This window comes from Devosia sp. Root413D1 (genome assembly GCF_001425235.1).
In the GTDB taxonomy this organism is placed as follows: Bacteria; Pseudomonadota; Alphaproteobacteria; order Rhizobiales; family Devosiaceae; genus Devosia_A.
This window is the reverse complement of the sequence record NZ_LMEA01000011.1, coordinates 1-56688: the sequence shown is the minus strand read 5'-3', so window position 1 is coordinate 56688 and position 56688 is coordinate 1. Positions and strand designations below refer to the sequence as shown.

The following is a 56688-nucleotide window of genomic DNA, read 5'->3' as shown; positions in this document are numbered from 1 at the left end:
GTGATGAAGGAGGAGGGGCCGCGGCTCGGCTACGGGCAATACGCGGACGCCATCAAGGTCGATTCCGACGGCGATTACTATATCGCTGACAAGGCGCTGCGGCAGGAAGTTCTGAAGCTGCGTGAGGATCCGCAGATCGCTTCGGATATGGCGGCGGCGTTCACCCGGAGCAATGGGGCGTATCTGTTCGAGAAGTTCGGCCGCATGCCGAGCCCGGGCGAGCTCTACATCGCGCATTTCCTTGGGGCACAGGGGGCGGAGAAGCTGTTCAATGCCGGCCTCCAGGATCCCGACCAGATCGCCGCCAAGCTGTTCCCCAAGCAGGCCAAGGCCAACCGGACGATCTTCTACGAGGGCGGCGAGGCGCGGACGATTCGCGAGGTCTACCGGGCGCTGGTCGCCAAGCACGACGGCGCTGTCGATCCGCGCTTTGCCGCGCAGCAGCTGGCGGTCGACCCAGCCGCGCCGGCAGGCAAGTGGGACTCGGCCCCGATCCCATCGCGGTTCTCGCCGGATGACATGTCGTTCACGTCGCTGTTCTCCAGCGACGGTGAGGTACAGGCGCGGACGCTGCTGAGCCCGGCGTCGGAAGCGCAGGGAAGCGCGCTGTTCACCCAGCTTTACGGGCAGGACGGCACGCTGCCCAAGCCGCCGAAATTATGGTGAACCGTTCCTTAAGCCTTCCCCGATAGCGTCTTTCTCAGCGCCGAGAGCTGGATTGCGCTTCGTGGAATCGCACTCCAGCTCCGAGTCTTTGTTTTGTTGCGAGATCGAACCGGAAAAGCCTCAGAACTTTTCCTGATCCCGCTCCGCGGAGAGGTTGATGGTTGCGTACCAGGATTTCGTCGCGCTGAGCCAATCGCGCGACAGTGAGGAGCGGGGGCAGGCGGCCCACCTCGCCGCCATGGCCTATCTCAACCACTATGGCCCGGCCGACGAGCATGCGGCGCTCTATGCGGCGCTGATCGGCTTTCTTGACGATCCCTCGGTTCGAGTGCGCGGTGCACTGGCCTATGGGTTGCTGCACGCGGTGGAGGCGCCGCGGCCGATCCTCCTGGCGCTGCTGCAGGACAGCCCGGTGATTGCACGCGCCGTGGTGCAGTATTCCCCCGCGCTGGTCGATGCCGACCTGATGGCGCTGATCCGCGGCGCCGACGGGGCCATGCTGATGGCGACGGCGACGCGCGAGCGGCTCAGCCAGCGGGTCGCCGAGGCCTTGGTGGCCAGAGGCGGACGACCGTTACTGGCCAAGCTGCTGGATCGGCCGGATGTACCGTTCTCTCCAACGATGCTGCGCCAGGTGGCGGACCGTGAGGGCGCTGACGACGCCGAGCTGCGTGGGTTGCTGCTGGCGCGCGATGACCTGCCGGCTGATGCGCGGCTCGTTCTCGTTCAGGCCGTCGCGGTAGCGCTGCGCAGCACACGCATGGTCAGCGGAGCGGTGGCGCCGCATCGGCTGGAGCGGCTGCTGCGCGATGCGACCGATACGGCGCTGACGGCGATCGGCGAGCAGGAAGCGGCGGCGGGCAGGGCGCCCTATGCGGCAGAGCTGGTGGAAGCCGAGTTCGTCTCGACCCGGGTGATGCTGCACGCCATCGTCCAGGGGCACGTGCTGTTCTTTGCCGATTGCGTGGCGCAGCTGTCCGAGACGCCGCGCGACAAGGTGTTCACACTCCTGGAGCATGGCAGCCGGTCGGCGCTCAACGCGCTGTTCTCGCGCTGCGGTCTCAGTGGAGCGGTACGCAACATGCTGGCGCGGCTGATCTTTCACGCCCGTGCCGCCGACCTCGCCGATGATCTTGCGGCGCGGCATTTCGTCGTGACGGCACTGACTGAAGAGCTGATCGTCGAGCATGACGGGGTGATCCCGCCTGAGCTCGAGGAGGCGTTTGCCTATCTCAGCGAACAGAACGTCATTCTCGCCCGGCGGGCGGCGCGTGGCGTGATGTCGGCCTTCGCCGGGATGACGCAGTCGGAGATGGCCCTGCCGCAGCTCGAGGCTGACGAACGCCTGGCGCTGCCTGCGGCTTAGACGTTCACGACCAAGTTGAACCGTCGGACGAGATGACCGACCGACCCGCCTGGAGCAAATTGTGCACCTCAATGGTGACTTGACCTAGTAGCGGAACTGTTCGCTCAGCACGCGCTCGTCGAGCCCGGTTCCCGGATCGAACAGCAGCGTCACCTTCTGGCTGCGGTTCTCGCGCACCGTCACCTCGATCACCCGCTGGAATTCGACGTTGTCGGCAACGGCGCTCACCGGGCGCTTGTCGGCCTCGCGGGTGCGGAAGGTGACGACGGCGCGGTTGTTGAGAATGGCGCCACGCCAGCGGCGCGGGCGGAACGGCGAGATCGGCGTCAGCGCCAGGAGCGGTGAGTCGATCGGCAGGATCGGCCCATGCGCCGAGAGGTTGTAGGCGGTCGAACCGGCCGGCGTCGCCAGCAGCACGCCGTCGCAGATCAGCTCTTCGAGCCGCGGCTGGCCATCGACGAGGATTTCGACCTTCACCGCCTGATAGGTCATGCGGAACAGCGACACTTCGTTGAGCGCCAGCGCCCGGTGTTCCGAGCCATCGGCGAGCCGGACGTTCATTTCGAGCGGATAGATGTGCGTGGGCTTGGCAGCGGCGAGGCGCGCAGCGAGGCCATCGGCGGAAAACTCGTTCATCAGGAAGCCGACAGAGCCGAAGTTCATGCCGTAAACCGGCACGTTCCTGCCCATCTTGCGATGCAGCGTCTGCAGCATCAGGCCGTCGCCACCGAGGGCGACGACGATGGTGGCCTGATCGAAGCCGTTGTCACCATAGCGTTGGCGCAGCAGGTCGGCAGCGCGATCCGCCTCCGGCGTGCCGCTCGATACGAAGCTTACCCCTTCGATGCGTTCCGTCACGGCCGGCCCCTCGCTAACAAGCCCGCTGCCTAGCATGCACAGGTGACGCGGGGAAGAACGGGTTGATTGGGCCCTTCGTCTCAACTACATGAGCGGCAACGGATTTGAGGATAGAAATGCGCGCCGAAATCACCAAGGTCATCGCCGAAATCGAGCAGGTCGTAAGCCTGCTGAGGAGGCATCTTTGACTGGGATACAGCTGAAGCCCGTCTCGACGATCTGACCGCACGTACCGAGCATCCCAACTTCTGGGCCGACCCTGAGAAGGCGCGGCCGATCATGCAGCAGCGTGACGAACTCGACGTGCAGGTGAAGGCCGTGAAGGCCTTCGAGGCATCGATCCGCGACAACTCCGAGCTCATCGAGATGGGCGAGGCGGAGAACGACGCCGACGTGATCAAGGAGGCCGAGCAGGCCTTGCAGGAGACGCTGAAGGAGGCGCGTTCCGCTCAGGTCGAGACGCTGCTCTCCGGCGAAGCCGACGCCAATGACGCCTATCTTGAAATCCACTCCGGCGCCGGCGGCACCGAGAGCCAGGACTGGGCCAATATCCTGCTGCGCATGTACACGCGCTGGGCGGAGCGGCGGAAGTTCAAGATCGACGTCATGGAAATGCATGACGGCGAAGAAGCCGGCATCAAGTCTGCGACCATCAAGATCACCGGCCACAATGCCTATGGCTGGCTGAAGACGGAATCGGGCGTGCACCGCCTCGTCCGTATCTCGCCTTACGACAGCGCGGCTCGCCGCCACACCAGCTTTTCGAGCGCCTGGGTGTATCCAGTGGTCGACGAGACGATCAACATCGAGATCAACGAGTCTGACCTCAAGGTCGACACCTACCGTTCATCGGGCGCCGGTGGCCAGCACGTCAACACCACCGACTCGGCAATCCGCATTACCCACGTTCCAAGCGGCGTGGTCGTCGCCTGCCAGCAGGAGCGCAGCCAGCACAAGAACCGTGCGACGGCGATGGCGATGCTGAAGGCGCGGCTCTATGAGATCGAGCTGCAGAAGCGCGAGGAAGCGGCGAACGCAGAATCGGCGGCCAAGACCGATGTCGGCTGGGGGCACCAGATCCGCAGCTACGTGCTGCAGCCGTACCAGATGGTGAAGGACCTGCGCACCGGGCACGAAACCTCGAACACCTCCGCGGTGCTCGATGGCGATCTCGACGACTTCATGGAAGCCTCTCTGGCGGCACGTGTCACTGGCTATGCCGACAAGGTCGCTGACGCCGACTAGTCGCTGACGCCGACGCCGACGCGGTCGCGGACGCTGAATAACGAAGTTGGCCGGCAGCTCCGCCACCGGCCAACCACCATCCGAAGACCCGAAATCGAGATGAGCGCCCAGGGCCACCTTGGCGCATGCCTATTGTTACCGGTAACGTCTTGCGCGCGCATGATGCATTTGAACTAATGCGAGGTGCCATGAGTTACGTCACTCAGGCGGCACATGCTCGGGGAAGCGGCGGATGGAGGACGACGAACTAGTCGACAGAATTTACGAGGCCGGGGCTGTCCCCGATCTCTGGCCGCGCGTGCTCGAGGAACTCGGGGAGCTCGGCGGTGTCGCGGGAACGGTGCTGTTTGCGGTGCGCGGCGAGGCTGCTCACTGGACGGCGTCGCCAGGCTTGCAGGAGATGTCACGCGGCTATTTTGAGGGCGGCTACCCTGGGCGCGACGACCGTACAGCGCGCCTCCTCGCCTACGACCATCCCGGCTTCGTCACCGATCTCGATGTGTTCAGCCGCGAGGAATGGGAAGCCGACCCAATCCGCAAGGAGTTCTTCGTGCCGCGCGGTTTTGGCTGGGGCGTGGCAACCGGCATCAAGGTGCCGACCGGCGATCTGCTGATCTTCCACGGCGAGCGCCGGCTCGAGGATGGGCCGGTGGAGCGCGAAGTGGTGGAGCGCCTCGACCTGCTGCGGCCGCACCTGGCGCGGGCGGCACTGATGTCGGCGCGCATCGCCTTCGAGCGCGCCCAGGGAGCCGTCGCGGCGCTCGAGATGGTCGGCATTCCCGCGGCCGTCCTCGGACCGCGCGGTGCAGCCATCGCCACCAACGGCATGCTGGAGGCGCTGACCCCCTCGGTGGTGCAGTCGCGCCCGACGCGCCTGGGTCTCGCCAATCCGCGGGCCGACGAGATGCTGACCACGGCGCTCGAGGCCGCGGAGGCCGGGCTCCATACCGGGCCGGTGCGCTCGATCCCCGTTCCCGCGGGGGACGGCAATGCGGCAATGGTGGCCCACATCCTGCCGATCCGTGCGTCGGCTCGCGAAGTGTTCACCGGGGCGGCAGCGGTGTTGCTGATGACGCCGGTGACCCTGCGCGAGTTGCCCGATGCCACGGTGATTCAGGGGCTGTTCGACCTGACGCCGGCGGAAGCGAGGATCGCCCGGGCGCTCGGCGGCGGCATGACCATCGGCCAGATCGCCTCGAGCACCGGCGCCAGCGCGGCGACCGTGCGCAACCAGGTGCAGGCGGTATTCGGTAAGACCGGCATGCATCGACAGGCCGATCTGGTCGGCCTGCTGCAGGGGCTGGTGCCGACCGCTAGCGCCCCGAACCCACCGTGGCGATTGCCGCCGCGTAAGTGATGCCGCCACCGAAGGCGACGAGGCCGAGCCGGTCGCCGGGCTTGGTGGTGGGCAGCGCGTCCATCAGCGCCAGCGGGATGGTCGAGGAACTGGTATTGCCGAGGTTACGGATGATCGAGTGGGCCGGGCGGCCCGAGCGGCGGGCAATGGCGTCGATGATGCGCTGGTTGGCCTGGTGCGGCACCATCAGGTCGATATCGTCCATGGTGATGCCTTCCGCCGCGCAGGCCGAGGTCAGCGTCGCCGACATGGCGCGGACGGCGTCGGCGAACACCTCGCGGCCATTCATCTTGATATAGCCCTCACCGGCGCGCGGCACGCTCAGCAGCTCGCCCGATTCCGGCGCGCCGGCGATCGTCGGCTGGGCAAAGGTGAACAGCGTCGGCTGTTCGTGACCCGGACCCTGCACCAAGGAGGCAGTGGCGGCATCAGCGAACAGCACAGCGGTGTTGAAGTCGTTCTGGTCGAGCAGCGGCGACAGCACCTCTGACGTCACCACCAGGACCCGGGCGTCCGGGTTGTTGGTGACGTAGTCGCGGGCATTGGCCAGCGCGTAGAGGTAGCCGGAACAGGCGGCATTGATGTCGTAGGCCGGCAGGCTGGCTCGACCGGCGGTGCTGACCGCGTCGGCGACGCGGCAGGCAAGCGACGGGGTGATCACATCGGGTGTGCCGGTGGCCGCGATCACCAGGTCGATGTCGCCGATCTCGAGCTGCTGCTCGTCGAGCAGTTTCTGCGTGGCGGACACGGCGAGGGAAAATACCGTCTCACCAGGCTGCACCCAGCGACGGCTCTCGATGCCGGTCAGCTTGACGATGTCGCCGGCGTCGCGGGTCTGCCAGTTGCCCTTGAGGTCGGCATTGTGCACCTTGCGCCCGCCGGTGATCCCGGCAATGCCGGCAACGCCCACGGGAACCTCGGCGCGGCCGATGGTAACGGGGGCGGGCTGCGGCGCGCCGCGGCGCTTCAGGATGGCCTTGTCGATGCGCTCGGCGGTAACGGTCGCCTGCTGCCGCGCCACCGAGGCGTCGGCCTCGACGAACATCAGCGGTGCGCCCACGGCGATCTTCTGCTTGGGTTCGACCGGGATCGACAGCACCTTGCCAGTGACGGTCGCCTGTACGTCGACGGCGGCCTTGGTGGCCTCGACGACCGCGACCAGATCGCCGGTCTTGATCATGTCGCCCGGCTTCACCAGGAGCTCGACGACCTCGACTTCATCGTCGGCGGGGCCCGAGCCGATCGCCGCGATGGCGGCAGGGCCGGCATCGGCCCTGGGCGCTTCCCATGCGAGATCGAACTCGAGCAGCGCGGCGGCGGCTTCCATGATCCGGCGGTAGGAGGGGAGGGTATCGATCTGCCGCTCGAACTGGAACGGCACGTGGATGTCGTCGCGGGTGACGCGCCTGGCGCTGACCGGGAGACCGGCCTTTTCCATCACTGTCGCCATCACTTCGGCGCCGAAGCCGGCAGTGTGATTGTCCTCGTGCACCACCAGCAGCCGCTTGCTGCGACGGACCGAGCGGAGCACGGCATCCTCGTCCCAGGGCGAGATCGAGCGGAGGTCAATGACGTCGAGCTCGGCGCCGGCGCCCGAAAGCGTCTCGGCGGCGAGCAGCGACTGGGTCAGCGGGTTACCCCAGGTGACCAGCGTCAGGTCGTTGCCCTGGCGCACGGCGCGCGCCTTGCCGGGGACCACGAATTGCTTCGCCGTATCGTCGGAGGTGCGACGGTCGGAAAGGTTGAGGCCGCTTTTGGGGTAGAGGAAGACGGTCGGCCGCTTGCTCTGGAAGGCGGCGTTAAGCAGCCCGGCCGCGTCGCCGGCGCTCGAGGGCATCACCACATCGATGCCGGGCACATGGGCCAGGATCGATTCGAGGGTCTGGGCGTGGAACGGGCCGAGGCCTGCCTTGTAGCCGCCGCAGCTGACCATCAGGATCACCGGCGCCTGCCAGCTGCCATCGGTGCGCCAGTACATCGAGCCGAGCTCGGAAATGATCTGGTTGAAGCCGAGCGGCAGGAAATCGGCGAACTGGATGAACGCCACCGGCCGCTGCCCGGTCAGGGCGCGGCCGATCGAAGTGCCGACAATGGTCGATTCGGAGAGCGGGGCGTTGCGGACGCGACCCGGAAAAGCAGTCGACAGGCCCTTGGTGACGCCGAAGACGTCGCCCTTCGGGTCTTCGATGTCCTGGCCGAGCAGGTGCACGTCGCGATTGGCGGCGAGCTGATCGCGCAGCACCCGGTTGAGGGCTTCGCGCATGGTCAGGTTCGACACTTTGGCATCGCCGCGGTATTCCTTGGCGTGTGCAAACTCGGGCGGGTAGGGCGCCTTGGCTTGGCCGGCGGTCTCAGGCACGGCTTCGCCCCGCGCCTCGGCGACGGCCGCCGCCACTTCGGCGATCAGGCTGGTTTCGAGCTGCGCCAGGGCCGCGTCGCCCATCTGCGACTCGCGCAGTGACTGGCGGATGGCTTCGAGCGGATCGCGGCTCTTGCCCGATTTCAGCTCGTCGGCGGCGCGATAGAGCGCCTGGTCGTCGGCATTGGTGTGATCCGACAGCCGCTCGAGCTCCATCAGCAGCAGCGCCGGGCCGCGGGTAGCGCGGGTATGGGTCACCGCGGATTCGAAGGCGGCGCGCGTAGCGGCCAGATCGACGCCGTCGACGCGGCGGATCGGCAGGCCGAGGAAGCTGTCGGCGGGGCCGGTGGGCAGATCGAAGAAAGTCTGGCCCGGCGTCTTGGTCGAAATCGCCCAGTTATTGTTCTGGATGACGAAGACCACCGGGGCGCCGGTGCGCACCGCTTCGCCGACCGCCTCGAGGAACTCGCCCTGCTGAGTCGTGCCGTCGCCGACGCAACAGATCACCACCGGAGAATCAGGGTGGAACTTCACCGCCTGGGCGTTGCCCACGGCGTGCAGCGCGTTGTTGCCGACCGGGCCGACCATCGAGGCGACATTCAGCTCGCGGGCCGAATAGTGCGCGCTCATCTGGCGGCCGGCGGAGTGCGAGGGGCCAGTTGCGAGCAGGCTGCGGAAGAATTCGACCAGCGGCAGGCCACGCGCCAGAAGCAGCGCCTTGTCGCGATAGTGCAGGTGCAGCCAGTCCTGCTGACCGAGATAATCGGCGATCAGTGCCGTCGACTCGTGGCCGGCGCCCGAGACATGGAAATGCGCAAGGCCCTGCTTGACCAGGTCTTGTTCCACGCGGTCGATCTCACGGGCGAGAAACATCGCCCGGTGCAGCCGCAGCATCGTTGGAATGTCTGAGGTCATCAGCATTGTGGCGGGAACCTAAACCCGTCCCCCGCGAAAAACCAGAGCAACTAGCTGGTCTTGGGCGAATGCATGGCTGATTTGCCGAACGCGTTGCGGCGTTGCAATTTCCTGAAGGCGCTCTATGCCCCGAGAAAACGCGCCAGCCGCTTGCCGGCTGCCAGATACTTGCCGGGATCAACCGCAACATCCTTGCGGCGCACCTCGAAATGCAGGTGCGGACCGGTGGAACGGCCGGTGGAGCCGACCTTGGCGATCGGCGTGCCGGTGTTCACGACCTGGCCTTGTTTGACGAGAAAGGCGCTGAGGTGGCCGTAGCGGGTGACAAGGCCGGTGAGGTGCGTGACCTCGACCAGGTTGCCGTAGCCGGACTTCTCGCCGACGAAGGTGACCTTGCCGTAGCCGGCGCTGAGCACGGTGGTGCCCTTGGGGGCGGGGAAATCGAGGCCGGCGTGGAAGGCGCGGCCACCGGTGAAAGGGTCCTTGCGGTTGCCGAAGGTCGAGCTGATGCGGCTGAGCGAATCCATCGGCTTGTGGATCGGCGCCAGGTCGATCGCGCCACGGGCAGCTTTGAAGCGCGCCAGTGCGAGGTAGACGTCGTTGGCGTCGTCGACGATGCCGCTGGCGTCGCCGCCCTCGACCGGTGGCTGGTAGGGGCCGCCGACGGCATCGGTAAGCCCGTCCGGCATGTTCGGCTTGATGCCGAGGCCGCCAAGCACGTCGAGGATGGTGTCGGTCGATTCGGTGGCGGAGACCGACAGTGCGGCCAGCGCCATGCGGCTGTCGTCCATCATCCGGGTCATCGAGGCGCCGACCTCGGCGAGGTCGCCGGTTGCGGCGACAGGAGCGAGCGCAGCCAGCGGCGTGGCGTCGTCTTCAAGCGGTTGGGTTGCCGCGGTTTCGATGCCGAGTTCGGCGGCCTTGGCGGCGAGCTGTTTCACCAGCTGATGCTGCTCGAGCAGTACTTCCTGCTGCTGGGTCAGTTCCTGCAGCTGCAGGTTGATATCGCCGGCCTGGGCAAACTGCCGCGAATGCAGGCGATCCACCTCGACACGCAACTGGGCGATGCGGTCCTCATAGGCGGAAACGACCACGTCGTTCTGGCCGTTGAGCAGCGCGGCGATATCGGGAGCCATCAGGAAGCCGACGAGGGTCAGGACGTTGGTGCCGAACAGCGCTGCGAAGGCCAGGTAGAACAGGCCGGGCCGGAAGCCGGGCTCCCGTTTCGCCTTCTGCGGGGGAGCGCCGAACACCTTGATGACCGGCTGGGCGGCCGGCTGAACGCCACTCGACTTCGTACGCACCGCCATACTCCGGGACGCCACTTCACTGGTCCCGATCATGATCCGTTAGGGTTAACAAACGCGAAAAGGCCGCGCCGGCGTGACGTTCAAGCCTTGCTGCGCCTGGGTTTGGCGGGCGGGGCCCCAGCCTCCGCGACCAGCGCGCGCGTCGCGGCGAGGACCTTTTCGGCATGTCCCTTAATGCGGGTGGCGTGAAAGACTTCGGCGACCCTGCCATCGGGGGCGATCAGCACGGTGATGCGCTTCACCCCCATGTACTCGACGCCCCAGAGCTTCTTGAGCTGCCAGATGCCGTAAGCCTCGATGGCCTTGCGCTCGGGGTCGGCGGCGAGGATGACGCCGAGATTGTACTTGTCGCGGAAGGAGCAGTGTTTTTCCACCGTGTCGGGAGAAATGCCGACGACGACAGCGCCGAGCCGCCTGAATTCAGGCATCTGGTCGGTGAACTCGATGTTCTCGAGCGTGCAGCCCTCGGTATCGTCCTGTGGGTAGAAGTAGAGCACGACCGGGTGGCCAAGATGATCCGACAGGCGGAACTTCTCGTAGCTGTCGGTGACAAGTTCGAAGTCTGGGGCCGGGGTGCCGGGAGCAGGAAGGGTCATGTGGTCCAATGCGGTAGACGGGAAAACGCCGGAAAAGCCGCGCATCCAGTGGGTGTTAGTGCCATATTGCAGCCGGTATCATCTGGCAGTGAACGGCTGCTCGGTTTGATTCTAGGATAGGGCGGCAAAGCGAGCGGCCTCAAGTCGGAAAGCAGTGAAACCTACTCCAGCCCCTGGCTCCCAGCTCCGCAAGCGCTCGGCATGGCGCATCCTGGGTAGGATCGCAGCGGCGGCAGTCGCTGCGCCTGTTATCCTGCTCGTCGTCATGTACGCCGTGCTGCTCGTGACCCCGATCCCGCTGCCGTTCGTCAGTTCGCAGGTGCGCAACCTGGTGCTCAGCTCGATGCCATCAGGCAGCAAGCTTGAGCTGGGTGATATGGCGCTGGCGCTTGAAGGCTTCGTCTGGCCGGTGATCCAGTTCAAGCCGGTCACCTTCACCGATGTGAAGACCGGCGGCACGGTGAGCATGGATGCGCTCGAGGTCGGCTTCTCGCCGCTCAGGGCTTTGGTCGGGCAGCCGGGCGCCACCGTTACGATCGTCGGTCCACACCTGCAGGTGAACCAGGACCTGTTCGGTCCGCGCCTCGCCAAGTTCGAGTACGTGGACGAGCCGGATGGCGGCCGGACGGTGCGGGTCATCGAAGGGCAGGATCAGTTCCCCGAGGTAAACCTGTCGCCTGATGGCGTCGACGTGAAGGGGCAGGTGCCGGAGGCCAGCCTCGGCATCCGCTCCGACAATGACTGGCTGGTCTACAACCTCGAGGCGGCCGCCAAAGGCATTGCCGGCATCGTGCAACAGGCCAAGCTCGGGAATTTCTCCCGTCTGGTGGTCAAACACGGTGCGCTCGACATGAACGACGCGCTCTATGGCGTCTTGCGCCACTTCACCGAGATCAACATCGACATCGCGCCGAACGCCGACGGCAAATCGGCCTCGGGCAACTTCTCCGCCGGGATCGGCGGGTCGGTGATGAACGGCATTCTCGAGTGGGTCGAGACCGACGATGGCGGGGCGCGCCTCAAGGCCTCGATCACCAACCTCGACCCCGGCGCCTTTGCCCCCTTCGTGGGTGAACAGGAGACGGCGATCTCGGTGGTCGGCACCGCATCGGTATCGATCGATGTCGGCTTCACCGACACGCAGAAGATCACCGACGGGCTGTTCCATGTCGACCTGACCGGCATGGATGTGCGGGTCAACGGCCAGTTCTTCCCGATCGCCACATCGATCGCCGAGGTTGTATGGGATCCCTCGATCGGCCAGTTCACCATGGGCGAGATGCAGGTGAGCATCGCCGGCAGCAGCGGCACGGTCAGCGGGGTGTTCAAGCTTGGCCTCGATCCGCTTTACGGACCGATCGTCGGCATGAAGGTGGCGGCGCGCGATGTCGCCATCGCCAACGAACAGGGCATGCCCGAAGCGCCGTTCTCGGAGGTGAATTTCCAGGGCTGGTCGGCTCCGCTCTACGGCGCCACCGGCATCGACCAGTTCGAGGCCAAGAAGGCCGACGGCAGCAAGCTGGTTTCGACCGGGCGCATCGACATGGTGCGACGCGGCACGGGCTTCGAGATGAACATCGCCGGCGACGGCCTGTCGGCCGACGACCTCAAGCGGTTGTGGCCGGCCTTCCTCGCCAGCGAGTCGCGCGACTGGTTCGTCAAGAACGTGGTCGGCGGCCGGATCAAGAAGTCGACCATGCGCTACGACTTCCCGGTCGGCTCGCTCGGCGAGCCGGGGGAAAACAAGCCGATGCCCAAGAACGCGATGTCGATCGACATCGTCGGCGTCGGCGTCAAGATCAAAGCGCTCGACACGATGGATCCGATCACCATCGAAGGCGAGATGAAGCTCAGCCTCAAAGACGCCGACATCCAGATTTCCGGTGACGGTGCGACGATTCCGACCTCCAAGGGCAACATCTCGATTGCCAATGCCGGCTTCATCATCGGCTCGAACAGTGACACCGAGGCGGTGTACGAGATCTCCGGAGATCTGTCCGGCGGCATCCCGGCGCTGATCGACTGGGTGAAGACCAACCAGCCGCAGGCGCTGCAGCAGGCGGCGCTGCCGATCGACCTCGATGTGCTGAAGGGCCAGGTGTCGCTTGGGCTGGTGGCGACCTTCGTCACGGACAAGAATACCAACAAGCCGCGGACCATGGACTATGTGGTCAACGGCACGCTGCAGGACCTCGAGACCGCCTCGCCGATCCAGGGACATAGCGTCGGCAAGGGGCAGTTGCAGTTCCGCCTGACCCAGGCCGGGTTCAACGTAAGCGGTACGACCGAGCTCGACGGGGTGCCGGCCGCGATCTCCGCCATGGGGACGCTCGACCCCAAGAAGCCGGACGTGGTGCTGACGGCGAAGGTCGATTCCGACGCGTTCAAGAAGTTTGGCGTCGATACCTCGGCCTTCCTCAACGGGCCGCTGACCATTTCGGTGAAGCCGCTCAGCGATGGCAGCATGCAGCTTGCGGCGGACCTCAAGGACGCCAGCCTGAGCGTCAAGGACCTCGGCATCAGCAAGGCGGCCGGGGTCAAGGGAACGGCGGCGGCACAGATCAAGCTGGCGGGTGATGCTGTCACCATCAACGACCTCGACCTTGGTTTCGGCGATGTGAAGCTCCAGGGCGGCCTGGATTTCGACCTCAAGGAAGGTCTGCAATCGGCCGAGTTCACCTCGTTCGCGCTCAGTCCAGGTGATCAGGCGCAGATTTCGCTGACGCCGATCCGCAACGGCTACCAGGTGCGGCTGCGCGGCGATCAGCTCGATCTCAAGCCGATGCTGCAGCGCTTCTTCAGCCTGTCGGGCGATTCGACCGGCGGTCCGCAGGCGACGGCGGTCAACAACCAGACCATCGCGGTCGATCTCGAACTGAAGCGGGCGCTGGGCTTTTACAAGACCACGGCGTTCAACGTGAACCTCGACCTGGTGCTGCGCGGGGCGGATCTGCAGCGGGTGAACCTGCAGGCCAATCTCGGCGGCAACCGCAGCGTCTCGGTGACCACCAATCCGACGCCGGACGGCAAGGTGATGTCGGTGGCGTTCAACGACCTGGGCACGCTTTTGCGGCTGATGAACGTCTACCCCAATGTCGAGGGCGGCGCCGGCAGCCTGGTGGTCCAGACGGTCAATGACCAGAAGATCGATGTCGGGCAGTTCTCGCTGCGCAACTTCGCTTTCGTCAACGAGGGCAACGTGGCGCAGATTCTCGGCAACCACTCCCAATCCAAGCAGATGATCGCGCGCTCCAACAAGCTCGAGTTCAAGAGCGCTGAGGCGGAGTTCGTGCGGCGCAGCGACCGGGTGGAGATCACCGATGCAGTGCTGGCCGGCGCCACGGTGGGCGGCACGGCGCGTGGTTTCATCTACACTGACAAGCGGCAGTACGACATTACCGGCACCTATGTGCCGCTGTTCGGGCTCAACAACGCGTTCTCGAAGCTCCTGGGGCCGCTGGCCGGGCGCGATGGCGAGGGGCTGTTCGGGGTGACCTTCGCGGTGCGTGGGCCGCTGGACAAGCCGGATTTCAAGATCAACCCGATGTCGGCGCTGGTGCCCGGTGCGTTCCGCCGGATGTTCGAGTACCGGGCCAAGGAAATCCCGCGCGTCGAGTGATGCGGGAATAGGTTGATTTCGATCAAAGTATAGGTTGGCGCAACGGCTTACGATCTCCACATGATGGTGCGGAGGTACACAAAATGTACGCACATATTCTCGTCGCAACGGATGGTTCGGAACTCGCCTCGCGGGCATTGGACCACGCACTCGGTCTCGCCAAGGCGCTCGGCTCGGCGGTGACCATCGTCACCGTGACGGAGCCCACTGCTGTACTCGGCGGCGGTTATGCCACGGTCGCCGGCACGGCGTTCGACCCCATTCCGGAGCTGATCGAGGCTCAGGAAACCGCGGCCAAGGAACTGCTCGCCAAGGCTCAGGCTGCGGCCAGCGCCGCCGGCGTCAGCGCCAAGACGGTCTATGTCAATGACAGCTTCCCGGCGGACGGCATTATCTCGACCGCCAATTCGGTGGGGGCGGACCTGATCGTCATGGGCTCGCACGGCCGCCGCGGGCTCGGCCGGCTGCTGCTCGGCAGCCAGACCAACAATGTGTTGGCGCACACCGCCATCCCGGTGCTGGTGACCCGTTGAGGTGAGAGGTGAAGTGCGGTTCGTTGAACCGCACTTCAGTTCGCTTAGACCGGCTTCAGCAGGGCGTGCTTCTTCTTGCCGACCGAGAGCTTGATCACGCCTTCCGGCAGCAAGGCGGCCGTACCCAGGGAGGCACGCTCGTCGGTTGCCGGCTCATCGTTGACGCGAACCGCACCCGACTGGATGTGCCGGCGCGCCTCGCCGTTGGATGCGGCAAGACCGGCGGTGACCAACGCGGCGAGCAGCCCGATGCCGGCGTTGAGGTCGGACTTCGAGACCTCGGCGGTCGGCAGCGACAGGTCGAGCGCGCCCGCCTCGAAGGTGGCGGCAGCGGTCGACGCTGACTGCTCCGCGGCCTCGCGACCATGGACGATGGCGGTGACTTCCGTCGCCAATACTTTCTTTGCTTCGTTCAGCTCCGAACCGCCCAGCGACGCCAGCTTTTCGATCTCGTCGAGCGGTAGGCGGGTGAAGATCTTGAGGAACTTGCCGACATCGGCGTCCTCGGTGTTCCGGAAGTACTGCCAGAAATCATAGGGGCTGAAGAGTTCGCCGTTGAGCCAGACGGCACCGGAGGCCGACTTGCCCATCTTCTCGCCTGAAGCCTTGGTCAGCAGTGGCGTGGTCAGGGCGTAGAGCTGCGGGCCGCCCATGCGGTGGCTGAGGTCGACGCCGTTGATGATGTTGCCCCACTGGTCGGAGCCGCCCATCTGCAGCACCGTGCCATAGCGCCGGTTGAGCTCAGTGAAATCGTAGCCCTGCATGATCATGTAGTTGAACTCGAGGAAGCTCAACGACTGGTCGCGATCTAGCCGCAGCTTCACCGAGTCGAAGCTCAGCATGCGGTTGACCGAGAAGTGGCGGCCGACATCGCGCAGGAATTCGACATAGTTGAGCTTCAGCAGCCAATCGGCATTGTCCACCATGATGGCGTCGGTCGGGCCGTCGCCGTAGCGGAGGATACGCGAGTAGACCTGCTTGATGCTCTCGATGTTGGTCTTGATTTTCTCGACGCTGAGCAGGCTCCGCTGATCATCGCGAAATGAGGGATCGCCAACCATGGAGGTGCCGCCGCCCATCAGGCTGATGGGGCGGTGGCCGGTTTCCTGCAGCCAGTAGAGCATCGTTACCGTGATCAGGTTGCCGATGTGGATGCTGGTCGCCGTGGCGTCGTAGCCGACATAGCCGGTGATGCGTTCCTTCACCGCCAGGGCATCGAGCCCCTCGGGATCGGAGATCTGGTGGATGAAGCCTCGCTGATCGAGGACGTTCAGGAAATCGGACTTGAACTTGGCGGCCATCGGCTTGCCCTATGTAATCGACCGGCTCGTCATGGGGGCAGGTTACCCCCATGAGGACCTCATCCCCGAGCCTTCCGAAGGAGGAGGTCCGGGGCGTATGGCTAGCGCCCCTTGCCCGCCGCGATTTCCGCGCGGCGCCGGTCAAGATAGTCGGCGCAGCGTTCGGTGAGTTCGTCGATCTTGCCTTCGTAGAAGTGGTTGGCGCCCTCGACCTGCTGCTGCTCGATGGTGATGCCCTTCTGGGTCTTCAGCTTGTCGACCAGCTTCTGCACCGATTGCGGCGGCGCGACGCGGTCCTTGTCGCCGTGAATGATCAGGCCCGAGGACGGGCAGGGGGCGAGGAAGGAGAAGTCGTAGAGGTTTTCCGGCGGGCTCACCGAGATGAAGCCTTCGACCTCGGGGCGGCGCATCAAGAGCTGCATACCGATCCAGGCGCCGAACGAGAAGCCGGCGATCCAGCAGCCGCGCGACTCGCGGTTGAGCGACTGCAGCCAGTCGAGCGCCGCGGCGGCATCCGAGAGTTCGCCGATGCCGTGATCGAACAGGCCCTGGCTGCGACCGACGCCGCGCGAGTTGAAACGCAGCACCGAAAAACCGCGCTGCGCGAACATGTAGAACAGGTTGTAGACGATCTGGTTGTTCATCGTGCCGCCGAACTGCGGATGCGGATGCAGCACGATCGCAATCGGAGCGTTCGGGTCCTTACCCTGCTGGTAGCGCCCCTCGAGGCGGCCTTCGGGTCCGTTGAAGATGACTTCTGGCATAAGATCGTTTCCTTGCCCGTTATTTGGGCCCGTTCTTTTTGGCGCCCCGCCGAACCTCTATGCGCTGGGCTCATGCCTCGCGCGCGGGCCGGTCTCTCGGCTTGACGAATGCTGCGCCGCTGCCTAAAACATGGGCCGAAAACTCCAGTTTCGAATAATTCTAAACTGGGTTTTCGAAGGCGGCAGGTGGTGGTCCAACCGCTTCCGGTTGCTGGTGAGCGCTCCTTGTAGAGAAAGTGAGCGCCCGATTTCAAGATTTGTTTCAGGCACGTGCGGCGCTCCGGCGTCGCAGGCGGCCTTTCGAAGCGGATGAGGCAGGTCTCGGATCTATGGCGCGACAGTCGATCTATCTCGATCACAATGCGTCGGCGCCGTTGCTGCCGGAGGCTCGCGCTGCCCATATCGGGGCGCTCGACCTCGTCGGCAACCCCTCGTCGGTGCATGCCGAGGGCAGGGCGCTGCGTGCGGTGATCGACAAGGCGCGCGCCCAGGTGGCGCGGCTGGCCGGGGCCGAGCGCGACCAGGTGGTGTTCACCGGCTCGGCCACTGAAGCGATCACCCAGGCCATTGTCGGCGGCGCCAAGGCGTTCAATGTCGATGCCATCGTCGTTTCGGAGGGCGAGCACGCTGCCGTGCTCAAGGCCGCAGAGGCGACCGGCCTGCCGATCAAGAAGGTCGGCCTCGATGCCGATGGAGTGATCAAGCTCGAGGAGATCGCGTCAGCGCTGGCCGCGGCGGACCTCGTCGGGATGCGGCTGCTGGTGGCGGTGCACCTCGTCAACAACGAGACCGGGGTTATCCAGCCGGTCGATCGCATCGAAGTGCTGGTCGGCCCGAGCCCGCATTATCTTTTTGTCGATGCGGTGCAGGGCTTTGGCAAGGTGGGGCTCGAATTTGCCTCGCGCGCACCCGATATGATGGCGGTGAGTGGCCACAAGATTGGCGGCCCCGCCGGTATCGGGGCGCTGCTGATGAAAGGCCACGCCGACCAGGTTCGACTGATCCCCGGTGGGGGCCAGGAGAGCGGGCGGCGCGGCGGTACGGAGTCGGCGGCGGCGATCGCCGGGTTTGGCGCCGCAGCGGAAGTGTTCGCCGAGCGGTTCTACCAGGCCAATGTCAGCGAACTGGTGCGGACGGCCGAAGACGGCATGCGGTTGATTGCCCCGGACCTGGTGGTCTTCGGCGAGAAGGCCGACCGGATCGGCAACGTGACCAACTTCGCGGTGCCGGGGTTGAAGAATGCGGTGGCGATGATGGGGCTGGACCTGCTTGGTCTCGCCGTTTCGTCGGGTTCCGCCTGCTCGTCGGGCAAGGTTGGCCCGAGCCATGTGCTGGCCGCCATGGGCGTGCCGGGCGAATTGAGTGAGTGCGCAATGCGGGTGAGTTTCGGCTGGTCCTCTACCATCGAGGACGTCGAGGTTTATCTCAAAGGTTTCAGCGAAGTGGTGGGCCGTCACAAGTCCCGCCGCGTCGCAGCATAGGAAAAAGACAATGGCCCGTTACGACATCCCGACTTTGAAGGAAGAGATCGAGGGAGACACCGTCGAGAAGGTACTCGCGCTCGATGTCGAGAAATACAAGTACGGGTTCGAAACTCAGCTCGAAGTCGACAAGGCTCCCAAGGGCCTGAACGAAGACACCATCCGCTTCATCTCGGCCAAAAAGGACGAGCCGGAGTGGATGCTGGAGTGGCGGCTGGATGCCTATAAGCGCTGGCTGACCATGGACGAGCCGACCTGGGCTAAGGTGCACTACCCCAAGATCGACTTCCAGGACATGTACTATTACGCGGCGCCCAAGAGCTCGAACCGGCCCAAGAGCCTCGACGAGATCGATCCGGCGCTGCTCGAAATGTACGAGAAGCTCGGCGTGCCGCTGAAGGAGCGTGAGCTGCTCGCGGGCATCGAGCAGCCGAAGGTTGCCGTCGACGCGGTGATCGATTCCGTCTCGGTCGGCACCACCTTCCGGGCCGAGCTCGAGAAGATGGGCATCATCTTCTGCTCGATCTCGGAAGCCATCCGCGAGTACCCGGACCTGGTGAAGCAGTATCTCGGCTCAGTGGTTCCGGTTTCGGACAACTACTACGCCACGCTGAACTCGGCGGTCTTCACCGATGGCTCGTTCTGCTACATCCCCAAGGGTGTTCGCTGCCCGATGGAGCTCTCGACCTATTTCCGCATCAACGAGGCCAAGACCGGCCAGTTCGAGCGCACCCTGCTGATCGCCGACGAGGGCTCCTATGTGAGCTATCTCGAGGGCTGCACGGCGCCGGCCCGCGCCGAGCACCAGCTGCATGCCGCAGTGGTCGAACTCGTTGCCCTCGCCGACGCCGAGATCAAGTACTCGACGGTGCAGAACTGGTTCCCGGGCGACAAGGACGGCAAGGGCGGCGTCTACAATTTCGTCACCAAGCGCGGCGATTGCCGTGGCGACCGCTCGAAGATCAGCTGGACGCAGGTGGAAACCGGCTCGGCCATCACCTGGAAGTACCCCTCGTGCATCCTGCGCGGTGACAACTCGTCGGGCGAGTTCTACTCGATCGCCATCTCGAACGGCTATCAGCAGGTCGATAGTGGCACCAAGATGCTGCACCTGGGCAAGAACACCACGAGCCGCATAGTCTCGAAGGGCATTGCTGCAGGGTTCTCTGACAATACCTATCGCGGCCAGGTCTCGGCCCACGCCAAGGCCAAGGGCGCCCGTAACTTCACGCAGTGCGACAGCCTGTTGATCGGCGACAAGTGCGGCGCGCATACCGTGCCCTATATCGAGAGCCGCAACGCTTCGGCCGTGTTCGAGCACGAGGCGACGACCAGCAAGATCTCGGACGACCAGATGTTCTACTGCATGCAGCGCGGCCTCTCCGAAGAGGAAGCCGTGGCGCTGATCGTCAACGGTTTCGTCCGTGATGTGCTGCAGCACCTGCCGATGGAGTTCATGGTCGAAACGCAGAAGCTGATCTCGATCTCGCTCGAGGGCAGCGTCGGCTGATGACGTCCTCGTCCCACAACATCGTCAACGTTGCCGACCTTGAGCTGAAGTGGCTCAAGGTGGGTAACCGCTTTGAGGTGGGGCTCCACGATATCGACGCGGCCATTGGTACCGAGCAGATCGGCGCGACGCTGCACGTGGTGCCGGCCGGCAAGACGGCCTGGCCGTACCACCGGCATCACGGCAATGACGAGCTGTTCTTCATCGTCTCGGGCACCGGCACCTATCGGGTGGGTGAAGCGCGGCTGCCGATCAAGGCAGGCGACTGCATCGGCGCTCCGGCTGGTGGCGAAGCGCACCAGATCATCAACAGCAGCGCTGCGGAGCTGCGCTACATCGCCTTCGCCAATCACGGCCGCGCCGATGTGACCGAATACCCCGATAGCGGCCGGATCGCCGTCGATATCGCGCATGGCAATGACAAAGAGCCGATGTCGATCTTCAGCACCGCCGGCAAGCTGACGCCGTTCGGCTACTGGGACGGCGAAGACACCGAGGGCGAGAACCATGGCTAAGTACTGGTTCGCCCGGCGCTTTCCTGTCGGACACCCGCGCAATGCGATGACCCCGGTCAGCCGCGAGGGCTGGCTCGTGGCCTGGGCGTTCGTCGCCAGCATGGCTGTTGGCGGGCTCGCATTCCTCGGCCTCGCGCTTGCGGGCTCGGCGCTGCTAGGCATCGCGATCTTCGTGGTACTGGCCGCCTCGGGCATGGGCCTGTTCATCGGTCTCGCGTCCCGCAAGGGCGACGCGCTGCACACAGCAGGGGATTACCGGTCAGGCCGTGTATCGAACGAGGCGGCACCGTGAACAAGCCCCTCCTCAACATCGCGGAGCTGGCGCTCGAAAGCTGGACGCAGGGCGCCAACTACCAGTCGTCGGACGCCTCGTTCGGCCGGCTGTTGGGGCTGCGCAACCTCGGCATCAGCTACAACGAGGTGCCCGCTGGCAAGTCGAGCTGCCCGTTCCACAATCATCACGTCGAGGACGAGCTGTTCATCGTGCTCGACGGCGAGGGCACCTACCGCTACGGCGCGGACAGCCACGCCATCAAGGCCGGCGACGTGCTGGGCGCCCCGGCAGGCGACCGCTCGACAGCGCATCAGATCATCAACACCGGCACTGGCGTGCTTCGGTATTTCGGCATCTCGACGATGGCCGCGACCGAGGTATGCGAGTACCCGGACTCGAACAAGTTTGGCGTCTTTTCCCGGACCAGCGGTAACCCGACCGACAAATCGTCGCTTCGGCACATCGCACGCGAGGCAGCGAGCCTCGACTACTGGGACGGCGAGAATATCGGAGAAGTGAAATGACCACCCCCATGCTCGAAATCCGCGACCTCACAGTGCGCATCGAGGAACGCGAAATCCTCAAAGGCGTGAACCTGATCGTCCCCAAGGGCGAAGTGCACGCGATCATGGGGCGTAACGGTTCGGGCAAATCGACGCTGAGCTATGTGCTGGCCGGCAAGGAAGACTACGAGGTCACCGGCGGCGAAGTGCTGCTCGATGGCGTCAACATCCTCGAGATGGAGCCTTCGGAGCGCGCCACGGCCGGCCTGTTCCTCGCCTTCCAGTACCCGATCGAAATCCCGGGTGTCGCCACCATGACCTTCCTCAAGGCAGCGCTGAACGCCAAGCGCAAGGCCAATGGCGAGGCCGAGATGTCGACGCCGGACTTCATGAAGGCAGTCAAGGAAGCCGGCAAGGCGCTGCATATCGACAGCGACATGCTGAAGCGTGCGCTGAATGTCGGGTTCTCGGGCGGCGAGAAGAAGCGCGCCGAGATTCTGCAGATGGCGCTGCTGAAGCCCAAGATGTGCATTCTCGACGAGACCGATTCCGGCCTCGACATCGACGCGCTGAAGGTGGTGTCGGAGGGCGTCAATGCGCTGCGCAGTCCCGACCGCTCGATGCTGGTGATCACCCACTACCAGCGGCTGCTGAACCACATCGTGCCGGATGTCGTGCACGTGTTCTCCGATGGCCGGGTGGTCGAAAGCGGCGGCAAAGAGCTGGCGCTGGAACTGGAAGCCAAGGGCTATGCCGGCTTCGACGAAGCGGCGGCGTAAGGACCGATGACCATGCATGTCCCCGTCCGGCTTGGGCCGGCTGAACTGAAGCTCATCGACCAGCTGACGGCCGCCGGTGCGGTTGCGGAAGCCGAGCGCCTGACCGGCGCCGGGCTGCCGACGCGGCGCGTCGAGGCTTACCACTACACCGACCTCAAGCAGCTGCTGCGGGCGGTGCCGGAACTCGCTGCTGCCGCCACCGAAGCCAGCGCTCCGGCGCTGCGCGTCGCCGGCGCCTACCAGCTGATGATCGCCAATGGCGTGGTGCAGGACACCGGCACGGCGCCGGCCGGCGTCATCGTCGGCAAGGCGGCAGGCGGCGTGCTGTCGACGCGTGACGATGTGGTTACGCGTCTCAACATGGCGCTGGCCAAAGAGTGCCTGACGCTCGACCTCGACGGTTCAGTCGATCCGGTAATCCAGATCGATCGCCGCACCGAAGGCGCCGCCGGCCATTCGACCAGCGCCGCCAAGATCTTCGTCGCCGATGACAGCAGCGCGGTGATCGTCGAGACCTATGCGGGCAGCGAAGAGGCGCACCTCGGCAACCACGCGACCTACCTGGCCCTCGGCAAGAACGCCAAAGTGACCCACATCACCGTCAATCTGGCCGCGGCCAAGGCGACGCATTTCGCCTCGAACGAGTACCATCTCGCCGAGGGCGCACAGCTCAGGACACTGATCATCAACGCCGGTGCGGCGCTGAGCCGGACGCAGCTGTTCCCGCGCTACGAAGGCGCCGGGGCCCACGCCGATATCACCGGGCTGAACCTCGTCTCGGAGGGCCAGCACGCCGATATCACCATGGATGCGCTGCACGCCGTGCCGCACACTTCGTCCAAGCCGCTGTTCAAGTCGATCGCCCGTGGACGGTCCAAGGCCGTGGTGCAGGGCCGGCTGGTGGTGGCGCGCGATGCGCAGAAGACCGACGCCAAGCTGATGAGCCAGGGGCTGATGCTTTCGGACGAAGCCGAAATCCTCTGCAAGCCCGAGCTCGAGATCTATGCCGACGACGTGGTCTGCGGCCATGGCTCGACCTGCGGCCAGCTCGATGAAGATTCGCTGTTCTACCTGACGAGCCGCGGCATCGCGAAAGCCGACGCCGAGACCATGCTGGTGCGGGCCTTCCTCGCCGAACTGGTCGATCCGATCGAGGATGAGGCGCTGAACGAAGCGCTGACCGCGGTGATCGAGGGATGGCTGGCGGGCAAATGAGTTTCGATCTCGCCAAGATCCGCGCCGATTTCCCGATCCTCGAAGAGAAGATCCATGGGAACCGGCTGGTCTATCTGGATAGCGGCGCCTCGGCACAGAAGCCGAACCAGGTGCTCGACCGGATGGATTGGGCGCACCGGCACGCTTATGCCAACGTGCATCGTGGTCTCCACACGCTCGCCAACCGGGCGACCGAAGCCTACGAGGGCGGGCGCGAGGCGACGCGGCGGTTCCTCAACGCCAGCCGACCCGAAGAGATCATCTTCACCCGCTCGGCCACCGAGGCGATCAACCTCGTCGCCGCGTCATTCCTCGGTCCGCGGATCGGCGAGGGTGACGAGATCGTGCTGTCGATCATGGAGCACCACTCCAACGTGGTGCCGTGGCACTTCCACCGCGAACGCAAGGGCGCGGTGCTGAAGTGGGTCGATGTGCGTGACGACGGCAGCTTCGACATCGACGCGTTCGAGGCGGCTTTGTCGCCGAAGACGCGGATGGTGGTGATCACCCATATGTCCAACGTCCTGGGCACGGTGACGCCGATCAAACAGATCGTCGAAATCGCCCACGCGCGAAAGATCCCGGTGCTGGTCGATGGCAGCCAGGGCGCCGTGCATCTCAAGGTCGATGTGCAGGAGCTGGGTGTCGATTTCTACGTCTTCACCGGCCACAAGCTTTACGGGCCGACCGGCATCGGCGTGCTGTACGGGCGCTATGACCTGCTTGCCGACATGCAGCCCTACCAGGGCGGCGGCGAGATGATCGACACCGTCACCCGCGACACCGTCACCTACAACGAGCCGCCACACCGCTTCGAAGCCGGTACGCCGCCGATCGTCCAGGCGATCGGTCTCGGCGCCGCTATCGACTATGTCGAGGGCATCGGGCGCGAGGCGGCGCAGGCGCATGAAGCGGAACTCACCGGTTACGCGATGGAGCGGCTGGGGCGGATCAACTCACTGCGGCTGATCGGCACCGCGCCGGGCAAGGGCGGTATTTTCTCGTTCGAGGTCAAGGGCGCGCATGCGCACGACGTCTCGACCATTCTCGATCGCTACGGCATCGCGGTGCGCGCCGGGACGCACTGCGCCATGCCGCTGTTACAAAGGTTCGGCGTCACCTCTACCTGCCGGGCCTCCTTCGGCCTATATACCGGCAAGGACGATATCGATGCTCTGGTAGAGGGTATCGAAAAGGCGCGGAGCTTCTTCGCCTGAGGGCGTGAAACGGGATCGTCTAAGGAATTGATATGTCTGACGAAGTGAACGAGATTGCTCCCGAGGTCGAGGCCACCGAGCCGAATGCCGGCGACGCGCCTCGGATTACGCCCAATGTCGGTGCGGCGATTCCCGCCGACGACGTGGAGCGGATTACCCGTGACCTGATCGGTGCGCTGAAGACGGTCTACGACCCGGAAATCCCGGTCGATATCTACGAGCTCGGGCTGATCTACAAGGTCGACCTCGATGACGACCGCAACCTCACCATCGACATGACGTTGACCGCGCCGGGCTGTCCGGTGGCCGGCGAAATGCCGGGCTGGGTGGAGAACGCGGCGCGCAACGTCGAGGGCATCCAGGACGTTACCGTCAACATGGTCTACGATCCGCCATGGGACGCTTCGCGCATGAGCGAAGAAGCCCAGGTGGCGCTGAACTGGTGGTAAGTGCCAGCGTTTAGGTCTATATATCGTCTTGTTACGATGAAGGTCCGCAACCGATGCCTTTGAAGATCATGAGCCTCACCGATGCCGCCGTCGAGCGCATCAACGAGATCATCGAGGACAGCGCCACCCCCGTGGTTGGCGTGCGCGTCGGCATCAAGGATGCCGGCTGCGCCGGCCAATCCTACACGCTCGCTTATGTCGGCGAGCCGGTGAAGGGCGATGACCACATCGAGGAAAAGGGGGTCCACGTCTATGTGGAACCCAAGGCGACGCTGTTCCTGCTCGGCACGGTGATGGATTTCGAGGAAGACATCCTCAAATCCGGCTTCACCTTCAAGAACCCGAACCAGACCGGCGAATGCGGCTGCGGCGAAAGCGTGCAGCTGAAACCGGCCGACCTCAAGGCGCTGGCCGAGGCTCGGGCGCACGCCTGATTTGAGGCTTTGCCTCCTGCATCTGCTCACACTCGGTGTCATCCCAGCGAAAGCTGGGACCCATTTCTCAGCCTGCGCTTGGAGATAGTTGGGTCCCAGCTTTCGCTGGGATGACATCCAGTTTGGGGCCAGGGCGCTGTCATAACGACGGACTTGGCAAAAGGTGGCGCAATCCGCTACATCCATCTGGCTTGCTTCAACCTCACCCCGGCGACGCCCGGGCCAAATCGACAGATCGATGTGTCCGGCCCTGCCGGAGTGAGTGCGGCCGTTGCGCCGCTGCCTGACGGAGTTCTCCATTGACCGCTGCCGCTTCCTCAAAGCTCGAGGCTTTGACGATCGTTCCGCCTGACCATCCGCTCGTCGGCCGGGTGACCCCGCCGGGATCGAAGTCGATCACCAATCGCGCGCTGCTGCTGGCAGCACTGGCGAAGGGCACGAGCCGGCTCACGGGGGCGCTGAAGAGCAAGGACACGGCGCTGATGGCGAGGGCGTTGATCCAGATGGGCGTCAGCGTCGAGGAGCCGGATGCGACGAGCTTCGTCGTCACCAGCGACGGCACGCTGAAGGCGCCAATCGAGCCGCTGGTGCTGGGCAATGCCGGCACCGCGACACGGTTCCTCACGGCCGCGGTGTCGCTGGTCGAGGGCAGGGTGGTGGTGGATGGCGACGAGGCAATGCGCAAGCGCCCGATCGAGTCGCTGTTGGTCGCGCTCCGTTCACTTGGCATCGATGCGACCAGCGAGACCGGCTGTCCCCCCGTGGTGATCAACGGCACCGGTTCGTTCGGCCGCGGCCGGGTGGAGATCGATGGCGGGCTCTCGAGCCAGTATGTCTCGGCGCTGCTGATGGCAGCGCCGTTCGGCGAGGGCCCGATCGAGGTGGCGCTGACCGGCAAGGATCTCGATGCCCGCGGCTATGTCAACCTGACGCTCGCTGCGATGCGGGCCTTCGGCGCCAGCGTCGAACAGCTCGACGAAATGACCTGGCAGGTGCAGCCCACCGGCTACCAGGCGAGCGATTTCCACATCGAGCCCGACGCTTCGGCGGCGACTTACCTCTGGGCGGCGGAAGCACTGACGGGCGGCAGGATCGACCTTGGCGTGCCGATGGACGCCTTCACCCAACCCGACGCCGAAGCGGCCAAACTGATCCGCAGGTTTCCGCGCATGCCTGATGTGATCGACGGCTCGCAGATGCAGGACGCAGTGCCGACCCTCGCGGTGCTCGCGGCGTTCAACGAGACGCCGGTGCGCTTCGTCGGTATCGCCAATCTCAGGGTCAAGGAATGCGACCGGATCTCGGCGCTCTCCACCGAGCTTAACCGCATCCGGCCGGGCCTCGCGCATGAAGAAGGCGACGACCTGGTGGTTTCGTCCGATCCGCGGCTGATCGAGCTCAGGCACCGCAACGAGCGGACCAGTATCGAGACCTATGAAGACCACCGCATTGCCATGAGCTTTGCGCTGGCGGCGCTGAAGATCGGCGGGATTACGATCCTCGATCCGGACTGCGTGGGGAAGACCTATCCTGGTTATTGGGATGCGCTGCGTTCGCTTGGGGTGGAGACGACCCAGGTCGCTCCTCGCTAGCGCTCGGATCGCGCACGCGACGCGTTGCGATACCCCTCATCCGCCCTTCGGGCACCTTCTCCCTCAAGGGGAGAAGGACGCCAACCTCAGGCATCTCAGTCAGGGCTCCCTTCTCCCCTTGAGGTCAACGGACGAGGGCGTAGCCCTCGCCGCGAGGTGGCGCGTAGCGCCGGATGAGGGGTATCGCATCGGTACGATGCGCGATCGGAGCGAAGCGACGAGCGACGGCTACGCCGCGACGATGTCCTCGTCGCCCAGCTCGGTTTCGCCGACCACCATGTTGCGGCCGCGGTGCTTGGCGGCGTAGAGGCAGCGGTCGGCGCGCTCGATCAAGGTCGAGGGCGTGTCGCTGGTGCGGTACATGGCGACGCCGAACGAGGCCGTGACGCGGCCGAGCTTCTCGTTGGTCGAGCGCTTCAGCAGTTCCTTGGCCTGGATGGCCTTGCGGATGTTGTCGGCGAGGATCACCGCGCCTTCGAGGTCGGTATCGGGGAGCACGGCGGCGAATTCCTCGCCGCCATAGCGGGCGGCGATGTCCCGGCCCTTGATGTTGGATTTGAGCGTCATCGCAACGAGGCGCAGCACCTGGTCACCGGTCTGGTGGCCCCAGGTGTCGTTGAAGCGCTTGAAGTGATCGATATCGATCAGCATCAGGCACATGTGGTCGCCGTGTTCTTCAGCCCGGCTCACGGCGCGCAGCAACCCATCATCGAAGGCCTTGCGGTTGTAGACCTTGGTGAGCGGGTCGAGCAGCGCCTCGCGGCGGACATCGTCGAGATCGCGCTGCAGCGCCTCGATATCGTCGCGCGAGGCGGCGAGGTTCATTTCGAGCTTATGGTTGGCATCCTGCATGCGGCGGGTTTCCGCCAGCAGCGCGTCGGCCAGGGTCCGCAGTTTGGTGGCATCCAACTCGTCCGAACCGAGGTCGCCGCTGGCAACCTGGAGCGAGGCCGAGTAGGCGCCGGCCGTGGTCATGGCGGTGTCGATGGCATCGTGAATGGCAACGATGCGGTTCGACATCCGCTGCGATACGCTGGAGATGCGTTCGTTGGCGTCCTGCGCCCGGAGGAACTCGTTGTAAAGCCGCTCGGCGATATCGGCGGTCGGGTGTCCGTCGCGGAAGATGGCGTTGACGCGGGCGTTGAGCGCCGGATTGATGCCAGTGGCATAGGTGTAGAGCAGTTCATAGAACTGCGGGTACGGAGGAATCGTGGCCCGCTTCAGCAGGTCCAGCGCCGCATTGGCATAACCGAGGGCGCGTCTGAATTCCTGTTCTGACACCGTTCCCCCAAGCCCGGCTCCTGCCGGTTGTTCGGCCGGCATTGTCAGTTGTTCGGCATTAACGGGGCGTAAAAACACGGCGATCTGCTAGCAATTCTACTGAGATCGCCGTGGAAGTTCTGTAGATCGCGGCTATTTCCGCAGCAGGAAGGCCGGGATCGGACCGTCAGAACCGAAAGGCGAATCGGCGACGATGCCTTCGATGTGCTGAGGACGCGGTTCGCGGGCGGGTTTTTCGCCGCCATTGCTACGATTGTTGTCGTTGCGAGGCGCATCGTTGCGCTGAGGGCGGCGAGGCCGCTCGCTGCGTTCCTCGCGCGGCTGCTGGGTCTCCTGCACCGCCGCAGCTTCGACCGGCGCGGCGGTCTCCCGCGAGCCGCGGCCACCGCGCCGACCGCGGCCGTCACGCAGCGAACGAACTTCGCCGCGTTCCTCGGTGCGCGTCGCTTCGGAACGCTCGACCGATCCGCCACCCAGCTTCACCTCGGGAATATCCTTGGCGATCAGCTTGGTGATGGCATCGACATATTTGCCGTCGGAGGGCGTGGCGAGCGTAATGGCGACACCCGAGCGGCCGGCACGGCCAGTGCGGCCGATGCGGTGCACGTAGTCCTCGGCGTGGGTCGGCACGTCGAAGTTGAACACGTGGCTCACCGCCGGGATGTCGAGGCCGCGGGCCGCCACATCGCTGGCGATCAGCAGCTGCAGCTTGTCGGTCTTGAAGCTGTCGAGCGTTTCCATGCGGCTCTTCTGGTCCATGTCGCCATGCAGCCCAGCGGCCGAAAAGCCGTGGCGCTCCAGCGAGCGGGCGAGGGTGGCCACATCGCGCTTGCGATTGCAGAAGATGATCGCGTTCTTGAGGTTCTCTTCGCCACGGATCAGGCGGCGCAGCGCGTCGCGCTTTTCCTCCGGCTTGCCGGAGACGCGGACGATCCGCTGCTCGATGGTCTCGGCGGTCGAGTTCTGGCGGGCGACCTCAAGCTTGATCGGGTCGCGCAGGAACCGGCTGGTCAGGCGCTGGATTTCCGGCGGCATGGTGGCCGAGAAGAATAGCGTCTGCCGGCGCGGCGGCAACAGGCCACAGATGCGCTCGATGTCGGGGATGAAGCCCATGTCGAGCATGCGATCGGCCTCGTCGATGACGAGAATGTCGACGCCGGTGAGCAGGATGCGGCCGCGCTCGAACTGGTCGAGCATGCGGCCGGGCGTGGCGATCAGCACGTCAGCGCCGCGATCGAGCACCCGGTTCTGGTCTTCGAAGCTGACGCCGCCGATCAGCAGGGCAACGCTGAGCTTGTGGTTCTTGCCGTACTTCTCGAAGTTCTCGTGCACCTGCGCTGCGAGTTCGCGCGTCGGTTCGAGGATCAGCGTGCGCGGCATGCGGGCGCGGGCCCGGCCGCTTTCGAGCAGCGTGAGCATCGGCAGCACGAACGACGCGGTCTTGCCGGTGCCGGTCTGTGCGATGCCGATGATGTCCCGCTTCTGCAGGACATGCGGGATAGCCTGCGCCTGGATATCGGTGGGCTTGGTGTAGCCGGATGCGGCAACCGCATCGATCACCTTGGCGCTAAGGCCCAACCCGGAAAAGTCATTTGCCAAATCAGTGGTCCGCTCAAGTAGGGAAGGCAGGTCGACGGGCAGCTACTTGAGGAGGTGCGGGTCGACGAACAGGTCGCAAAGTACAAGCCGGATAATCAGGCTTCGCCTTGCAGCAACCGATCCGGACTCCGCCCTGTCCGGGGCTGCGCGCGACGCGCCCGGAACATAGTGGAAACCCCTTGCGAGTCAACGGGGTTCGCGGGCGGGTGATTAATTGTGGTCGGTCAGGCCGTGCCGACATCGAGCATGACGATTTCCGGCCAGTTGCCGATCCGCACGGGAATGACGGAGCAACCAAGGCCGCGCGAGACGATCAGCTCGCGTCCCTCGACAGTGTAATGGCCGGCGGGAAAGCGACGCGAGCCGAGCGATGCCGCCCAGGGGCGCCAGCCCAACAGCGAGATCTGGCCGCCATGGGTGTGGCCGGACAGCGTCAGGCTGACGCGGTCGGGTACTTTGGGGAAGATATCAGGCTCGTGGGCGAGGAGCAGGGTCGGCTCGCCGTCGGGGATCTGGGCCAGCGTGGCGTCGAGGTCGTCGAGCCCCCAGGTGTGCCGGCCGTCATGGACGCCGCCGGGCAGGATACCCAACTGGTCGCCAAGACCGGCAAGCCAGAACGGGTGCCCGTCCTTTTCGAGGCGGATGGCTTCGTTGACGTAGGTGGCGATACCGGCGTCACGCAACGCCGTGCGGGCCAGCGGCGTCATCGAATGGTCCAACTGGAAGGCGCGGTCCTCCCAGTAGTCGTGATTACCGAGAACGGCATGCACACCGAGCGGAGCGGAGAGCTTGCCGAGCGCGCTGGCCCATTCGACATTGGCGACCTGACCGGTCCTGAGCCGCATGCCGCTGACATAATCCCCGAGCAGCAGGATGACGTCCGCGCCCAATCCTTGCGTCTGCGCGCACAGCTCCTCGATGCGGCTCAGGTCCATCCAGGGCTCGCAGGCATGGAGATCGGCAATGACGGCGGCGCGCAGTTTCAGGCCGGCCGGCCAGCCGCGCGGCGTGAGGGCGTAGGTGGTGACGCGCGGACGGGCGAGGGCCTCGATGAAGGGGTAGGCGGCAGTGGCGATCAGCCCGAGCACGCCCACGCCGAAAAGCTTCAGCAACCCACGTCTGGTGATCATGTTCGCCCCTGACCCTCAGGGACGCTCGTCCCTAGATATCCAGATCGGTGACGAATGCGGCGTTTTCCTGGATGAAGTCGAAGCGGGCTTCCGGGCGGTTGCCCATCAGGCGGTCGACCGACAGCCGCGTCTCCTCGAAGTCGTCGCGGATGCGGACCTGCAGCAGGGTGCGGGTCTTCTTGTCCATCGTTGTTTCGCGCAGGTGCACATAGGGCATCTCGCCGAGGCCCTTGAAGCGGGTGATATCCGGCTTCTTGCCCTTGAACTCATCTGCCAGCAACTGGTCGCGGTGCGCGTCGTTCATCGCATAGGCGACCTTGGGGCCGGCGCTGATGCGGAACAGCGGCGGCATCGCGAGGTAGAGATGCCCGCCCTCGATCAGCTTGGGCATCTCCTGGAAGAAGAAGGTCATCAGCAGCGAAGCGATGTGGGCGCCGTCGACATCGGCGTCGGTCATCAGGATGACCTTGTCGTAGCGCAGCTCATCTTCACGATAGCGGTCACGGGTGCCGCAACCGAGCGCCTGGGTCAGGTCGGCGATGGCCTGGCTGGCCTGCACCTTGTCGCGAGTGGCGCCGGCGACGTTGAGGATCTTGCCGCGCAGCGGCAGGATGGCCTGGCTCTTGCGGTCGCGCGCCTGCTTGGCGCTGCCGCCGGCCGAGTCACCCTCGACGATGAAGATCTCGGCGCCCTGGGCGGCCGATTGGGTGCAGTCGGCGAGCTTGCCGGGAAGGCGGAGCTTTCTGGTCGCGGACTGGCGGTCGACCTCTTTCTCTTTCTTCCGCCGCAGCCGCTCCTCGGCGCGCTCGATGGCCCAGTCCAGGAGCTTGGAGGCCTGGTTGGGTGAGGCGGCGAGCCAGTGGTCGAACGGGTCGCGCAGCGCCGCGTCGACGATGCGGGTGGCCTCGGGCGAGCTGAGCTTGTCCTTGGTCTGGCCGACGAATTCCGGCTCGCGCACGAACACCGAGAGCATGGCCGAGCACTGTACCAGCACGTCTTCGGCAGTCAGCTGCGCGGCGCGCTTGTTGCCCGAGAGCTCGGCATAGTTGCGCAGGCCGCGGAGCAGGGCGACGCGCAGGCCCTGTTCGTGCGTGCCGCCATCGCCGGTCGGTACGGTGTTGCAGTAGGAGTTGACGAAGCCGTCACCGAGGCACCAGGCCACAGCCCATTCGACCGAGCCGTGCGTGCCGGGCTTGCCGATGATGCCCGAGAAAATGTCCTCGGCGATGCGGGGTTCGCCTTCGATGCGGTTGGCGAGGAAGTCGCGCAGGCCGCCGGGGAAGTGGAAGGTCGCCTTGGCCGGTACATCCGCCGTGGCGAGGCTCTCGTCGCAGGTCCAGCGGATCTCGACGCCACCGAAGAGGTAAGCCTTCGAGCGGGTCATCTTGAACAGGCGGGCGGCAGAGAACTTGTGCTCGCCGAAGATCTGGGGATCGGGGTGGAAGCGCTGCGTGGTGCCGCGGCGGTTCTGCACCTTGCCCACCGTCTCGACGGCGCCCAGTGGTTTGCCGCGCGAGAACGCGATGCGGTAGAGCATCTGGTCGCGCGCCACCTCGGTGATGAGGCTGTCGGACAATGCGTTGACCACCGAGACGCCGACGCCGTGCAGCCCGCCCGAGGTCTCGTAGGCCTTGCCGTCGAACTTGCCGCCGGCATGCAGCCGCGTCATGACGATTTCGAGCGTCGAGACACCGGGGAATTTCGGATGGTTCTCGACCGGGATGCCGCGGCCATTGTCGGTGACGGTCAGGAACCCGTCCTCGCCGAAATGCACTTCGATGCGGCTGGCGTGGCCGGCGATCGCCTCGTCCATCGAGTTGTCGATGACTTCGGCGAACAGGTGGTGCAGCGCGTTGGCGTCGGTGCCGCCGATATACATGCCGGGGCGGCGGCGCACCGGCTCGAGGCCTTCGAGCACCTCGATATCGGCAGCCGAATAGGAGGCGGCGTGGGCGACGCTCGGGGGAGGGCTGGCAGCCGGCGTTTTCGGCGTGGGAGTAGCAGGCGTACGCTGGGGCGCAGCGTCCTCACCATCAGGGCCGAAAAGGTCTTCGATCGCCGCCATGAAATCTCCGTCCGAGGCGCGAATCGTGCGCCTCACAAGCTCTAGCATACTTGCTGCTTGGGGTGGGTTAAGCGGGAGGTAGGGCCCGGCGCTCGAGCTGTCAACCGGTCGTGAACGGCATGTGAATGCACGGTTCCGCGAGCATTCAACGGCCGGGCATTATTCCACTGCTCGAGATTGCGGAGCGCCCAGCTGGGGCCAGTAGGCAGTGTCCGGGCTGGGTGTTCGGCAATCTCACATCGACTGCGCCTGATCTCACTCGGAATTCCGCCGCCCAGGTTGCCTTGCAACATGAACGGTGGATGAACGGGCGATACCGCATTGGTTAAGAATGCAACCTTTAGGGTCGTGGCACGCTAGCGGACCTGGCACCAGTTGATCTTGAAGGAGACTATCATGACCTCAATCCTCTCATCCGTAATGAAGTCCGGCCGTGCCGCTATCGTTGCCGTGACCCTCGGTGCGGCGGCGTTCACCGCCATGCCGGTCCAGGCCCAGTCGTTCAACTTTGATTTCGGCATTCAGGGCGGCGGCAACAGCTTCTCGTACGGCTTCGACAATGGCCGTCGGATGAAGCGCGACTGCCTGACCAACAACGAAGTCCGCCGCGGCCTGCGCCGGGCCGGCTTTGACGACATCCGCTTCGTCGATCGTCGCGGGGTCCGGGTAAAGGTGGTGGCTGATTATGGCCGTCGCACCTACGCCATGACCATCAACCGCTGCACAGGCCGCGTCTCGGATATCGAGCGGCTGCGTCGCCCGTACTTCCCGGGCTTCCAGTTCCAGTTCCGCTTCTAACCCAGTTCCGGCGGGAGCCGGTTCCTCCCTCGCGCTCCCGCCAGATCCCGGCCCCCCATAGGGCCGGGATTTTTGTTCGTGAGTTGCAAAGGAGAACGATATGAAAGCTACCACGCTCATCCGGGCCGCCGTGCTCGGGCTGGCGCTCGGCGCTTCGGCACTCCCCGTGCAGGCGCAGAGCATGCAGTTCCAGTTCGGCTTCGGCACCGACGGGTTCGGCTACCGACGGCCGCTGATCTGCATCGAGCTGACCGACCGGCAGATCCGCAACGCGGTGCGCCAGCAGGGCTACACCAACATCTCGCTCAATGTGCGCAACGATCGGCGCATCCAGGTCCGCGCGACACGCGGCAATTGGGTGTACCTGCTCCGCGTTTCCACCTGCACCGGAGCGATCCTCAATCGTGAACGGCTGCGCCGCAGCTGAGGAAATCGCCAGTGAATCCAATGCGCCCGGTTCCGTACAGAGGGCCGGGCGCGTTGTTTTGGAGCACTTGATTCAGACTTCGTTTGCTTCTCGGAAGCACTTTCTTAAGCGCTCGCGGGTATGAATTTCACATACGGTTTTTGTTCGGAGTAGCCGTATGCGCGCCCAAGCCAAGAGCGGTCTCGCGTACCTTGAGACAGCTTTGAGGGCGCCACGCGACAGCGGATGGCAGCAGGCCGGATTTGATAGTTTTGCGTACCGGCTTGCCCATCTTGCTTTGCCCCGCCCGCTGACCCTCGCTGTCATCGCCACGCTGTTCTATCTGGTGTGAGGGTAGGGGGCTCAGAAGCCACCACGAGTTTGGCGGCAACCTGGTGCCAACCGACGCCCTCAGCTCTCGAGCCGCCTGTCCTTGGGGCAGCCACTGCAAATAGAGGTTCCCGCTTTCGCGGGAATGACCCGGTGGCCGTCGAGGGGTCGAGGTGGCTGCCACTTGACCTGCAATCGCCCCCGGTGCTCTAAGCATTTTGTCAGCAATACCAACCAAGGAGGGTCGCGTGGGCTATCGTCATGACCAGCACCGCAGTCGCGGCCCTGTTTCGGCCCTGCAGCTTTAGTTGCAGGGCTGGCCGAACGGGTCCGGACGTCCTCGTCGTCTCACACCATTCTGGTCTGCCCAAACCGGCTCCGCTTCGTGCGTGAGCCATTGCCGGCACCGGTAGTCCCTGTTGGTCGCGTGATCGAACCGCAAGAGTTTGCAACTTTTGCTGATCACGCTCCGAGCATGGACCGCCAGAAGACCAGAGAGACGAAAATGGGCTCGATCAGCCTCAAGCACCTTTCCATCACCGCCACCGATCCGCTGTTCCGCGACCTGAGCCTCGTCGTCGCCGATGGCGACCGGGTCGGGCTTGTTGCAGGCAACGGGCTCGGCAAGACCTCGCTGCTGCGCGTCATAGCCGGGCTGGCGGAACCCACCAGCGGCGAAGTGGTCCGTTCGCGCGGCCTGCGCATCGGCTATGTCGAGCAGGACGTGCCGGCGGCGCTGATGCCGCTGACCATGCGCGACGCCGTGCTGGATGCCCTGCCGGCTGCCGACCGCGAGACCGACGCCTGGCGGGCCGATGTGGCGCTCGATGGGCTGGAGACGCCCTATGAGCTGCGCGACCGGCTGGTTTCGGCGTTGAGCGGCGGCTGGCAACGCCTGATGCTGATCGCGCGGGTATGGGTGACCGATCCCGATGCGCTGCTGATGGACGAGCCGACCAACCATCTCGACCTGTCAAAGCTGTTCCGGCTGGAGACCTGGCTCAACCGTGAGGCCCGCAATATTCCGCTGATCGTGGCGAGCCACGATCGCGACTTCCTCGATGCGGTGACTAACCGGACGCTGTTCCTGCGGCCGGGAACCTCGCGCTACATGCCGCTCGGCTACTCGGCGGCCCGGCTCGAAATCGAACGCGAGGACGCCTCGCAGGAGGCGCAGAACGAGCGCGATCTGAAGGAAGCCACGAAGCTGAGGAAGCAGGCGGCGAAACTCAACAATATCGGCATCAACTCGGGCAGCGACCTGCTGGTGGTCAAGACCAAGCAGTTGCGCGAGCGGGCCGCGAGGATCGAGGAGGCGGTGCGTCCGGCGCATCGCGAGCGCTCGGGCGAGATCAGGCTCAGCAACCGCGGCACCCACGCCAAGCTGCTGGTCGGCATCGAGAACGTGACGGTGACGACGCCATCGGGGCAGGCGCTGTTCAAGATCGACAAGCTCCACATCTTCCAGGGCGATCGTGTGGTGCTGCTGGGCAAGAACGGCGCCGGCAAGTCGCAACTGGTCAAGCTGATCCACCGCGCCATGGTGGAGCCGGACAGCGTGCCGGGCATAAAGGTCACGCCGTCGCTGGTGCTGGGCTATACCGACCAGGACATGTCGCAACTGCCGGTCAAGGAGACGCCCGAGAGTTTCATCTCGGTGACCTTCAAGCAGCCGGATGCACGGGTGCGGAGCCTCCTCGCGAGCACCGGCTTCGTCATCGAGAAACAGTCGCGGCCGATCGGCCAACTGAGCTTCGGCCAGCGAGCGCGCCTGGGGCTGCTGGCGCTGCGGCTGACCGAGCCGAACTTCTACTTGATGGACGAGCCGACCAACCATGTCGACATCCCGGGCCGCGAAGCGCTGGAGAGTGAGATCCTCGCTCATGAAGCGACGGCCGTGCTGGTCTCGCATGACCGCAGTTTCGTGCGACATGTGGGAACGCGCTACCTGGAAATCAGCGGCAAGCGACTCAAGGAGGTCGATGGGCCCGAGGCGTTTTTCGAGGAGATGATGCTGGAGACCGAGCAAGTCTAGATCGTTCGACTTAGTACAAACTGCCCAGGCGCTTGGCTGGCGGCCAAGGCGGTGAACAGAAATCGCTCAATGCCCCGTGTTGCCCCGCTGAAATACTGTTCAATTGGTTGGTTGGTAAGGTCTGAGTCATGGCCGAATAGGCAATCTTGCGTACGATAGTGTGAGATTGTTCGGTGATGGCTTGGACGATGCAGAACGGACCCGCCGGCAGGGCCGACGCGAGCAGTCGCAAGGATGCTCGCTTCATCGGCGATGTAATGGGCAGCTATGTGCTGGCGGCGCGCGCGCAGACGCCGGGCGCCGTGCAGGTGTTTGCCTGCCGTTCGCGCAGCGTCTCGGCCCATGAGGCGGTGGTGAACGCGCCGGTCAGCGGGGCGCCTGGCGACGCGTTGACCATGACGTTGCAGGGCCTGGGGCTCGTGCGCGGCAGGATCACCCGCATTCTCGAGGGTGGCTTCGCCGTGGCGTTCGATTGCACCGAACAGGAGCGCGCCGTGCTGAGCTCCAGGATCGACTGGCTGAAGCGCCGGACGCTGAAGACGGTCAGCGATCGGCGGGCGCACAAGCGGGTGCTGCCGCGGGAGACGCGCGCCAGCTTGACGCTGGGCGACGGACAGCGCTTCGACTGCTTCATCATCGACATGTCGCAGTCGGGCGTCGCGGTGTCGGCCGATGTGCTGCCGCCGGTTGGCTCGCTGGCCGGGGTGGGCGCGGTTCCCGGCCGGGTGGTGCGGCACATCGAGGCCGGCTTCGCTGTGCAGTTCGGCGAGGTGCAGCAGATCGGTCAGCTCGAGGCGTTGCTGACGCTCAAAACCAGCGACCACCGCATCCTCGCCGGCGAGCGCCTGAAGCTGAGCAAGTAGTGCTCACGCCAAGTATGGCAAACAAATCCTTGCCGGCGTGCCGAGGGATTTCCAGTACGGCGCAACTGGCTGTTCAAGCTTACACGCTAGCGTGATGATAACGATTACATCGAACGCCGGCCAGGAGGCTTGCAATGGGGCAGAACGCCTCCCAGCGCTCCAGCGACATCCGCTTCATCGGGGCGCTGATGGGGCGCTACCTGCTTGCCAGCCGCAAGAACCGCAGCCATCGGGTGCAGGTGTTTGCCTGCCGGCTGCAATCGATCTCGCCGCAGCTGATGGTGGCCTCGGCGCCGGTACTTGGGGCACCGGGCGAGGAACTCTCCGCCAATTTCGAGCCGTTCGGCACCGTCAGGGGGCGGGTCGATCGATTGATCGATGGCGGCTTCTCGATGGCCATCGAGACCAGTGCCGAGGAACGCGACCTGCTGATCAAGCGCATCGGCTGGTACAAGAAGCGGGTCTTCCATGGGGTTGCCGACAAGCGGGCGCATCGCCGGGTGATGCCGAGGGATCCGCGCTCCACCATCTTGTTCGCCGACGGGAGCCGCCTGCCGTGCCTGATCATCGATATGTCGCGCTCGGGCGCAGCTTTATCGGCTGACGTGCAGCCGGACCTCGGCACGCCACTGGCGGTCGGCCGTGTGGTAGCGCGCGTCGTGCGCTGGCTCGACGTCGGCTTCGCCGTACAGTTCCTGGTCGAGCAGGAGCCGGAAAGCCTCGAGGACCGGCTCCACCTCGTCGACGCGTGACGGCTAGCGCTCGGTGAAGGCCAGCTTGGCGCCGAGCGCCACGAAGGCGGCGGCGAAGGTGCGGCGCATCCAGGTGAGGACGCGCGGACGGGTGACCACGTGCTGGCGCACCGCCGCGGCAAATATCCCGTAGATGGCAAAGATCACAAAGGTCATCGCCATGAACACCGCGCTCAGTTCCAGCATCTGGGGCAGGGCGTCGGCGCTGTCGGTCCTGACGAACTGCGGCAGGAAGGCAAAAAAGAAGATCGACAGCTTTGGGTTGAGGATGTTGATCAAGATGCCCGAGACCAATACCTGACGGACCGATTTCGGGGCCGCATCGGTGTCGACGCTGAGCGCGCCTTTCTCCCTGAGCGTCGCCCAGGCCATGTAGAGCAGGTAGGCGACGCCGAGATACTTGATGATCTCGAAGGCGAGCGCGCTGGTGTGGAGCAGGGCGGCGAGGCCGGTGATCGCGGCCGCCATGTGCGGGATGATTCCGAGGGTGCAGGCGAAAGCCGCGAGGATGCTGGCGCGGGCGCCGCGGGTCAGCCCGGCGGCCAGGGTATAGAGCACGCCGGTGCCCGGCGAGGCGACGATGACCAGCGTGGTGATGAGGAATTCGGGCGTCATGGCGGGCTCCTGACCAGCGAGGGCGGTGCCAGCATAGCCATGCCGACAAAGAGCGCCAGAGGGTTGGCGATGCAGGTGATTTGGCATCTTCACAAGTCGCTGCTAGGCTCCCAGCCATGAAGCGCATCGTGCAAAGCCGGCCGATCGACTCGCCCTTCGTCGAGAGCATCAGCTCCGTTCGTTTCGACACGACCGGGACGACGCTGATGCAGCCCGACGGCTGCTGGGATATCGCCATCATCAAGCGCGGCGACGAGACCATGGTACTGCGCACCGGGCTCACCACGCAGGCGGTGGTCTACGAGCACGAAGCGGGCGATGAGCAGCTGGTGATCTCGTTCAAGCCACACAGCTTCATGCCGCTGATGCCCGGCGACATCATGCGCGACGAGGGCGTGATGCTCGAAAAGTTCGGCAAGGGCGGGTTCTGGATCGGCACCGACGTGCGGGAGATCCCCACCTTCGAGAATGCCGATGTGTTCGTCGAACGGCTGGTGCGCGACGGGATCATCGACAGCAACGAGCTGGTGGCCTCGGTGGTCGAGGGACAGCCCAAGGCGATGACCGAGCGGACGCTGCAGCGGCATTTCCTCAGGACCACCGGGCTCACCTACAAGCACTTCACGCTGGTGCAGCGGGCGCAGAAGGCTGTTTCCATGCTGCAGATGGGCCGGCCGGCGGTGGACGTGGCGCTGGCGCTGGGCTTTTCCGACCAGGCGCACATGATCAACTCGCTGAAGGCGATCATGGGCCAGACGCCGAGAGAGATCGTTCGCGAGGCGACGAACGAAATCGTTCGCGCCGGACCTGATGAGGTTGTCGGAAACTTCCAATAATCCCGAGTGGGGGTTGGGTACGAAGGGGTGTCTTCAACGATCACCCCGAAACGGAGTACCCGAAATGGCCACCCTCACCCCCTTCAAGATCGACGTTTCCGCCGCTCAGCTGCAGGACCTCAAGGACCGTCTGGCTCGCACCGTGATGCCGAGCGAAGTCGATGGCAACTGGGCCGCCGGCCCGACCAATGCCTATGTCCGTGGCGCCGTCGACCGGCTGCTGGGTGGCTTTGACTGGCGCAAGGCCGAGGCCGAGATCAACCAGCTGCCGCAGTTCACCACCGAGATCGATGGCCAGAACGTCCATTTCATCCATGTGAAGTCCGCCGAAAAGAACGCCACGCCGCTGCTGCTGATCCATGGCTGGCCCGGCTCGATCGTCGAGTTCCTCGACGTGATCGGGCCGCTGACCAACCCGGTGGCGCATGGCGGCAGGGCCGAGGATGCGTTCGACGTGGTGGTGCCCTCGCTGCCCGGCTTTGGCTTTTCCGGTCCGACCCGCGAGGCCGGCTGGAACAATGTGCGGATCGGCAAGGCCTTCATCGAGCTGATGAGCCGGCTGGGCTACCAGCGATTCGGTGTGCAGGGCGGCGATGCCGGCGCCATTATCGGTCCCGAGATCGGCCGGCTGGCGCCGGAGCGGGTGATCGGCGTGCACCTCAACGCCGCGACCATGGGCTTCATTCCGTTCGGCCCGGTGTCACCGGAGGAGATCGCCACCTTCACCGACAGCGAGAAGGTGCGCCTGCAGCGGGTGCAGCGCTTCATGGCGGAGCATTTCGGCTTCAACGTCATGCAGTCGAGCCGCCCGCAGACCCTGGCCTACGGCATCTCGGACTCCCCGGCGGGGCTCTTGGCCTGGATCAGCGAGCTGTTCACCAGCTTTGGCGATCGCGTTGACGCCGTGCCGATGGACCGGTTCCTGACCAACTTCATGATCTACTGGTTCACCGGCACTGCCGCCTCGTCGATCCGGCTCTACTACGAGAATGCACATGATCCGGAGGCCTGGTCGCCCAAGGCGAACTCGGGTGTGCCGACCGGCGTTGCGGTGTTCGGCTTCGACGAAGTGCCGATCCGCCGTTACGGCGAGACCAGCAACACCATCGTGCGCTGGAACGAGTTCGACGTCGGCGGGCACTATGCCGTGCTGGAAGTGCCCGGCGTCTGGGTCGGCGACGTGCGCGGGTTCTTCAGCCAGATCGGTTGAGGCGTGGTCTTTGCGAGAAAAAGGAAAGGGCCCGGCTGGGCCCTTTCGTTCGTCAGGCGGCGGGCTGACGGCGGAACAGGCCGCGGATCGCCTTCCAGGCCGGTCCGATGACTTTGCCGGCCACCGGGATCAGGATAAGGCCCAGCGCGAGGCCGAGGACCAGGTCGGCGAGGATCGTCGCGAGCCCTTCGACGAAGCCGCCGAGCGCCGGCAGCATTGCTTCGGCGCCGTGGGCGATGCTTTCGATCAGGTGCTCGATCTGGTCGAGGCCGAAGCCGGCGAGGCCGTGCACGACAATGCCGCCGCCGACCCAGATCATCGCCGCCGTACCAACGATGCTGAGGGTCTGCATCACCCATGGCATGGCGACGAGGATGCCGCGACCGGTGGCGCGGCCGACGCCGGTGCGGCCCTTGCTGGCGAGCGCCAGGCCGAAATCGTCGGCTTTGACGATCAGCGCCACGGCGCCATAGACCGCCGCGGTGATGCCGAAGGCGACGACCACCAGCACCAGCGCCTGCTCCCAGAACGGCAGGTCGGGCAGGGCGGCGAGCGCGATGGTCATGATCTCGGCCGAGAGGATGAAATCGGTCTGGATGGCGCCGGCAACGCGCTCCTCCTCGAGCTTCTTGGGATCGGCGGCCACCGGTGCGATCGCCTCGGCCTCGTGCGCATGCGCCTCGTGCGGGAACAGGGCCTCGAACACCTTCTCGGCGCCCTCGTAGCAGAGATAGGCGCCGCCGATCATCAGCAGCGGGGTGATCAGCCAGGGCGCGAAGAAGCTCAGCGCCAGGGCCGCGGGCAAGAGGATCAGCAGTTTGTTGCGGATCGAGCCCACGGCGATGCGCCAGACGATCGGCAGCTCGCGGTCGGCGGAGAAGCCGGTGACGTAGTTGGGCGTCACGGCGGTATCGTCGATCACCGCGCCGGCGGCCTTCAAGCCGGCCTTGGCCGCCTGTCCTGCGACATCGTCGATCGAGGCGGCGGCAACCTTGGCAAGGGCGGTCACGTCATCGAGCAGACCGAGTAGTCCAACACTCATTGGGGAGTACCATCGTTGTGGGCGGCGAGCGCCTCGATATCGAGAAGCGTCGGCAGGAATTCGGGATGCGCCGCCGCTACCGCTGAACGGAGCCAGAGACGCGCCGTTCCGTCAAGCACGGGGACGTAGCGTTTGAGATCGAGCAGGTCCTTGTCGCGCGGCTGTTTGCACTTGTAGAGCAGCTGGATCTCGGGCGCGATGATCGGCCAACCCGATGCGGCGCGCATGAAGACATCTGCCAGGGTACGGCGGATGGACGGGTCCCGTCGGTAGGCCCATTGTTCGTCCACCTGTGCCTCCGAGACAATCTCGAAATCCCACAGTGGCTCGCCGTGGCGTCGAAGCCAGAGGCTGAACGGCGGGGCCGGGAGCGCCGTTCCCAGCTCATAGGGTCTCAGCTGCTTGTTGCGGGCGATGGCGATCTCGAAGCGGTCGAGGTCCGGGAGCAGGGTGGGCAGGTCGGCGAGAAAGCAACTGATCTCGATATCGGAATGCGGGCGGCTGACGCTGCCTTGCCACAGGCCCAGCGCCCAGCCGCCGGCGATGCCCCACGGCACGGTGGCCTCGGCGAGCCAGCCGGCGAGCTCCTCAGGTGGTGTCTCACGCCAGCGGCTCGACATCAGAGGTTGGTCAGGCGGGTGGCTTCCTGCTTGCCCTGCTCGTAGCCGGCGCGGGCGGAGGGGATGCGGGTTGCGAGGTCCATCTGGTTGACGCCCATGGCGGTGCGGGAGTTGGGATCCGGGGTTATCACCTCGACGCGGCTTCCGGCGAGGCGGAGCCCCTCGACCTCGCTGGCGAGGTCGGCGCCAGGCGGTCGGCGCAGGCCTTCGAACTGGCCGCCCGGCGGCAGCGGTCCGGTTCGACCACTGAACGGCGACAGCACGATGACGTTCCTGTAGCCGGAGGCAAGGTCGGCATTGTCGACCGAGCGCACGCCGCCGGAAATGTAGCGCGTGCCGTTGATGCGGTGCGTCGGCCCGGCGCCGGGCAGCGAGATGGCCGCCGCGGCCGCATCGACCAGCGCGACACCGGACTCGCGGTCGAAGGTCGCAAGCTCCCCGGTCTCGGCGTTGACGGCGACGATCAGCATCGGGCGATCAGGCCAGTCGAGGCTCGGCAGCCGCCGGGCGACCAGGGCTCGTCGCTGTTCTGCCACCTCGGGTCCGAAGGACGCATCGCTTTCCAACCCATACGCGGCCATAGCGCGCTGCAGCTCGGCCCGAGTGGTGGCGGCGGCCGAGATGGTCCGCATCCGCTCGAACACTGCCTCCATCGGCCGCGGCGGCGACACTGGTCGCGACTGGACCGCCGGCTGAGCCGGTGGGGGCACCAGCGTCGCGGCGAGGAGTTCGGCCGGCGAAATGCCGCTCAGCACCTGCGCCGCAGCATTGGCGCCGGCCGAGGTACCGATCACCAGGTCGGCGGTCTCGGTCAGGTCGACGCCAGCCTCGGCGAGACCCGCGACGATGCCGATCATCCAGGCATTGCCGGCAGCGCCGCCGCCACCGAGCACCAAAGCAAGGTTCTTCTGAGTCATTGCGGCAGTGTTCAGCCCCCGGCTGTTTCTGTCCACCGAAAAGCAGAAGGGCCCGTTGCCGGGCCCTTCCATATTCCTTCGATCGATCCGGCGCTTAGGCCGAGTAGTACATCTCGTACTCGACCGGGTGCGGGGTGTGCTCGAACTTGATGACTTCCGTCATCTTCAGCTCGATGTAGCTGTCGATCTGGTCGTCGTCGAACACGCCACCGGCCTTGAGGAAGTCGCGGTCCTTGTCGAGGGACTCGAGGGCTTCACGCAGCGAACCGCAAACGGTCGGGATCTGCTTCAGCTCTTCCTTGGGCAGCTCGTACAGATCCTTGTCCATCGGGTCGCCCGGGTGGATCTTGTTCTTGATGCCGTCGAGGCCGGCCATCAGCAGCGCGGCAAAGCCGAGATAGGGGTTCGCCAGCGGATCGGGGAAGCGGACTTCGACGCGCTTCGACTTCGGCGACTGGCCGAATGGGATGCGGCACGAAGCCGAGCGGTTGCGCGCCGAGTAGGCGAGCAGCACCGGAGCTTCGAAGCCCGGCACGAGACGCTTGTAGCTGTTGGTGGTCGGGTTGGTGAAGGCGTTGATCGCCTTGGCGTGCTTGATCACGCCGCCGATGTAATACAGCGCTTCCATGGAAAGGCCGGCATACTGGTCACCAGCGAAGAGCGGCTTGCCGTCCTTCCAGATCGACTGGTGGCAGTGCATGCCCGAACCGTTATCGCCATAGACGGGCTTGGGCATGAAGGTCACGGTCTTGCCGTAGGCCTGGGCGACCTGCTGGATCACGTACTTGTAGATTTGCACGTCGTCGGCCGACTTGATCAGCGGGGCGAACTTGATGCCCAGTTCGTGCTGTGCCGAGGCCACTTCGTGGTGGTGCTTTTCGACGGTGACGCCCATCGAGGCCATGGCGGCTAGCATTTCACCGCGCATGTCCTGCGCACTGTCCAGCGGCGGCACCGGGAAGTAGCCCTTCTTGAGGCCGATATGGTGGCCGGTATTGCCCGACTCGTACTCGGTGTCGTTGTTGATCGGCAGTTCCGAGTGATCGACCGAGAAGCCCACCTTGTAGGTGGTGTTCGAATAGCGGACGTCGTCGAAGATGAAGAATTCGGGCTCGGGGCCGAACACCACGGTGTCGCCGATGCCGAGTTCCTTGACGTAGGCCTCGGCCTTCTTGGCCGTGGTGCGAGGGTCGCGGTTATACGGCTGGTAGGTCAGCGGCTCGAGAATGTCGCAGTTGATGGCGAGGGTAGGGGCGCCGAAGAACGGGTCGAGATAGGCCGAGTTCGGATCGGGCATCAGCACCATGTCGGACTCGTTGATGGCCTTCCAGCCAGCGATCGAGGAACCATCGAACATGGTCCCTTCCTCGAAGAGATCCTCATCGACGACCGTCACATCCATGGTGACGTGCTGCAGCTTGCCGCGCGGGTCGGTGAAGCGGAGGTCGACGTACTTGATGTCCTCGTCCTTGATCTTCTTGAGGATGTCGCTTCCAGTGGTCATTAGGTTCCCCTGTGTAAGTCTGGAGTTGATGCTAGGCGGGAGAGACGCGCGAAGAGGTGCCCCTTAGAGCGCGTCGTCGCCGAATTCGCCGGTGCGGATGCGGATAGCCTGTTCGATCGAATAGACGAAGATCTTTCCGTCGCCGATGCGGCCGGTTTGCGCAGCCGTGCGGATCGCTTCGATCGCCTTCTCGGCGAGGTCGTCGGGGCACACCACCTCGACCTTCACCTTGGGCAGGAAGTCGACGACATATTCCGCGCCCCGGTAGAGCTCGGTATGTCCCTTCTGACGGCCGAAGCCCTTGGCTTCGGTGACGGTGATGCCCTGCAGACCAACTTCCTGCAGCGCTTCCTTCACTTCGTCGAGCTTGAACGGCTTTACGATAGCCTCGATCTTCTTCATTCAGGCCTCCAACAGGCACCGGTCGGGTGCCGCTCGGTTGTATGCAGGGTCCGTGCCAGCTTCCCGGCAGCGGAGAAAACCTTGCCAAAATAAGCGCCTAGGACGAACATCTGATCCGCCGCTCTAGGCACGGCGGCAGGTGCCTGCACAAAGAATGTGCATGACGATGCCGATTTGTTCATTTCGACGGTTCGAAACGAGCAAACGGACAGTGGCAAAGATCGGTTTGCAGCGAAAGTGGGCAAATGCTCGGGCTGAAGAACGGCACCAACGCGCTGGTCGACTATGATCCGGATTGGCCGGCCGAGTGGAGACGCTCAGGGAAGTGCGCTAGGTATCGCTGTTGCAACTGACCGGGAAATGCTGGTGGCGCAGTCGACATACACCTTCTCGTTTGCGGGATATCTGCTGTCGGTTGCCGCCGGGTGCGTGGTCTTCGCGTTGGCGGCGGTGGTGGCGTTCGGCAACGTTGGGCTTGGCATCCCGTTGTTCGCATTCTTCGCCGTCATGATCGGCCTGCTGTCCGCAATGCTGCTGTTTTTGCCGGTAGTGCTGCTCGGCATCTGGCTGGGCAATCGCTTTGAGCTGCGCTCCAGCGGCTATGCCATGGCATTCGGCGCGGTGGGAGCGGCAGCGTACTATCCGCTTGGCATCGGGATCGGAGCCGCTGTCGGCAGTACCGTAGGCGCTTCCCCTTGGCCTGCGGGCATGCTGGCTGCCGCCGGCGCGGTGGCCGGCTATGTCTACTTCGTCGCCGAGCGGATCGATCGGGAAGCAAGAAAGCGGCCGCGGCAGCAGGCTGCGCCGCCACCTGTCCATGGGCCGTAGCCGCGCCTTGTCCTGACGTCTGCACCTCTCCCTTTGACCTTCCCCAATTCTTCACATATATGCACGCGACCCGGCCGACGGGGCACCTTGCGGGTGTGGCGGAACTGGTAGACGCACTGGATTTAGGTTCCAGCGCCGCAAGGCGTGGAGGTTCGAGCCCTCTCACCCGCACCAGAGCTCGCCGCGATACTGCCAGCGACTTCGGCCAACCGAATTTTGTAGAGACAACGGGATACCCCAATGCAGGTCACAGAAACCCTCAACGAGGGCCTCAAGCGCAAACTCTCCCTGGTCATCCCCAAGAAGGATCTCAGCGACCGGCTGGATGCGCGGCTCGATGAGCTCAAGGGCACCGCGAACATCAAGGGTTTCCGCCCCGGCAAGGTGCCGACCGCGCACCTGAAGAAGGTCTACGGCCGCTCCGCCATGTCGGAAGTACTGTCGGACGCGATCAACTCGACCGTGTCGAAGACCCTCGATGATCGCTCCGAGCGCGCCGCCACCCAGCCCAAGGTCGACCTGCCGGAAGACCAGGGCGTGATCAACCAGGTTCTGGACGGCGAAGCCGATCTCAACTTCGAGGTCAGCTACGAAGTGCTGCCGCCGGTCACCCTGATGGACTTCAAGTCGCTCGCCGTCGACAAGCCGGTGGTCGAGCTCGACGAGAAGGAAGTGGACACCGAGGTGCAGCGCGTCTTCGCGCAGCAGCGTGGTTATGAGGAAAAGGGTGAGGACGGCCTCGTCGAGACCGGCGATCGCCTCGGCCTCAGCTTCAAGGGCACGATCAAGGGCGAGGCTTTCGCGGGCGGCTCGGCCGACCATGCGCACCTGACCGTCGGTTCGGGCGAGTTCATCCCGGGCTTCGAAGAGCAGCTCGTGGGCATGAAGAAGAACGAGACCAAGACCGTCAAGGTGACGTTCCCCAAGGACTATGCGCAGGACGAACTGGCGGGCAAGAAGGCAGACTTCGAGGTCACCATCCTCCACATCGACGGCCCGAAGGCCGGTGAGCTCAACGACGAGTTCGCCAAGTCGCTCGGTCTCGAGAACGTTGCGGGCCTCCGCGACGCGGTGAAGGACCAGATGAAGACCGCGCTCGACTCGATGGGGCGCCAGGCGATCAAGCGGCAGATCCTCGACCAGCTCGACGACGGCCACAAGTTCGCCGTTCCCGAGCAACTGGTGGAAGCCGAGTTCAACACCATCTGGCAGCGCGTCGTGCACGAAGTCGAGCACCATGGCCGGTCCTTCGAAGACGAGGGCACGACCGAGGAAGCGGCCAAGGAGCAGTACCAGAAGATCGCCGAGCGCCGCGTGCGCCTGGGTCTGGTGGTCGCCGAGATCGGCAACCAGAACAAGGTCGAAGTGACCGAGGAAGAGCACCAGCAGGCGCTGATCGCCGAAGTGCGCCGCTTCCCGGGCCAGGAACAGCAGGTCTACGACTACTACCGCAAGAACCCGCAGGCCCTCGCCGGCCTCCGCGCTCCGGTGTTCGAGAACAAGGTGGTGGATTTCGTCACCGAGCTTGCCAAAAAGACCGACAAGCCGATGACCCGGGCCGAGCTCTCCAAGATCATCGCCGCGGACGAGGACGAGGTTCCGGAGGAGCACCACCACTAAGCTGGTGCTTCGATCACAAGTTCAGGGCCGCCCTTCGGGGCGGCCTTTTTGTTTGGGCCCAGTTGGATAAGCTGGCTACGCTAACCTGGAGCGAGTTTGCATGGACCAGCGGGTGGAAGCCTTGTCCGAAAGCGACCGAGCCGATCTTTCGAAACGACGTGATTGGATCCTTGATCACTACAAAAATGATCCTGTCGTCAGCTATTCAGGCTATGGAGCCAAGCTCACCTTGATTGACACGATCCTTCGGTCCAGGTGGATCGAACCTGAGGAAACGTGGAAACTGCAATGCCTCGGGATAGCGTTCGGCGACGCTCTGGTTGACCACCTGGATTTGCACTGGGTCATGGTGGAGGACGAGTATGGGCGGGATCCAGCCCTCCAGGACCGGGCTACATCACTCAAGCTCTTTCCTTTGACCATGATCTCGAAGCGAGTCGAGGAGGGTCAGGACATCAACGTCGTCCAGCTCTTTACGCAGATATGTGGAAAGGTCGACGAGGTCAGGGCCAAGCTCGATAAGTAAAGGCAACTGTATCATGCATCCTGCTTCCGTCCTCCTCACGCCTGCCGAAATGGGCCGCGCCGATGCGCTGGCGGTGGCGTCGGGCATTCAGTCGTTCAAGCTGATGGAGGCGGCCGGCAATGCCGTGGCCGAGCTGGTGGCGGAGCGCTATCCGGATGGGCAGGTGCTGATCCTCTGTGGCCCCGGCAATAATGGCGGCGACGGGTTCGTTGCGGCGAAGAAACTCAAGGAGCTCGGCCGTGAGGTGCGGGTGGCGCTGTTCGGCGACCGCGAGCGGTTGACCGGCGATGCGGCGTTTTTCGCTGACCTGTGGAACGGGCCGATCCAGGCGGCGCGGCCGGACGGGTTGCGCGGCGCCAAGCTGGTGGTCGACGCACTGCTCGGCGCCGGACTCGATCGTGATATCGAGGGCGGCCTTGCGGAACTGATCGAGGCAGTGAACGGGTTGCGGGTGCCGATCGTCGCGGTGGACGTGCCCTCGGGCATCGACGGGTCCAGTGGCCAGGTCCGCGGCGTGGCGATCAAAGCCGATCTGTCGGTGACGTTCTTCCGGCTGAAGCCGGGGCATCTGCTGCTGCCGGGCCGGCAGCAATGCGGCGAGGTGGTGCTGGCCGAGATCGGCATTCCGGACAGCGTGTTGGGCGAGATCCGGCCGAACCTCAACCGCAATAATCCTGACCTCTGGCAGCTACCCAGGCTCGAGGCGGAGGGACACAAGTTCACCCGCGGCCACTGCGTCGTGATGTCGGGCGGACCGTTGCAAACCGGCGCCAGCCGGATGACGGCGACCGCGGCGTTGCGGACCGGGGCAGGGCTGGTGACATTGGCCGGGGCGCATTCCTCGCTGCTGATCCAGGCCAACCATGTCACCGCGATCATGCTGAAGCCGGTGGATGGCGCCGCCAGCCTGCAGTTGCTGCTAAGGGATCAGCGGATCAACACGGTGGTGATCGGCCCTGCCGCCGGGTTGGGCGATGCGACCAAGGCCAATGTACTGGCGGTGCTGTCGAGTCAGGTGGCTGCGGTGCTCGACGCCGATGCGCTCACCAGCTTCAAGGATAGTCCTGAAGCTTTGTTCTCGGCGATCAAGGCCAAGTCCGAGAGGCCGGTGGTGATGACACCGCATGAAGGCGAGTTCGAGCGGCTGTTCGGCAAGGGGGATGGTTCGAAGCTTGACCGGGCCCGTTCGGCGGCGCTGCGCTCCGGGGCCATCGTAGTGCTGAAAGGCAGCGACACGGTGGTCGCGGCGCCGGACGGGCATGCGGTGATCAACGACAATGCCCCGGCGATATTGGGCACGGCCGGCTCGGGCGACGTGCTGGCCGGCATCATCGCGGGGCTGTTGGCGCAGGGGATGAAGGGCTTCGATGCCGCATCAGCCGGCGTGTGGATCCACGGCGAGACGGGGAACCTGTGGGGTGGCTCGGGGCTGATCGCCGAAGATTTGCCGGGGTTGATCCCGGATGTGCTGAGGGAGTTGGGGGCGTGGGGCGCTACACGTAATCGACATCATCCCGGCGGAAGCCGGGATTCATACTGAGATTCGGCTGTGGCCACATTGTGAAGGGCGCTAGAAATGGCGGCTGAAGAACCACCAATCGGGCGATACTTCCGCCAGCTCTACATTGAGCGCGGCGACCCCGAGAACACATTTGGCGATCGTGCCAGACTGCGGTTGGCAAAAGCGTTGAGTCCCGTAGAAGGAGCGCTCCTCTCCCATTTCATTGAGAGTGAACTGGGGATCAAAGTGCCTTGGGGCGCAGGTGGGCCTAACTACGAGAAGTTCGTAGCGTCGATCTCCGACCTTGACGTGATCCACTTCATTACCGCGGTCGCGAGGTTCGTCATCCAGAGAGAGCGTGGCGAGAGGTCCTACACCTTCCTAAAGGTCGGACGGTGGGTACCTTCAGTCGCACGTATCCTCAGCGAAGAGAATGTGGCCTACCGGGTCGACGAGTTGGGAGGCGTGCATCCTTCGATCGACAGGGTATTCTCCGCCGAAGTCGAACACGCTCTCAAACTTCTGGGGAAGGCTAGGTACAACAATGTCCGGTCGGAACTCGACAAGGCCTTAAAGGCAATTGATCAGCCCGAGCCCGATTGGAAGGTTGGAGTTCGTGGCACGTTTACCGCAGTCGAGGGGCTTTTCAGGATGATGTTCCCGGAGGCTAATCGGCTGGTCGCCAAATACGTGACGGTGAATCTTGACCCCAAGGGCAAGGCCATTGAGGACCCTGCAGAAAAGGCCGCCTTTCTGAACCTAGTTAGGAGCTTTGCAAACTGGGTGGACTCGGCCCAACCCTACAGGCACGAACAAGGGCAGGAAGAGCCGCACCAGCCACCCGAGAGTTTAGCGGTCCTTATGATCAGCCAAGGGGTAGCCTTCTTGCGTTGGCTCCTCGAAATGGATCACGCGGGATCCTAATTCAACTAGGCGCTATTCCTCCTCGCTCACCACGACACCTCCAGCCGCTCCAACCCGTGGAAGTGGTAGATGTTCTTGTATTGCGGCTCGGTGGCGAGCTTCAGCCCGGGCAGCCGGTCGAACAGCGTCTGCATGGCGACCTGCAGTTCGATGCGCGCCAGCGGGGCGCCGATGCAGAAGTGGATGCCGGCACCGAAGCTGACATTGGCGCCATCCTTGCGGAACGGATCGAACCGGTTGGCCTCGGCGAAGCGGGCAGGGTCGCGGTTGGCAGCGCCCAGCATCAGGCCGATGGTCTCGCCCTGCTTGAAGCTCAACCCGTTGTCGAGCGTTACGTCCTGCAGGGCGTAGCGGGTGAACATGTGGAGCGGCGCATCGAAGCGGATGCACTCTTCGACCGTCGCTTCGGTCTGGTCGGCGTCGGCGAACAGCGCCTTGGGGTCGAGGCCGCTTTCGAGGATAGCCTTCACGCCGTTGCCGGTGGTGTGGACCGTTGCCTCATGGCCGGCGTTGAGCAGGAGGATGGTGGTCGAGATCACCTCGTCGTCGGTCAGCTTCTCGCCATCGACCTCGGTGGTCAGCATGTGGGTAAGCAGGTCCTCGCGCGGCTGCCGGCGGCGCTCGGCGATCATCTCGCGCACATAGTCCATGAACTCAATCGAGGCCTGGTTGGCATCGAGCTCGGTCTCGTAGGTCACGCCGTACATGTACATGGCGACCATGCGGTTGGACCAATCGACCAATTGCATCGCCATATCGGCGGGCATGCCGATCATCTCGGCAATGACGATGGCGGGGATCGGCGCCGCAAAGGCGCGGAGCAGCTCGACCTGGCCGTCGGCGGCAAAACCGTCGATCAGCTCATTGGCCAGCCGCTCGATGCGGGGACGCAGTTGCTCGACATTGCGTGAGACGAAGGCGCGGTTGACCAGGGCGCGCAGCCGGGTATGCGCCGGCGGCTCGAGGTTGAGCAGGGTATATTTCTCGGTCTGGTCGAAAGCGGCGGTGTGGGCCTTGGGCGGCGCCATGCCGAGCTGCTCGCGGCTCATCAGGTGGAGGATCTGCCGGCCGAAGCGCTTGTCGCGAAGCAGGGCGCTCACATCCTTGAAGCCGGCAAAGCACCAGTGATCGTAATTGTCCCAGAAGAAGGCCGGTGAGGCCGCGTGCACCGCGTCATAGAAGGCGTAGGGGTCGCGGTAGAAGGCGAGTTCGCGCGGCTGGGCGCTGGCGTGACGGTCGGCGAGGGCGAAGGGAGCGGCTGCGGACAAGAGAGGACCCGTTGAAACTGATACTGCGGGCCATGCTATACGGCGCGTCGGGCGGTCGGGAAGCCATCACGACCTGCTGAAACAGCTTGCCGCAACGGAAAAACCGGCTAGTAGCCTCGCCAGACACTGATTGGAGTTCGAGCCCTTGAGCGACCTCACCCTGACCGAAGCGATCGACAACATCTACACCTCGCTGCGCGAGAACAATGCGGATATCGACGTCCACATCGCGGCGCTGAAGGCGGCGATGGCCAAGGAAGGCGCCAAGGAGGCGGTGTTCGATCCGGCCAAGCTGGCCCAGAACAACCGCCAGGGCCGCAAGACCATGCAGTCCTACTTCAAGAAGCGCGGTGTGGCGGTGGGGTTCAAGGCGTAGGGCGGCCGGCCCTCCCCATACGGGCAGGTTCCGCTGATCCGTGGCTTTGCGCGAATATGTGAGTATTGCGGCCTGCCACATTGGCGCCTATCTGTCGCTTTACCCGCCCTTAACAGGGCATCGCCTTCAGTCGGCCGCGAGCGCTGATTCTTCCTGCCATAAGGGACAAATCTCGAAATGAGAGATCCGGTCGATACCTTCTACAACTACCTCGTGCCCACCGTGGTCGAGCAGACGACGCGCGGCGAGCGCGCCTTCGATATCTATTCGCGCCTGCTCAAGGAGCGCATCATCTTCGTGACCGGCCAGGTCGAAGACCAGATGGCGTCCCTGATCGCGGCGCAGCTGCTGTTCCTTGAGTCGGAAAATCCGAAGAAGGAAATCAGCCTCTACATCAACTCGCCCGGTGGCGTCGTGACCTCCGGCCTCGGCATCTACGACACCATGCAGTTCATCCGCCCGCCGGTGGCGACGCTCTGCATCGGGCAGGCGGCTTCGATGGGCTCTCTCCTCCTCGCCGGCGGCGAGAAGGGCCTGCGCGCGGCGCTGCCGAACGCCTCGATCATGGTGCACCAGCCGTCCGGCGGCTATCAGGGCCAGGCGACCGATATCCTGATCCACGCTCAGTTCACCGAGAAGCTGAAGCGCCGGCTCAACGAGATTTACGTCAAGCATACCGGCCAGGACTATGAGGCCATTCACAACGCGCTCGAGCGCGATCGTTTCCTCAACCCCGAAGAGGCCAAGGACTTTGGCATCATCGACTCGATCTTCGAGAAGCGGGCAGCACCCGACGCAGTGTGAGGATTCGCCCGTTAAGGTGAATCTCAATGCCCTACGCGAGTGTGACACTTGTGTGATTGTGTGGGTCCCGGCTGGCCGTTAAGGTCGGTCGGGCTTACATTTTGTTTAGGTATCCGGGGCTAGCGTTCTCTTCTAGCCGGGATGGGAGCCCGAACTCCCAGGAGTGACAGGATGTCCAAGGACACGACCAGCGGCGAATCTTCCAAAAACACGCTGTACTGCTCGTTCTGCGGGAAATCGCAGCACGAGGTCAGGAAGCTGATCGCCGGGCCGACCGTCTTCATCTGCGATGAATGCGTCGAGCTGTGCATGGACATCATCCGCGAGGAAAACAAAACCTCGATGGTGAAGTCCTCGGACGGCGTGCCGACGCCGGCCGAGATCTGCAAGGTGCTGGATGACTATGTCATCGGCCAGTTCCGCGCCAAGCGCGTACTGAGCGTCGCCGTGCACAACCACTATAAGCGCCTGCACCACGCCACCAAGAACCAGGACATCGAGCTCTCGAAGTCGAACATCCTGCTGATCGGCCCGACCGGTACCGGCAAGACGCTGCTGGCGCAGACGCTGGCCCGTATCCTCGATGTGCCGTTCACCATGGCCGACGCGACGACGCTGACCGAGGCCGGTTACGTCGGCGAGGACGTCGAGAACATCATCCTCAAGCTGCTGCAGTCCGCCGACTACAATGTCGAGAAGGCGCAGCGCGGCATCGTCTACATCGACGAAGTCGACAAGATCAGCCGCAAGTCGGACAACCCGTCGATCACCCGCGACGTGTCCGGCGAAGGCGTGCAGCAGGCGCTGCTGAAGATCATGGAAGGCACCGTTGCCTCGGTGCCTCCGCAGGGCGGCCGCAAGCACCCGCAGCAGGAATTCCTGCAGGTGGATACGACCAATATCCTGTTCATCTGCGGCGGGGCGTTTGCCGGGCTCGAGAAGATCATCTCGGCGCGCGGCGAGGGTTCGGGCATCGGCTTCTCGGCCGTGGTCAAGGACCCCAAGGATCGCCGCGTCGGCGACCTGTTGAAGGACGTGCAGCCGGAAGACCTGGTGCGCTTCGGGCTGATCCCCGAATTCATCGGCCGCCTGCCGATCCTCGCGACGCTCGAAGATCTCGACGAGCCCGCGCTGATCGAAATCCTGACCGCGCCGAAGAATGCTCTGGTGCGCCAGTACCAACGGCTGTTCTCGATGGAAGAGGTCGAGCTGACCTTCCACGAGGATGCGCTGAAGGCGATCGCCAAGCACGCCATCGAGCGCAAGACCGGCGCCCGTGGCCTCCGCTCGATCCTCGAAGGCATCCTGCTCGATACCATGTACGACCTGCCGTCGCTCGATGGCGTCGAGGAAGTGGTGATCAGTGAGGAAGTGGTGAACGGCAAGGACGCCCGTCCGCTGTACATCTACGCCGAGCGCAAGAAGGAAGAGGCGCTGTCCACCAGCGCCTGATCCCTCGGAGCAAGAGTTCAAAGGCCCCGCCACTGGTGGGGCCTTTTCTTTTGGGGCGCGGCCGTCGCATAAGGAAACGGACTGGAGGCGGCACCATGCGGATCGGTGTGGCACTGGGCAGCGGCGCGGCGCGCGGCCTGGCACATATTCCCTACATCGAGGCGATGGACGAACTGGGACTGAAACCCTCGGTGATATCGGGCTCATCGATCGGGGCGCTGATCGGTTCGGGCTGGGCTAACGGCATGACCGGCGCGGAGCTGCGTGAGCATGCCTACAGCGTGCTGGGCAGCCTGCGGCAGATCGCCAGCACGCTGTGGAACCGCAACCGCTTCAGCTTCAAGCAGATCGTCGAAGACGGTTTGTCGATGCAGGTCAACCCAAGGGGGATCACCACGGCATTCCTGCCGGATGGGTTTCCCGATGATTTCGCCGAGCTCAAGGTGCCGTTCTCGGTCGTGGCGACGGATTTCTACGCCTGGAAGGAAGTGGTGTTCGACTCCGGTCCGCTGCGCCCGGCGATCGCCGCCTCGCTGGCGATCCCCAGCCTGTTCCGGCCGGTGAATGTCGAGGGCCGGTACTTCATCGATGGCGGCGTCACCAACCCGTTGCCGCTGGGGCTGATTGCCGGCAAGTGCGACGTGCTTATCGGCATCGATGTGCATCGTACGCCGCAACTGCTCGATGCCTCGCGTGAGCCGAGCATCACCGATTCTGCCGTGGTGGCGACCGAGATCATGTCGCAGAAGCTGGTCGATGCCACGGTGCTGCAATACCCGCCGGATGTCTATGTGCGTGCCGAGGTCGGACCGTTCGGCGGCAGCGAGTTCTGGCGGGTGCGCGAGATCGTCGACATTGCGGCGGGCGACAAGGACCGGTTCAAGCGGGCGGTCAGCGACGCGCTGCTGGCGCACAGCATCCGTAAGGCGAACCGACATTGACCGACCTGCCGGCCGATCTCGCCGCGGCAGTGCGGCGCCTCGCCGAAGGGCGCAAGGGGCTGACGGACAGCTCCGCGCGCATCTCCGAACACTATCGGCAGCGTGGTGCATCGCGGCAGGTGATCGGCGGCGCCGACGATGCGGTGGCCTACGCGCTGAGCCGGATGCCGGCGACCTATGCGGCGGTATCAGCGGTGCTGGTGGAACTGCGAGCGAGGGCGCCGGAGTTCGCGCCGGAGACGCTGCTCGATGCCGGGGCAGGGCCGGGAACCGCCGGCTGGGCAGCGGCCGAGGCGTTCGAGGGGATCGCGCCGACTTTGATGGATCACAACCGGGCGTTTCTCGCGCTGGCCGGGACGCTGGCCGAGGGAACGGCATTGGCCGGCGCCGAGCTCCTGGAGGCCGATCTCGGGCGGTTCGAGCTGGCGACCCGATACGACCTGGTTACCTGTGCCTATGCGCTGACCGAGTTGCCGGATGCCGAGATGCTGGCGGCGGCGGAACGGCTGTGGCGGCACAGCGATGGGGTGCTGGCGATCATCGAGCCGGGCCGGCCGCGCGACTACCAGCGGCTGATGGCGGTGCGCGGGCGGCTGGTCGAGCTCGGGGGCAGGGTGCTGGCGCCCTGTCCGCATGAGCGCGTTTGCCCGCTGGTCGAGCCGGACTGGTGCCACTTCTCGGTGCGGCTCAGCCGCAGCCGCGACCACATGCGGATGAAGGGCGCAACCCTCGGCTACGAGGATGAAAAGTACAGCTATCTGGTCGTGGCGCGTCCGGACATCGGCAAGCCGGCGCCGGGGCGCGTGCTGCGACGGCCGGAAGAGAACAAGTTCTCGGTGACGCTGGCGGTCTGCGGCGCCGATGGGCTCGAGACACGGGTCGCACCAAGCCGGGACAAGCCGGCCTTCAAGGCGGCGAAGAAGCTCGATTGGGGCGATGCAACAGACCGGTAGGCACGGCGTGCGCAGCCAGCGCCTCCCTCCCCCCGGGCGCTACCGCGTCCCTAGGAGGGGAGGGATTGAGGGAGGGGGTGGTGAAGTCGGCACCGTGCCCGCCTCACCACCCCCACCCCCAGCCCCTCCCCTCTGTATAGACCGGGGAGATGGTGGACGGGTGTTCGGAGACATGGTGGACGGATTTGGCATGAAGGGCGGGGAGGCCGGCATGCCATTTTCGGATCGTTCA

At 64.7% G+C, this 56688-nt stretch carries 52 protein-coding genes and 1 tRNA gene (1 of these 53 only partly in view); 36 read left to right on the top strand and 17 right to left on the bottom strand.

Annotation, left to right across the window (positions count from 1 at the left end):
- Positions 1-666, top strand: partial view of a lytic transglycosylase domain-containing protein gene (locus ASC89_RS17535; RefSeq protein ID WP_156384674.1) — the 3' portion only. Its footprint begins 186 nt before the window's first position; only the last 666 of its 852 coding nucleotides appear in the window; its start codon lies off the left edge, out of view; it ends in the stop codon at positions 664-666.
- A 157-nt stretch (positions 667-823) separates the two neighbouring features.
- On the top strand, positions 824-2032 hold the full coding sequence (locus tag ASC89_RS17530) for a DUF2336 domain-containing protein (RefSeq protein ID WP_056000135.1): 1209 nt from the start codon (positions 824-826) through the stop codon (positions 2030-2032).
- An 84-nt stretch (positions 2033-2116) separates the two neighbouring features.
- On the opposite strand, the gene ASC89_RS17525 is transcribed toward ASC89_RS17530, so the two are convergent.
- Complete coding sequence (locus ASC89_RS17525) at positions 2117-2890, bottom strand: NAD kinase (protein ID WP_244488491.1); 774 nt, start codon at positions 2888-2890, stop codon at positions 2117-2119.
- 116 nt (positions 2891-3006) lie between these two features.
- Here ASC89_RS17525 and prfB point away from each other — a divergent pair.
- Both prfB and ASC89_RS17515 read left to right on the top strand, forming a co-directional pair.
- Positions 3007-4135, top strand: a protein-coding gene (prfB, locus tag ASC89_RS17520) for a peptide chain release factor 2 (RefSeq protein ID WP_156384673.1) whose coding sequence is annotated in 2 segments (ribosomal slippage) — positions 3007-3075 and positions 3077-4135 — 1128 coding nt in all. Because the reading frame shifts where the segments join, the coding sequence is not laid out codon by codon here.
- A 232-nt stretch (positions 4136-4367) separates the two neighbouring features.
- Positions 4368-5492 carry a helix-turn-helix transcriptional regulator gene (locus ASC89_RS17515; RefSeq protein ID WP_056000133.1) on the top strand — a complete coding sequence of 375 codons (1125 nt, stop codon included), beginning with the start codon at positions 4368-4370 and terminating at the stop codon, positions 5490-5492.
- Here the strand turns inward: ASC89_RS17515 and ASC89_RS17510 are convergent.
- The 3 genes from ASC89_RS17510 to ASC89_RS17500 all read right to left on the bottom strand — a co-directional run bounded on the left by ASC89_RS17510 (position 5449) and on the right by ASC89_RS17500 (position 10672).
- Positions 5449-8772 carry a beta-ketoacyl-ACP synthase 3 gene (locus ASC89_RS17510; protein WP_156384672.1) on the bottom strand — a complete coding sequence of 1108 codons (3324 nt, stop codon included), beginning with the start codon at positions 8770-8772 and terminating at the stop codon, positions 5449-5451. The genes ASC89_RS17515 and ASC89_RS17510 overlap by 44 nt on opposite strands.
- A 116-nt stretch (positions 8773-8888) precedes the next feature.
- On the bottom strand, positions 8889-10070 hold the full coding sequence (locus ASC89_RS17505) for a M23 family metallopeptidase (protein WP_162247956.1): 1182 nt from the start codon (positions 10068-10070) through the stop codon (positions 8889-8891).
- A gap of 86 nt (positions 10071-10156) precedes the next feature.
- Positions 10157-10672: a peroxiredoxin gene (locus ASC89_RS17500; RefSeq protein WP_056001886.1), complete on the bottom strand. Its 516-nt coding sequence runs from the start codon at positions 10670-10672 to the stop codon at positions 10157-10159.
- 265 nt (positions 10673-10937) lie between these two features.
- Between ASC89_RS17500 and ASC89_RS17495 the strand changes: the two genes are divergently transcribed.
- Entirely contained in the window at positions 10938-14291 is a 3354-nt protein-coding gene (locus ASC89_RS17495; RefSeq protein ID WP_056000130.1) for a hypothetical protein, read from the top strand.
- Between the two features lie 83 nt (positions 14292-14374).
- Positions 14375-14824, top strand: coding sequence for a universal stress protein (locus tag ASC89_RS17490; RefSeq protein ID WP_055881952.1), 450 nt, complete (start codon positions 14375-14377; stop codon positions 14822-14824).
- A 44-nt stretch (positions 14825-14868) separates the two neighbouring features.
- Here ASC89_RS17490 and tyrS read toward each other — a convergent pair whose 3' ends face one another.
- Positions 14869-16125 (bottom strand): tyrosine--tRNA ligase, encoded by a 1257-nt coding sequence (gene tyrS / locus ASC89_RS17485; RefSeq protein ID WP_055881949.1) that lies wholly within the window; start codon positions 16123-16125, stop codon positions 14869-14871.
- Positions 16126-16226: 101 nt separating this feature from the next.
- Entirely contained in the window at positions 16227-16889 is a 663-nt protein-coding gene (locus ASC89_RS17480) for an alpha/beta hydrolase (protein WP_055049272.1), read from the bottom strand.
- 329 nt (positions 16890-17218) lie between these two features.
- On the opposite strand from ASC89_RS17480, the gene ASC89_RS17475 reads away from it, so the two are divergent.
- From ASC89_RS17475 to ASC89_RS17425, 11 genes are all read left to right on the top strand, one after another.
- Entirely contained in the window at positions 17219-18370 is a 1152-nt protein-coding gene (locus ASC89_RS17475) for a cysteine desulfurase family protein (RefSeq protein ID WP_056000127.1), read from the top strand.
- A gap of 10 nt (positions 18371-18380) precedes the next feature.
- Complete coding sequence (gene sufB, locus ASC89_RS17470) at positions 18381-19880, top strand: Fe-S cluster assembly protein SufB (protein WP_056000124.1); 1500 nt, start codon at positions 18381-18383, stop codon at positions 19878-19880.
- On the top strand, positions 19880-20395 hold the full coding sequence (locus ASC89_RS17465; protein ID WP_056000121.1) for a cupin domain-containing protein: 516 nt from the start codon (positions 19880-19882) through the stop codon (positions 20393-20395). The genes sufB and ASC89_RS17465 overlap by 1 nt, the downstream gene beginning before the upstream one ends.
- On the top strand, positions 20388-20687 hold the full coding sequence (locus ASC89_RS17460) for a hypothetical protein (protein WP_056000118.1): 300 nt from the start codon (positions 20388-20390) through the stop codon (positions 20685-20687). Before ASC89_RS17465 ends, ASC89_RS17460 begins: the two co-directional genes overlap by 8 nt.
- Positions 20684-21193, top strand: coding sequence for a cupin domain-containing protein (locus ASC89_RS17455; RefSeq protein WP_056000115.1), 510 nt, complete (start codon positions 20684-20686; stop codon positions 21191-21193). Before ASC89_RS17460 ends, ASC89_RS17455 begins: the two co-directional genes overlap by 4 nt.
- Before the next feature lie 8 nt (positions 21194-21201).
- Complete coding sequence (gene sufC / locus ASC89_RS17450) at positions 21202-21951, top strand: Fe-S cluster assembly ATPase SufC (protein ID WP_056001883.1); 750 nt, start codon at positions 21202-21204, stop codon at positions 21949-21951.
- A 12-nt stretch (positions 21952-21963) separates the two neighbouring features.
- Positions 21964-23166: a Fe-S cluster assembly protein SufD gene (sufD, locus tag ASC89_RS17445; protein WP_162247955.1), complete on the top strand. Its 1203-nt coding sequence runs from the start codon at positions 21964-21966 to the stop codon at positions 23164-23166.
- Complete coding sequence (locus tag ASC89_RS17440) at positions 23163-24383, top strand: cysteine desulfurase (protein WP_082533437.1); 1221 nt, start codon at positions 23163-23165, stop codon at positions 24381-24383. The genes sufD and ASC89_RS17440 overlap by 4 nt, the downstream gene beginning before the upstream one ends.
- Positions 24384-24415: 32 nt before the next feature.
- The gene (locus ASC89_RS17435; protein WP_082528236.1) at positions 24416-24832 is read left to right on the top strand and encodes an SUF system Fe-S cluster assembly protein; all 417 of its coding nucleotides are present in this window, start codon (positions 24416-24418) and stop codon (positions 24830-24832) included.
- Positions 24833-24885: 53 nt separating this feature from the next.
- Positions 24886-25266, top strand: a complete 381-nt coding sequence (locus tag ASC89_RS17430) for an iron-sulfur cluster assembly accessory protein (RefSeq protein ID WP_056000106.1) — start codon at positions 24886-24888, stop codon at positions 25264-25266.
- A gap of 299 nt (positions 25267-25565) precedes the next feature.
- Positions 25566-26858 (top strand): 3-phosphoshikimate 1-carboxyvinyltransferase, encoded by a 1293-nt coding sequence (locus ASC89_RS17425; protein WP_056000103.1) that lies wholly within the window; start codon positions 25566-25568, stop codon positions 26856-26858.
- 228 nt (positions 26859-27086) lie between these two features.
- Here the strand turns inward: ASC89_RS17425 and ASC89_RS17420 are convergent, their stop codons facing one another.
- The 4 genes from ASC89_RS17420 to parE all read right to left on the bottom strand — a co-directional run bounded on the left by ASC89_RS17420 (position 27087) and on the right by parE (position 32933).
- Positions 27087-28139 carry a GGDEF domain-containing protein gene (locus ASC89_RS17420; protein WP_056000100.1) on the bottom strand — a complete coding sequence of 351 codons (1053 nt, stop codon included), beginning with the start codon at positions 28137-28139 and terminating at the stop codon, positions 27087-27089.
- 132 nt (positions 28140-28271) lie between these two features.
- Positions 28272-29738 (bottom strand): DEAD/DEAH box helicase, encoded by a 1467-nt coding sequence (locus tag ASC89_RS17415; protein ID WP_055881920.1) that lies wholly within the window; start codon positions 29736-29738, stop codon positions 28272-28274.
- Between the two features lie 224 nt (positions 29739-29962).
- Entirely contained in the window at positions 29963-30868 is a 906-nt protein-coding gene (locus ASC89_RS17410) for a metallophosphoesterase (RefSeq protein ID WP_055881917.1), read from the bottom strand.
- A 31-nt stretch (positions 30869-30899) separates the two neighbouring features.
- The gene (gene parE / locus ASC89_RS17405; RefSeq protein ID WP_056000093.1) at positions 30900-32933 is read right to left on the bottom strand and encodes a DNA topoisomerase IV subunit B; all 2034 of its coding nucleotides are present in this window, start codon (positions 32931-32933) and stop codon (positions 30900-30902) included.
- A 396-nt stretch (positions 32934-33329) separates the two neighbouring features.
- Between parE and ASC89_RS17400 the strand changes: the two genes are divergently transcribed.
- The 6 genes from ASC89_RS17400 to ASC89_RS17380 all read left to right on the top strand — a co-directional run bounded on the left by ASC89_RS17400 (position 33330) and on the right by ASC89_RS17380 (position 38117).
- Complete coding sequence (locus tag ASC89_RS17400) at positions 33330-33731, top strand: hypothetical protein (RefSeq protein WP_156384671.1); 402 nt, start codon at positions 33330-33332, stop codon at positions 33729-33731.
- Positions 33732-33831: 100 nt separating this feature from the next.
- A complete protein-coding gene (locus tag ASC89_RS17395; RefSeq protein WP_056000090.1) occupies positions 33832-34158 on the top strand; it encodes a hypothetical protein in 327 nt (108 codons plus the stop codon).
- A gap of 157 nt (positions 34159-34315) precedes the next feature.
- Positions 34316-34489, top strand: coding sequence for a hypothetical protein (locus ASC89_RS28515; RefSeq protein WP_156384670.1), 174 nt, complete (start codon positions 34316-34318; stop codon positions 34487-34489).
- A gap of 483 nt (positions 34490-34972) precedes the next feature.
- Complete coding sequence (locus tag ASC89_RS17390; RefSeq protein ID WP_056000088.1) at positions 34973-36502, top strand: ABC-F family ATP-binding cassette domain-containing protein; 1530 nt, start codon at positions 34973-34975, stop codon at positions 36500-36502.
- A gap of 188 nt (positions 36503-36690) precedes the next feature.
- On the top strand, positions 36691-37365 hold the full coding sequence (locus tag ASC89_RS17385; RefSeq protein ID WP_162247954.1) for a PilZ domain-containing protein: 675 nt from the start codon (positions 36691-36693) through the stop codon (positions 37363-37365).
- Between the two features lie 134 nt (positions 37366-37499).
- Positions 37500-38117 (top strand): PilZ domain-containing protein, encoded by a 618-nt coding sequence (locus ASC89_RS17380; RefSeq protein WP_055881902.1) that lies wholly within the window; start codon positions 37500-37502, stop codon positions 38115-38117.
- Positions 38118-38120: 3 nt separating this feature from the next.
- Here the strand turns inward: ASC89_RS17380 and ASC89_RS17375 are convergent, their stop codons facing one another.
- Positions 38121-38732 carry a LysE family translocator gene (locus ASC89_RS17375; RefSeq protein WP_055881899.1) on the bottom strand — a complete coding sequence of 204 codons (612 nt, stop codon included), beginning with the start codon at positions 38730-38732 and terminating at the stop codon, positions 38121-38123.
- 116 nt (positions 38733-38848) lie between these two features.
- Here ASC89_RS17375 and ASC89_RS17370 point away from each other — a divergent pair, with 116 nt between their 5' ends.
- Together ASC89_RS17370 and ASC89_RS17365 are read left to right on the top strand one after the other, a co-directional pair.
- Positions 38849-39568: a helix-turn-helix domain-containing protein gene (locus tag ASC89_RS17370; protein ID WP_055881897.1), complete on the top strand. Its 720-nt coding sequence runs from the start codon at positions 38849-38851 to the stop codon at positions 39566-39568.
- 64 nt (positions 39569-39632) lie between these two features.
- Positions 39633-40778, top strand: a complete 1146-nt coding sequence (locus ASC89_RS17365) for an epoxide hydrolase family protein (protein WP_056000085.1) — start codon at positions 39633-39635, stop codon at positions 40776-40778.
- Positions 40779-40830: 52 nt separating this feature from the next.
- Here the strand turns inward: ASC89_RS17365 and ASC89_RS17360 are convergent, their stop codons facing one another.
- The 5 genes from ASC89_RS17360 to ASC89_RS17340 all read right to left on the bottom strand — a co-directional run bounded on the left by ASC89_RS17360 (position 40831) and on the right by ASC89_RS17340 (position 45263).
- A complete protein-coding gene (locus tag ASC89_RS17360) occupies positions 40831-41820 on the bottom strand; it encodes a DUF808 domain-containing protein (RefSeq protein WP_056000082.1) in 990 nt (329 codons plus the stop codon).
- Entirely contained in the window at positions 41817-42440 is a 624-nt protein-coding gene (locus ASC89_RS17355) for a hypothetical protein (protein ID WP_056000079.1), read from the bottom strand. The genes ASC89_RS17360 and ASC89_RS17355 overlap by 4 nt, the downstream gene beginning before the upstream one ends.
- A complete protein-coding gene (locus ASC89_RS17350; protein ID WP_056000076.1) occupies positions 42440-43357 on the bottom strand; it encodes a patatin-like phospholipase family protein in 918 nt (305 codons plus the stop codon). Before ASC89_RS17350 ends, ASC89_RS17355 begins: the two co-directional genes overlap by 1 nt.
- Positions 43358-43451: 94 nt before the next feature.
- Positions 43452-44861, bottom strand: a complete 1410-nt coding sequence (gene glnA / locus ASC89_RS17345) for a type I glutamate--ammonia ligase (RefSeq protein ID WP_055881882.1) — start codon at positions 44859-44861, stop codon at positions 43452-43454.
- A gap of 63 nt (positions 44862-44924) precedes the next feature.
- Complete coding sequence (locus tag ASC89_RS17340) at positions 44925-45263, bottom strand: P-II family nitrogen regulator (protein ID WP_046105125.1); 339 nt, start codon at positions 45261-45263, stop codon at positions 44925-44927.
- A 360-nt stretch (positions 45264-45623) separates the two neighbouring features.
- Here ASC89_RS17340 and ASC89_RS17335 point away from each other — a divergent pair, with 360 nt between their 5' ends.
- From ASC89_RS17335 to ASC89_RS17310, 6 genes are all read left to right on the top strand, one after another.
- Entirely contained in the window at positions 45624-46091 is a 468-nt protein-coding gene (locus tag ASC89_RS17335; RefSeq protein ID WP_056000073.1) for a hypothetical protein, read from the top strand.
- 89 nt (positions 46092-46180) lie between these two features.
- Positions 46181-46265 (top strand) — tRNA-Leu (locus ASC89_RS17330).
- Between the two features lie 66 nt (positions 46266-46331).
- Positions 46332-47711: a trigger factor gene (tig, locus tag ASC89_RS17325; RefSeq protein WP_056000071.1), complete on the top strand. Its 1380-nt coding sequence runs from the start codon at positions 46332-46334 to the stop codon at positions 47709-47711.
- Between the two features lie 100 nt (positions 47712-47811).
- Entirely contained in the window at positions 47812-48237 is a 426-nt protein-coding gene (locus ASC89_RS17320; protein ID WP_056000069.1) for a DUF3806 domain-containing protein, read from the top strand.
- 13 nt (positions 48238-48250) lie between these two features.
- Entirely contained in the window at positions 48251-49777 is a 1527-nt protein-coding gene (locus ASC89_RS17315; protein WP_056000066.1) for a bifunctional ADP-dependent NAD(P)H-hydrate dehydratase/NAD(P)H-hydrate epimerase, read from the top strand.
- Positions 49778-49813: 36 nt separating this feature from the next.
- On the top strand, positions 49814-50662 hold the full coding sequence (locus ASC89_RS17310) for a hypothetical protein (protein ID WP_056000063.1): 849 nt from the start codon (positions 49814-49816) through the stop codon (positions 50660-50662).
- Positions 50663-50688: 26 nt separating this feature from the next.
- Here ASC89_RS17310 and ASC89_RS17305 read toward each other — a convergent pair whose 3' ends face one another.
- The gene (locus tag ASC89_RS17305) at positions 50689-51930 is read right to left on the bottom strand and encodes a cytochrome P450 (RefSeq protein ID WP_056000061.1); all 1242 of its coding nucleotides are present in this window, start codon (positions 51928-51930) and stop codon (positions 50689-50691) included.
- A gap of 145 nt (positions 51931-52075) precedes the next feature.
- Here ASC89_RS17305 and ASC89_RS17300 point away from each other — a divergent pair, with 145 nt between their 5' ends.
- From ASC89_RS17300 to ASC89_RS17280, 5 genes are all read left to right on the top strand, one after another.
- Entirely contained in the window at positions 52076-52306 is a 231-nt protein-coding gene (locus tag ASC89_RS17300) for a hypothetical protein (RefSeq protein WP_055882546.1), read from the top strand.
- Positions 52307-52483: 177 nt separating this feature from the next.
- On the top strand, positions 52484-53110 hold the full coding sequence (locus tag ASC89_RS17295) for an ATP-dependent Clp protease proteolytic subunit (RefSeq protein ID WP_055881872.1): 627 nt from the start codon (positions 52484-52486) through the stop codon (positions 53108-53110).
- A gap of 171 nt (positions 53111-53281) precedes the next feature.
- Positions 53282-54562 (top strand): ATP-dependent Clp protease ATP-binding subunit ClpX, encoded by a 1281-nt coding sequence (gene clpX, locus ASC89_RS17290; RefSeq protein WP_055881871.1) that lies wholly within the window; start codon positions 53282-53284, stop codon positions 54560-54562.
- A 95-nt stretch (positions 54563-54657) separates the two neighbouring features.
- On the top strand, positions 54658-55503 hold the full coding sequence (locus ASC89_RS17285) for a patatin-like phospholipase family protein (protein WP_056000058.1): 846 nt from the start codon (positions 54658-54660) through the stop codon (positions 55501-55503).
- Entirely contained in the window at positions 55500-56456 is a 957-nt protein-coding gene (locus ASC89_RS17280) for a small ribosomal subunit Rsm22 family protein (protein ID WP_056000055.1), read from the top strand. Before ASC89_RS17285 ends, ASC89_RS17280 begins: the two co-directional genes overlap by 4 nt.
- Positions 56457-56688 lie beyond the last annotated feature (232 nt).

Bases quoted from the DNA above. Each gene is read 5' to 3' on its own strand.
- ASC89_RS17460 (WP_056000118.1), top strand. From the start codon at position 20,388: ATGGCTAAGTACTGGTTCGCCCGGCGCTTTCCTGTCGGACACCCGCGC.
- ASC89_RS17410 (WP_055881917.1), bottom strand. From the start codon at position 30,868: ATGATCACCAGACGTGGGTTGCTGAAGCTTTTCGGCGTGGGCGTGCTC.
- ASC89_RS17475 (WP_056000127.1), top strand. From the start codon at position 17,219: ATGGCGCGACAGTCGATCTATCTCGATCACAATGCGTCGGCGCCGTTG.
- ASC89_RS17335 (WP_056000073.1), top strand. From the start codon at position 45,624: ATGCTGGTGGCGCAGTCGACATACACCTTCTCGTTTGCGGGATATCTG.
- clpX (WP_055881871.1), top strand. From the start codon at position 53,282: ATGTCCAAGGACACGACCAGCGGCGAATCTTCCAAAAACACGCTGTAC.
- ASC89_RS17395 (WP_056000090.1), top strand. From the start codon at position 33,832: ATGAAAGCTACCACGCTCATCCGGGCCGCCGTGCTCGGGCTGGCGCTC.
- ASC89_RS17400 (WP_156384671.1), top strand. From the start codon at position 33,330: ATGACCTCAATCCTCTCATCCGTAATGAAGTCCGGCCGTGCCGCTATC.
- ASC89_RS17285 (WP_056000058.1), top strand. From the start codon at position 54,658: ATGCGGATCGGTGTGGCACTGGGCAGCGGCGCGGCGCGCGGCCTGGCA.
- parE (WP_056000093.1), bottom strand. From the start codon at position 32,933: ATGGCGGCGATCGAAGACCTTTTCGGCCCTGATGGTGAGGACGCTGCG.
- ASC89_RS17430 (WP_056000106.1), top strand. From the start codon at position 24,886: ATGCCTTTGAAGATCATGAGCCTCACCGATGCCGCCGTCGAGCGCATC.
- ASC89_RS17360 (WP_056000082.1), bottom strand. From the start codon at position 41,820: ATGAGTGTTGGACTACTCGGTCTGCTCGATGACGTGACCGCCCTTGCC.
- ASC89_RS17370 (WP_055881897.1), top strand. From the start codon at position 38,849: ATGAAGCGCATCGTGCAAAGCCGGCCGATCGACTCGCCCTTCGTCGAG.
- ASC89_RS17350 (WP_056000076.1), bottom strand. From the start codon at position 43,357: ATGACTCAGAAGAACCTTGCTTTGGTGCTCGGTGGCGGCGGCGCTGCC.
- ASC89_RS17385 (WP_162247954.1), top strand. From the start codon at position 36,691: ATGCAGAACGGACCCGCCGGCAGGGCCGACGCGAGCAGTCGCAAGGAT.
- ASC89_RS17295 (WP_055881872.1), top strand. From the start codon at position 52,484: ATGAGAGATCCGGTCGATACCTTCTACAACTACCTCGTGCCCACCGTG.
- ASC89_RS17380 (WP_055881902.1), top strand. From the start codon at position 37,500: ATGGGGCAGAACGCCTCCCAGCGCTCCAGCGACATCCGCTTCATCGGG.
- sufB (WP_056000124.1), top strand. From the start codon at position 18,381: ATGGCCCGTTACGACATCCCGACTTTGAAGGAAGAGATCGAGGGAGAC.
- ASC89_RS17515 (WP_056000133.1), top strand. From the start codon at position 4,368: ATGGAGGACGACGAACTAGTCGACAGAATTTACGAGGCCGGGGCTGTC.
- ASC89_RS17435 (WP_082528236.1), top strand. From the start codon at position 24,416: ATGTCTGACGAAGTGAACGAGATTGCTCCCGAGGTCGAGGCCACCGAG.
- ASC89_RS28515 (WP_156384670.1), top strand. From the start codon at position 34,316: ATGCGCGCCCAAGCCAAGAGCGGTCTCGCGTACCTTGAGACAGCTTTG.
- ASC89_RS17315 (WP_056000066.1), top strand. From the start codon at position 48,251: ATGCATCCTGCTTCCGTCCTCCTCACGCCTGCCGAAATGGGCCGCGCC.
- ASC89_RS17530 (WP_056000135.1), top strand. From the start codon at position 824: ATGGTTGCGTACCAGGATTTCGTCGCGCTGAGCCAATCGCGCGACAGT.
- ASC89_RS17500 (WP_056001886.1), bottom strand. From the start codon at position 10,672: ATGACCCTTCCTGCTCCCGGCACCCCGGCCCCAGACTTCGAACTTGTC.
- ASC89_RS17465 (WP_056000121.1), top strand. From the start codon at position 19,880: ATGACGTCCTCGTCCCACAACATCGTCAACGTTGCCGACCTTGAGCTG.
- ASC89_RS17510 (WP_156384672.1), bottom strand. From the start codon at position 8,772: ATGCTGATGACCTCAGACATTCCAACGATGCTGCGGCTGCACCGGGCG.
- ASC89_RS17355 (WP_056000079.1), bottom strand. From the start codon at position 42,440: ATGTCGAGCCGCTGGCGTGAGACACCACCTGAGGAGCTCGCCGGCTGG.
- ASC89_RS17375 (WP_055881899.1), bottom strand. From the start codon at position 38,732: ATGACGCCCGAATTCCTCATCACCACGCTGGTCATCGTCGCCTCGCCG.
- ASC89_RS17495 (WP_056000130.1), top strand. From the start codon at position 10,938: ATGTACGCCGTGCTGCTCGTGACCCCGATCCCGCTGCCGTTCGTCAGT.
- ASC89_RS17480 (WP_055049272.1), bottom strand. From the start codon at position 16,889: ATGCCAGAAGTCATCTTCAACGGACCCGAAGGCCGCCTCGAGGGGCGC.
- ASC89_RS17340 (WP_046105125.1), bottom strand. From the start codon at position 45,263: ATGAAGAAGATCGAGGCTATCGTAAAGCCGTTCAAGCTCGACGAAGTG.
- ASC89_RS17390 (WP_056000088.1), top strand. From the start codon at position 34,973: ATGGGCTCGATCAGCCTCAAGCACCTTTCCATCACCGCCACCGATCCG.
- ASC89_RS17440 (WP_082533437.1), top strand. From the start codon at position 23,163: ATGAGTTTCGATCTCGCCAAGATCCGCGCCGATTTCCCGATCCTCGAA.
- ASC89_RS17490 (WP_055881952.1), top strand. From the start codon at position 14,375: ATGTACGCACATATTCTCGTCGCAACGGATGGTTCGGAACTCGCCTCG.
- ASC89_RS17320 (WP_056000069.1), top strand. From the start codon at position 47,812: ATGGACCAGCGGGTGGAAGCCTTGTCCGAAAGCGACCGAGCCGATCTT.
- sufC (WP_056001883.1), top strand. From the start codon at position 21,202: ATGCTCGAAATCCGCGACCTCACAGTGCGCATCGAGGAACGCGAAATC.
- sufD (WP_162247955.1), top strand. From the start codon at position 21,964: ATGCATGTCCCCGTCCGGCTTGGGCCGGCTGAACTGAAGCTCATCGAC.
- glnA (WP_055881882.1), bottom strand. From the start codon at position 44,861: ATGACCACTGGAAGCGACATCCTCAAGAAGATCAAGGACGAGGACATC.
- tyrS (WP_055881949.1), bottom strand. From the start codon at position 16,125: ATGGCCGCCAAGTTCAAGTCCGATTTCCTGAACGTCCTCGATCAGCGA.
- ASC89_RS17310 (WP_056000063.1), top strand. From the start codon at position 49,814: ATGGCGGCTGAAGAACCACCAATCGGGCGATACTTCCGCCAGCTCTAC.
- ASC89_RS17365 (WP_056000085.1), top strand. From the start codon at position 39,633: ATGGCCACCCTCACCCCCTTCAAGATCGACGTTTCCGCCGCTCAGCTG.
- tig (WP_056000071.1), top strand. From the start codon at position 46,332: ATGCAGGTCACAGAAACCCTCAACGAGGGCCTCAAGCGCAAACTCTCC.